Annotated in this window: 59 protein-coding genes (2 of these 59 cut by a window edge); 27 read left to right on the top strand and 32 right to left on the bottom strand. The window is 62.5% G+C overall.

What is annotated here, in order from left to right:
• From otnC to ACJ8HT_RS13130, 4 genes are all read left to right on the top strand, one after another.
• Positions 1 to 152 carry the 3' end of a 3-oxo-tetronate 4-phosphate decarboxylase gene (gene otnC / locus ACJ8HT_RS13145; protein WP_197652151.1) on the top strand. It extends 481 nt beyond the left edge of the window, so 152 of the gene's 633 nt are visible here — the last part of the coding sequence; its start codon lies beyond the left edge, outside the window; its stop codon occupies positions 150 to 152.
• Between the two features lie 3 nt (positions 153 to 155).
• Positions 156 to 932: a 2-oxo-tetronate isomerase gene (otnI, locus tag ACJ8HT_RS13140; RefSeq protein ID WP_194571949.1), complete on the top strand. Its 777-nt coding sequence runs from the start codon at positions 156 to 158 to the stop codon at positions 930 to 932.
• A 106-nt stretch (positions 933 to 1,038) separates the two neighbouring features.
• Entirely contained in the window at positions 1,039 to 2,409 is a 1,371-nt protein-coding gene (locus tag ACJ8HT_RS13135; protein ID WP_194571948.1) for a GntP family transporter, read from the top strand.
• A gap of 63 nt (positions 2,410 to 2,472) precedes the next feature.
• The gene (locus tag ACJ8HT_RS13130; RefSeq protein WP_194571947.1) at positions 2,473 to 3,003 is read left to right on the top strand and encodes a GNAT family N-acetyltransferase; all 531 of its coding nucleotides are present in this window, start codon (positions 2,473 to 2,475) and stop codon (positions 3,001 to 3,003) included.
• Between the two features lie 3 nt (positions 3,004 to 3,006).
• Here the strand turns inward: ACJ8HT_RS13130 and ACJ8HT_RS13125 are convergent, their stop codons facing one another.
• The gene (locus ACJ8HT_RS13125; RefSeq protein ID WP_197652152.1) at positions 3,007 to 3,879 is read right to left on the bottom strand and encodes a LysR family transcriptional regulator; all 873 of its coding nucleotides are present in this window, start codon (positions 3,877 to 3,879) and stop codon (positions 3,007 to 3,009) included.
• A gap of 91 nt (positions 3,880 to 3,970) precedes the next feature.
• Between ACJ8HT_RS13125 and ACJ8HT_RS13120 the strand changes: the two genes are divergently transcribed.
• Positions 3,971 to 4,954, top strand: a complete 984-nt coding sequence (locus ACJ8HT_RS13120) for a nitrilase family protein (RefSeq protein ID WP_197652153.1) — start codon at positions 3,971 to 3,973, stop codon at positions 4,952 to 4,954.
• An 86-nt stretch (positions 4,955 to 5,040) separates the two neighbouring features.
• On the opposite strand, the gene ompX is transcribed toward ACJ8HT_RS13120, so the two are convergent.
• Positions 5,041 to 5,559, bottom strand: a complete 519-nt coding sequence (ompX, locus tag ACJ8HT_RS13115) for an outer membrane protein OmpX (protein ID WP_019454480.1) — start codon at positions 5,557 to 5,559, stop codon at positions 5,041 to 5,043.
• Positions 5,560 to 5,958: 399 nt separating this feature from the next.
• Here ompX and rhtA point away from each other — a divergent pair, with 399 nt between their 5' ends.
• Positions 5,959 to 6,846, top strand: a complete 888-nt coding sequence (gene rhtA / locus ACJ8HT_RS13110; RefSeq protein WP_197652154.1) for a threonine/homoserine exporter RhtA — start codon at positions 5,959 to 5,961, stop codon at positions 6,844 to 6,846.
• Between the two features lie 132 nt (positions 6,847 to 6,978).
• The gene (locus ACJ8HT_RS13105; RefSeq protein ID WP_126180418.1) at positions 6,979 to 7,446 is read left to right on the top strand and encodes a YhcH/YjgK/YiaL family protein; all 468 of its coding nucleotides are present in this window, start codon (positions 6,979 to 6,981) and stop codon (positions 7,444 to 7,446) included.
• On the opposite strand, the gene ACJ8HT_RS13100 is transcribed toward ACJ8HT_RS13105, so the two are convergent.
• A complete protein-coding gene (locus ACJ8HT_RS13100) occupies positions 7,428 to 7,973 on the bottom strand; it encodes an AAA family ATPase (protein WP_197652348.1) in 546 nt (181 codons plus the stop codon). The genes ACJ8HT_RS13105 and ACJ8HT_RS13100 overlap by 19 nt on opposite strands.
• Positions 7,974 to 8,344: 371 nt before the next feature.
• Here ACJ8HT_RS13100 and dps point away from each other — a divergent pair, with 371 nt between their 5' ends.
• The 6 genes from dps (at position 8,345) to ybiO (ending at position 14,199) form a co-directional block, all read left to right on the top strand.
• Positions 8,345 to 8,848: a DNA starvation/stationary phase protection protein Dps gene (dps, locus tag ACJ8HT_RS13095; protein ID WP_004939215.1), complete on the top strand. Its 504-nt coding sequence runs from the start codon at positions 8,345 to 8,347 to the stop codon at positions 8,846 to 8,848.
• Between the two features lie 140 nt (positions 8,849 to 8,988).
• Entirely contained in the window at positions 8,989 to 9,255 is a 267-nt protein-coding gene (locus tag ACJ8HT_RS13090; protein ID WP_038880495.1) for a DksA/TraR family C4-type zinc finger protein, read from the top strand.
• Between the two features lie 338 nt (positions 9,256 to 9,593).
• The gene (gene glnH, locus ACJ8HT_RS13085; RefSeq protein ID WP_038880498.1) at positions 9,594 to 10,337 is read left to right on the top strand and encodes a glutamine ABC transporter substrate-binding protein GlnH; all 744 of its coding nucleotides are present in this window, start codon (positions 9,594 to 9,596) and stop codon (positions 10,335 to 10,337) included.
• A gap of 103 nt (positions 10,338 to 10,440) precedes the next feature.
• Positions 10,441 to 11,100: a glutamine ABC transporter permease GlnP gene (gene glnP / locus ACJ8HT_RS13080; RefSeq protein ID WP_019454487.1), complete on the top strand. Its 660-nt coding sequence runs from the start codon at positions 10,441 to 10,443 to the stop codon at positions 11,098 to 11,100.
• Entirely contained in the window at positions 11,097 to 11,819 is a 723-nt protein-coding gene (gene glnQ / locus ACJ8HT_RS13075) for a glutamine ABC transporter ATP-binding protein GlnQ (protein WP_004939230.1), read from the top strand. The genes glnP and glnQ overlap by 4 nt, the downstream gene beginning before the upstream one ends.
• Positions 11,820 to 11,973: 154 nt before the next feature.
• Positions 11,974 to 14,199, top strand: a complete 2,226-nt coding sequence (gene ybiO, locus ACJ8HT_RS13070; protein WP_197652155.1) for a mechanosensitive channel protein — start codon at positions 11,974 to 11,976, stop codon at positions 14,197 to 14,199.
• Here ybiO and ACJ8HT_RS13065 read toward each other — a convergent pair.
• From ACJ8HT_RS13065 to rlmF, 5 genes are all read right to left on the bottom strand, one after another.
• A complete protein-coding gene (locus ACJ8HT_RS13065; protein WP_197652156.1) occupies positions 14,196 to 15,206 on the bottom strand; it encodes an alpha/beta fold hydrolase in 1,011 nt (336 codons plus the stop codon). The two genes, ybiO and ACJ8HT_RS13065, sit on opposite strands and share 4 nt — an antisense overlap.
• The gene (locus tag ACJ8HT_RS13060; protein WP_194571057.1) at positions 15,194 to 15,832 is read right to left on the bottom strand and encodes a GNAT family N-acetyltransferase; all 639 of its coding nucleotides are present in this window, start codon (positions 15,830 to 15,832) and stop codon (positions 15,194 to 15,196) included. Before ACJ8HT_RS13060 ends, ACJ8HT_RS13065 begins: the two co-directional genes overlap by 13 nt.
• Positions 15,833 to 15,843: 11 nt before the next feature.
• On the bottom strand, positions 15,844 to 16,413 hold the full coding sequence (locus ACJ8HT_RS13055; protein ID WP_049272508.1) for a TetR/AcrR family transcriptional regulator: 570 nt from the start codon (positions 16,411 to 16,413) through the stop codon (positions 15,844 to 15,846).
• 178 nt (positions 16,414 to 16,591) lie between these two features.
• Positions 16,592 to 17,896 carry a methyl-accepting chemotaxis protein gene (locus ACJ8HT_RS13050; protein ID WP_197652157.1) on the bottom strand — a complete coding sequence of 435 codons (1,305 nt, stop codon included), beginning with the start codon at positions 17,894 to 17,896 and terminating at the stop codon, positions 16,592 to 16,594.
• A 295-nt stretch (positions 17,897 to 18,191) separates the two neighbouring features.
• Complete coding sequence (rlmF, locus tag ACJ8HT_RS13045) at positions 18,192 to 19,157, bottom strand: 23S rRNA (adenine(1618)-N(6))-methyltransferase RlmF (RefSeq protein WP_194571527.1); 966 nt, start codon at positions 19,155 to 19,157, stop codon at positions 18,192 to 18,194.
• A 118-nt stretch (positions 19,158 to 19,275) separates the two neighbouring features.
• On the opposite strand from rlmF, the gene ACJ8HT_RS13040 reads away from it, so the two are divergent.
• The 3 genes from ACJ8HT_RS13040 to ACJ8HT_RS13030 all read left to right on the top strand — a co-directional run bounded on the left by ACJ8HT_RS13040 (position 19,276) and on the right by ACJ8HT_RS13030 (position 21,256).
• Positions 19,276 to 19,905: a flavin reductase family protein gene (locus ACJ8HT_RS13040; protein ID WP_049200915.1), complete on the top strand. Its 630-nt coding sequence runs from the start codon at positions 19,276 to 19,278 to the stop codon at positions 19,903 to 19,905.
• A 168-nt stretch (positions 19,906 to 20,073) separates the two neighbouring features.
• Positions 20,074 to 20,334: a multiple stress resistance protein BhsA gene (gene bhsA / locus ACJ8HT_RS13035; RefSeq protein ID WP_015377148.1), complete on the top strand. Its 261-nt coding sequence runs from the start codon at positions 20,074 to 20,076 to the stop codon at positions 20,332 to 20,334.
• Between the two features lie 286 nt (positions 20,335 to 20,620).
• Positions 20,621 to 21,256 (top strand): carbonic anhydrase, encoded by a 636-nt coding sequence (locus ACJ8HT_RS13030; protein ID WP_004939270.1) that lies wholly within the window; start codon positions 20,621 to 20,623, stop codon positions 21,254 to 21,256.
• Positions 21,257 to 21,320: 64 nt separating this feature from the next.
• Here the strand turns inward: ACJ8HT_RS13030 and ACJ8HT_RS13025 are convergent, their stop codons facing one another.
• The 4 genes from ACJ8HT_RS13025 to ACJ8HT_RS13010 are packed head-to-tail and all read right to left on the bottom strand — an operon-like array spanning position 21,321 to position 26,332.
• Positions 21,321 to 23,177: a M3 family metallopeptidase gene (locus ACJ8HT_RS13025; RefSeq protein ID WP_197652158.1), complete on the bottom strand. Its 1,857-nt coding sequence runs from the start codon at positions 23,175 to 23,177 to the stop codon at positions 21,321 to 21,323.
• A gap of 46 nt (positions 23,178 to 23,223) precedes the next feature.
• Entirely contained in the window at positions 23,224 to 24,183 is a 960-nt protein-coding gene (ybiB, locus tag ACJ8HT_RS13020) for a DNA-binding protein YbiB (protein WP_197652159.1), read from the bottom strand.
• A gap of 38 nt (positions 24,184 to 24,221) precedes the next feature.
• Entirely contained in the window at positions 24,222 to 24,851 is a 630-nt protein-coding gene (locus ACJ8HT_RS13015) for an FMN-binding negative transcriptional regulator (RefSeq protein ID WP_197652160.1), read from the bottom strand.
• A gap of 56 nt (positions 24,852 to 24,907) precedes the next feature.
• Positions 24,908 to 26,332, bottom strand: coding sequence for an MFS transporter (locus ACJ8HT_RS13010; RefSeq protein WP_197652161.1), 1,425 nt, complete (start codon positions 26,330 to 26,332; stop codon positions 24,908 to 24,910).
• 99 nt (positions 26,333 to 26,431) lie between these two features.
• On the opposite strand from ACJ8HT_RS13010, the gene ACJ8HT_RS13005 reads away from it, so the two are divergent.
• Positions 26,432 to 27,271, top strand: a complete 840-nt coding sequence (locus tag ACJ8HT_RS13005) for a helix-turn-helix transcriptional regulator (protein ID WP_197652162.1) — start codon at positions 26,432 to 26,434, stop codon at positions 27,269 to 27,271.
• On the opposite strand, the gene ACJ8HT_RS13000 is transcribed toward ACJ8HT_RS13005, so the two are convergent.
• The 4 genes from ACJ8HT_RS13000 to prpB form a co-directional block, all read right to left on the bottom strand.
• On the bottom strand, positions 27,268 to 27,897 hold the full coding sequence (locus ACJ8HT_RS13000) for a LysE family translocator (RefSeq protein ID WP_048321374.1): 630 nt from the start codon (positions 27,895 to 27,897) through the stop codon (positions 27,268 to 27,270). The genes ACJ8HT_RS13005 and ACJ8HT_RS13000 overlap by 4 nt on opposite strands.
• Positions 27,898 to 27,976: 79 nt before the next feature.
• Positions 27,977 to 29,428, bottom strand: a complete 1,452-nt coding sequence (locus tag ACJ8HT_RS12995; RefSeq protein WP_194571311.1) for a bifunctional 2-methylcitrate dehydratase/aconitate hydratase — start codon at positions 29,426 to 29,428, stop codon at positions 27,977 to 27,979.
• A gap of 40 nt (positions 29,429 to 29,468) precedes the next feature.
• Positions 29,469 to 30,671, bottom strand: coding sequence for a 2-methylcitrate synthase (gene prpC, locus ACJ8HT_RS12990; protein WP_197652163.1), 1,203 nt, complete (start codon positions 30,669 to 30,671; stop codon positions 29,469 to 29,471).
• A gap of 33 nt (positions 30,672 to 30,704) precedes the next feature.
• On the bottom strand, positions 30,705 to 31,595 hold the full coding sequence (gene prpB, locus ACJ8HT_RS12985; protein WP_194571305.1) for a methylisocitrate lyase: 891 nt from the start codon (positions 31,593 to 31,595) through the stop codon (positions 30,705 to 30,707).
• Positions 31,596 to 31,840: 245 nt separating this feature from the next.
• On the opposite strand from prpB, the gene prpR reads away from it, so the two are divergent.
• On the top strand, positions 31,841 to 33,430 hold the full coding sequence (gene prpR, locus ACJ8HT_RS12980; protein WP_197652164.1) for a propionate catabolism operon regulatory protein PrpR: 1,590 nt from the start codon (positions 31,841 to 31,843) through the stop codon (positions 33,428 to 33,430).
• Positions 33,431 to 33,433: 3 nt separating this feature from the next.
• On the opposite strand, the gene ACJ8HT_RS12975 is transcribed toward prpR, so the two are convergent.
• On the bottom strand, positions 33,434 to 34,342 hold the full coding sequence (locus ACJ8HT_RS12975; protein ID WP_060421219.1) for a DMT family transporter: 909 nt from the start codon (positions 34,340 to 34,342) through the stop codon (positions 33,434 to 33,436).
• Between the two features lie 136 nt (positions 34,343 to 34,478).
• Between ACJ8HT_RS12975 and ACJ8HT_RS12970 the strand changes: the two genes are divergently transcribed.
• Positions 34,479 to 34,913: an Lrp/AsnC family transcriptional regulator gene (locus tag ACJ8HT_RS12970; RefSeq protein WP_038880548.1), complete on the top strand. Its 435-nt coding sequence runs from the start codon at positions 34,479 to 34,481 to the stop codon at positions 34,911 to 34,913.
• Here the strand turns inward: ACJ8HT_RS12970 and dinG are convergent, their stop codons facing one another.
• The 4 genes from dinG to ACJ8HT_RS12950 all read right to left on the bottom strand — a co-directional run bounded on the left by dinG (position 34,914) and on the right by ACJ8HT_RS12950 (position 38,674).
• On the bottom strand, positions 34,914 to 37,112 hold the full coding sequence (gene dinG / locus ACJ8HT_RS12965) for an ATP-dependent DNA helicase DinG (RefSeq protein ID WP_197652165.1): 2,199 nt from the start codon (positions 37,110 to 37,112) through the stop codon (positions 34,914 to 34,916). It lies immediately after the preceding gene.
• Positions 37,113 to 37,178: 66 nt separating this feature from the next.
• Positions 37,179 to 37,571: a tautomerase family protein gene (locus ACJ8HT_RS12960; protein WP_197652166.1), complete on the bottom strand. Its 393-nt coding sequence runs from the start codon at positions 37,569 to 37,571 to the stop codon at positions 37,179 to 37,181.
• Positions 37,561 to 37,893 carry a carboxymuconolactone decarboxylase family protein gene (locus ACJ8HT_RS12955; protein ID WP_049200944.1) on the bottom strand — a complete coding sequence of 111 codons (333 nt, stop codon included), beginning with the start codon at positions 37,891 to 37,893 and terminating at the stop codon, positions 37,561 to 37,563. Before ACJ8HT_RS12955 ends, ACJ8HT_RS12960 begins: the two co-directional genes overlap by 11 nt.
• A 124-nt stretch (positions 37,894 to 38,017) precedes the next feature.
• Positions 38,018 to 38,674: a glutathione S-transferase family protein gene (locus tag ACJ8HT_RS12950; RefSeq protein WP_038880560.1), complete on the bottom strand. Its 657-nt coding sequence runs from the start codon at positions 38,672 to 38,674 to the stop codon at positions 38,018 to 38,020.
• 241 nt (positions 38,675 to 38,915) lie between these two features.
• Here ACJ8HT_RS12950 and ompC point away from each other — a divergent pair, with 241 nt between their 5' ends.
• The 3 genes from ompC (at position 38,916) to ACJ8HT_RS12935 (ending at position 41,892) form a co-directional block, all read left to right on the top strand.
• Positions 38,916 to 40,013: a porin OmpC gene (gene ompC / locus ACJ8HT_RS12945; protein WP_038880563.1), complete on the top strand. Its 1,098-nt coding sequence runs from the start codon at positions 38,916 to 38,918 to the stop codon at positions 40,011 to 40,013.
• A 179-nt stretch (positions 40,014 to 40,192) separates the two neighbouring features.
• Positions 40,193 to 41,044, top strand: coding sequence for a GNAT family N-acetyltransferase (locus ACJ8HT_RS12940; RefSeq protein WP_197652167.1), 852 nt, complete (start codon positions 40,193 to 40,195; stop codon positions 41,042 to 41,044).
• A 17-nt stretch (positions 41,045 to 41,061) separates the two neighbouring features.
• Positions 41,062 to 41,892, top strand: a complete 831-nt coding sequence (locus ACJ8HT_RS12935; protein ID WP_142109506.1) for a 5'-nucleotidase, lipoprotein e(P4) family — start codon at positions 41,062 to 41,064, stop codon at positions 41,890 to 41,892.
• Positions 41,893 to 41,895: 3 nt separating this feature from the next.
• On the opposite strand, the gene ACJ8HT_RS12930 is transcribed toward ACJ8HT_RS12935, so the two are convergent.
• The 6 genes from ACJ8HT_RS12930 to ACJ8HT_RS12905 form a co-directional block, all read right to left on the bottom strand.
• On the bottom strand, positions 41,896 to 42,414 hold the full coding sequence (locus tag ACJ8HT_RS12930; protein ID WP_049200949.1) for a GNAT family N-acetyltransferase: 519 nt from the start codon (positions 42,412 to 42,414) through the stop codon (positions 41,896 to 41,898).
• A gap of 2 nt (positions 42,415 to 42,416) precedes the next feature.
• Positions 42,417 to 42,986 (bottom strand): helix-turn-helix domain-containing protein, encoded by a 570-nt coding sequence (locus ACJ8HT_RS12925; RefSeq protein ID WP_197652168.1) that lies wholly within the window; start codon positions 42,984 to 42,986, stop codon positions 42,417 to 42,419.
• Positions 42,987 to 43,055: 69 nt separating this feature from the next.
• Positions 43,056 to 43,367, bottom strand: coding sequence for an AzlD domain-containing protein (locus ACJ8HT_RS12920; RefSeq protein ID WP_049200952.1), 312 nt, complete (start codon positions 43,365 to 43,367; stop codon positions 43,056 to 43,058).
• Complete coding sequence (locus tag ACJ8HT_RS12915; protein WP_197652169.1) at positions 43,364 to 44,074, bottom strand: AzlC family ABC transporter permease; 711 nt, start codon at positions 44,072 to 44,074, stop codon at positions 43,364 to 43,366. Before ACJ8HT_RS12915 ends, ACJ8HT_RS12920 begins: the two co-directional genes overlap by 4 nt.
• A 71-nt stretch (positions 44,075 to 44,145) precedes the next feature.
• Entirely contained in the window at positions 44,146 to 44,994 is an 849-nt protein-coding gene (locus ACJ8HT_RS12910) for an AraC family transcriptional regulator (RefSeq protein WP_049200955.1), read from the bottom strand.
• Positions 44,995 to 45,024: 30 nt separating this feature from the next.
• Positions 45,025 to 46,479: an MFS transporter gene (locus ACJ8HT_RS12905; RefSeq protein ID WP_197652170.1), complete on the bottom strand. Its 1,455-nt coding sequence runs from the start codon at positions 46,477 to 46,479 to the stop codon at positions 45,025 to 45,027.
• Between the two features lie 103 nt (positions 46,480 to 46,582).
• Between ACJ8HT_RS12905 and ACJ8HT_RS12900 the strand changes: the two genes are divergently transcribed.
• The 4 genes from ACJ8HT_RS12900 to ACJ8HT_RS12885 all read left to right on the top strand — a co-directional run bounded on the left by ACJ8HT_RS12900 (position 46,583) and on the right by ACJ8HT_RS12885 (position 49,222).
• A complete protein-coding gene (locus tag ACJ8HT_RS12900) occupies positions 46,583 to 47,236 on the top strand; it encodes a helix-turn-helix transcriptional regulator (RefSeq protein WP_060421189.1) in 654 nt (217 codons plus the stop codon).
• A gap of 178 nt (positions 47,237 to 47,414) precedes the next feature.
• Positions 47,415 to 47,909, top strand: coding sequence for a DUF2878 domain-containing protein (locus tag ACJ8HT_RS12895; RefSeq protein WP_049200960.1), 495 nt, complete (start codon positions 47,415 to 47,417; stop codon positions 47,907 to 47,909).
• A gap of 109 nt (positions 47,910 to 48,018) precedes the next feature.
• Positions 48,019 to 48,939 carry a drug/metabolite exporter YedA gene (gene yedA, locus ACJ8HT_RS12890; RefSeq protein ID WP_049200962.1) on the top strand — a complete coding sequence of 307 codons (921 nt, stop codon included), beginning with the start codon at positions 48,019 to 48,021 and terminating at the stop codon, positions 48,937 to 48,939.
• 106 nt (positions 48,940 to 49,045) lie between these two features.
• Positions 49,046 to 49,222 (top strand): hypothetical protein, encoded by a 177-nt coding sequence (locus tag ACJ8HT_RS12885; RefSeq protein WP_016928550.1) that lies wholly within the window; start codon positions 49,046 to 49,048, stop codon positions 49,220 to 49,222.
• On the opposite strand, the gene ACJ8HT_RS12880 is transcribed toward ACJ8HT_RS12885, so the two are convergent.
• Entirely contained in the window at positions 49,210 to 50,121 is a 912-nt protein-coding gene (locus ACJ8HT_RS12880) for a LysR family transcriptional regulator (RefSeq protein WP_197652171.1), read from the bottom strand. The genes ACJ8HT_RS12885 and ACJ8HT_RS12880 overlap by 13 nt on opposite strands.
• 132 nt (positions 50,122 to 50,253) lie before the next feature.
• Between ACJ8HT_RS12880 and ACJ8HT_RS12875 the strand changes: the two genes are divergently transcribed.
• Positions 50,254 to 50,973, top strand: a complete 720-nt coding sequence (locus tag ACJ8HT_RS12875; protein WP_197652172.1) for an SDR family oxidoreductase — start codon at positions 50,254 to 50,256, stop codon at positions 50,971 to 50,973.
• 6 nt (positions 50,974 to 50,979) lie between these two features.
• Here the strand turns inward: ACJ8HT_RS12875 and ACJ8HT_RS12870 are convergent, their stop codons facing one another.
• The 4 genes in view from ACJ8HT_RS12870 to ACJ8HT_RS12855 are tightly spaced (at most 28 nt apart) and all read right to left on the bottom strand, a layout consistent with a single transcriptional unit that may run on beyond the window.
• A complete protein-coding gene (locus tag ACJ8HT_RS12870) occupies positions 50,980 to 51,741 on the bottom strand; it encodes a phosphate/phosphite/phosphonate ABC transporter substrate-binding protein (protein WP_197652349.1) in 762 nt (253 codons plus the stop codon).
• A 28-nt stretch (positions 51,742 to 51,769) separates the two neighbouring features.
• Positions 51,770 to 52,543: an ABC transporter permease gene (locus tag ACJ8HT_RS12865; RefSeq protein ID WP_048233049.1), complete on the bottom strand. Its 774-nt coding sequence runs from the start codon at positions 52,541 to 52,543 to the stop codon at positions 51,770 to 51,772.
• Positions 52,540 to 53,475: an ABC transporter ATP-binding protein gene (locus tag ACJ8HT_RS12860; protein ID WP_195873584.1), complete on the bottom strand. Its 936-nt coding sequence runs from the start codon at positions 53,473 to 53,475 to the stop codon at positions 52,540 to 52,542. The genes ACJ8HT_RS12865 and ACJ8HT_RS12860 overlap by 4 nt, the downstream gene beginning before the upstream one ends.
• Positions 53,472 to 53,691 carry the end of an ABC transporter permease gene (locus tag ACJ8HT_RS12855; protein ID WP_197652173.1) on the bottom strand. It continues 941 nt past the right edge of the window, so 220 of the gene's 1,161 nt are visible here — the last part of the coding sequence; the start codon falls outside the window, past its right edge — the gene reads right to left on this strand; it ends in the stop codon at positions 53,472 to 53,474. The genes ACJ8HT_RS12860 and ACJ8HT_RS12855 overlap by 4 nt, the downstream gene beginning before the upstream one ends.

Here is a 53,691-nt window from a genome sequence, read left to right as displayed (position 1 = left end):
CCAACCACGGGCCGGTGGTGACGGGTAAAGACCTGCGAGCGGCGGCGGACAATACCGAAGAGATGGAAGATGCGGCGCGACTGATCTTCACCCTCGGCGACCGCCCGATCCGCTATTTGACCGATGATGAAATTGCCGAATTACGGAGCTAAACCATGCCTAAATTTGCCGCCAATTTGTCGATGATGTTCACCGAGGTGCCATTCCTCGACCGCTTCGCCGCCGCTGCCGCACAAGGCTTCAGCGCGGTGGAATTCCTCTTCCCTTACGAGCACCCTGCCGAGTTGTTGGCCGAGAAGCTACGCGAGCACGGCTTGCAACAGGTACTGTTCAACACTGCGCCCGGCGATGCCGCCGCCGGCGAGTGGGGGCTGGCGGCGCTACCGGGCCGCGAGCAGGATGCGCGTGCCGATATCGACCGTGCGCTGGCCTACGCCATCGCGCTCTCGTGCCCCTGTGTGCACCTGATGGCCGGCGTGGTGCCTGCGGGCGCGGACCGACAGCGTTATCTCGAGACTTTTATCGCCAATGCGCGCTATGCCGCCGACGCTTTCGCACCACACGGCGTCAAGGTGCTGATCGAAGCGCTCAGCCCGCCGGTCAAGCCCGACTACCTGTTCGCCAGTCAACATCAGGTGGCGGAAGCAGTGGCGGCGATCGAGAGGCCAAACGTGTTCATTCAGTTCGATTTCTTCCACGCGCAGCTAGTGGACGGCAATATCAGCGGGCTGCTGGACACGCTGGCCGGGCGCTACGCGCATATCCAGATAGCCTCGGTACCGGATCGCCATGAGCCGGACGAGGGCGAGCTGAATTACCCGTGGCTGTTCGACAGGCTGGATGCACTCGGCTACCAGGGATGGATCGGCTGCGAGTACCGCCCGCGCGGCGACACCGCCGCCGGGCTCGGTTGGCTGAAGCCTTACCGCTAACGTCGCACGCCGACACCAGGAAACCGACTTTATAACAATGAAACGCACCCGTATCGCCACGCGGCGATCGCGGTGCCCAACGCTTACCCAACGAAAGGCTTTTTTCATGTCTACCTCTCTGCTGTTGCTGATTGCCGTACTCGGCGTAGTGCTGCTGTTATTGATGGTGATTAAGGCGAAGGTACAGCCCTTCGTCGCGCTGTTGGTGGTCAGTCTGCTGGTGGCGCTGGCCAGCGGCATTCCGACCGGCGAAGTGATGAAAGTAATGACCGCCGGAATGGGCGGCGTGCTCGGCTCGGTGACCATCATCATCGGCCTGGGGGCAATGCTCGGGCGCATGATCGAACAGTCGGGCGGCGCCGAGTCGCTGGCACAGCGCTTCAGCCAAGGCCTGGGGCCGAAACACACCGTCGCCGCGCTGACCCTCGCCGCATTTATTCTCGGCGTTCCGGTGTTCTTCGACGTCGGTTTTATCATTCTGGCGCCCATTATCTATGGCTTCGCCAAGGTCGCCAAAGTGTCACCGCTGAAGTTCGGCCTGCCGATGGCCGGCGTGATGTTGACGGTACACGTCGCGCTGCCGCCGCACCCCGGGCCGGTGGCCGCCGCCGGCTTGCTCAACGCCGACATCGGCTGGCTGACCATTATCGGACTCGCAATCTGTATTCCGGTCGGCGTAATCGGCTATTTCGCCGCCAACCACCTCAATCGTAAAACCTATCCGCTATCGATAGAGGTACTGGAACAGCTGCAGCTGGCAGCGCCGGAGCCGCGTCCGGAAGATCAAGCGCCGCTCAGCGATCGTATTAACCCGCCCGGTGCTGGGTTGGTATCGGCGCTGATTGTCATTCCCATCGCCATCATCATGCTCGGCACCGTCTCCGCCACGCTGCTGCCGGCCGGATCGGCGCTGCGCGATACGCTGTCGCTGCTGGGCTCTCCCGCGGTAGCGCTAATGATAGCCCTGCTGCTGGCCTTCTATTTCCTGGCGCTGCGCCGCGGCTGGAGCCTGCAACACGCCAGCGACGTGATGGGTGCCGCGTTGCCGACCGCCGCCGTGGTGATCCTGGTGACCGGCGCAGGCGGCGTATTCGGCAAGGTGCTGGTGGAATCCGGCGTCGGCAAAGCGCTGGCGGAGGTGCTGACGGCCATCGGCCTGCCGCTGGTGCCCGCCGCCTTTATCATTTCGCTGGCGCTACGTGCCTCGCAGGGTTCCGCCACCGTGGCGATCCTGACCACTGGCGGCCTGTTGTCTGAAGCGGTAAGCGGCCTGAATCAGCTGCAGCTGGTGCTGGTGACGCTGGCGACCTGCTTCGGCGGGCTGGGGCTTTCCCACGTCAACGACTCCGGTTTTTGGATAGTCACCCGCTATCTGGGGCTGTCGGTGGCCGATGGCCTGAAGACCTGGACGGTGCTGACCACCCTGCTCGGCCTGAGCGGTTTTCTATTCACCTGGCTGTTGTGGCTGGCGGTGTGATTTCTCTGGCATACTGAACACCGTTGTTTTTCATCGCCTTTCACACTGTGCAGGAGCAGCAACATGACCGTAATCAACACCGCGCCAACGCTTATCACCGAACGCCTGCGGCTGGACGCGCACATGCTGGACGATTTCGACTCGCTGGCCGCATTGTGGGCCGATCCGCAGGTGGTGCGCTATATCGGCGGCACGCCGCGCGACCGGGAGGACTCCTGGGCGCGCCTGATGCGCTACGTCGGCCACTGGGCGTTGTTGGGATACGGGTATTGGGCGGTGCGTGACAAGCAGAGCGGCGAGTATCTCGGCAGCATCGGTTTCTCCAATTTCCTGCGCGACATTACCCCGGCGCTCGATGCGCCGGAGATGGGCTGGACGTTGGTGAGCTCGGCGCACGGCAAAGGCTATGCCACCGAGGCGCTGCGGGCGGCGCTGGCCTGGGGTAAAACGCACCTGCCGGGGAAGAAAACCGTCTGCATCATCTCGCCGGAAAACCAGGCCTCGCTGGCGCTGGCGAAAAAAGTCGGCTTCTGCGAAAGCCACCGCAGCGAGTACCACCAGAGCCCGATCGTCGTGATGCATTGCCCGCTCTAAGGCTTAGCCACGTTGCATCGCCAACGCCGTCTGAACGAAGTTGTCCCGCAGTGCGTCGGCGCGCTGCGGATCCCAGGCGATACCGACCTGCCACTCCGTCTCTTCGCCGCTCAGCGGCAGAATGTCGATACCGGCCGGCGCGATGTGCGTGATGCTGTGCGGCAGCAGCGCGACACCGACGCCGGCGGCGACCAGCGCCAGCAGCGTCTGGATATCGCCGGCCTGCTGCACCACGTTCGGCGTCAACCGGTGAGCGGCGATAAACCGCAGCGACTGATCGCTCAGCCCGCGCCCGCGTTTCGGCGTCAGCTGCAACAGCGGCAGCTGATTGAAACACGCCATCAGGTCGTCGGCCCGCAGTGCCAGCGCGCCCGGCGCGGCCAGCACCAGCCGGTCGCTCAGCAACGCCACGCCGCACAGCGGCGTAGTGACCGGTAAGCGCACGAATCCCGCCTGCAACTCGCCCTGCAGCAACAGCTGATACTGCCGCTCCGACGGTATGTCCTCCAGCCCAATGGCCACCTCGGGAAAACGCTGGCGAAAGGCGGCCACCAGCTGCGGCGCCAGATGAAAACTGGAGAGGCCAAATCCCAGCGCCAGCCGCCCCGCTTCCCCGAGCGCTACCCTCCGGGCGCGCCGCTGAAACTGCTGGTACTGTTCCACCAGCGCCTGCGCCTCCGGGTAAAGCCGCTGCCCGCCAGCGGTGAGCGCAGCTCCCTGCCGGCCACGCTCGAACAGCCGAACGCCGAGCTGGGTTTCCAGCGCTTGAATCTGCTTGCTCAGCGCCGGTTGGCTAATGCACAGCAGGCTCGCCGCCTGCCGATAGTTGCCCTGTTCGGCCAGCGCCACCAGGGCGCGCAGTTGTTTTATATCCATTCCATCCGGTTATCAAATAGGGAATTTAATTGATTATACAGTAATCAATCCACCTGCTGTAATCAACGCAGACCCCAACCGGAGAGACACCATGACCCCTTCACTTCGCGCCGCCACGGTGCAATTCCAGCACCGCGCCAACGATAAGAATTACAACCTGTCGACCATGGAACGCTTTATCACGGAGGCGGCCGAGCAGCAGATACAGCTGCTGGCCTTCCCGGAAATGTGCATCACCGGCTATTGGCACGTGCGCCATCTGTCCGACGCCGAGGTGCGCGCGCTGGCGGAGCCGATCGCGAGCAGCCCTTCTCTGGCGCGCATTCGCCCGCTGGCGGAGCGTTATAACATGGCGATCGGCGTCGGGCTGATCGAACTGGGCGACGACTGCCGTTGCTACAACGCCTATGCCGTTTGTCTGCCGGACGGCGAGCTGCATGTGCACCGTAAACTGCACGCCTTCGAACACCCGGCTATCGCCAGCGGCGACCGCTACACGGTGTTCGATACCCCCTGGGGCGTGCGCGTGGGCGTCTTGATCTGCTGGGACAACAATCTGGTGGAAAATGTGCGCGCCACGGCGCTGCTGGGCGCGGAGGTGTTGATCGCCCCGCACCAGACCGGCGGCACCCATTCGCGCAGCCCGCACGGCATGAAGCCGATCCCGCAGGCGCTGTGGCAACGGCGTGCGGAAGATCCGCAGGCGATAGAAGCCGCCTTTCGCGGCGAACACGGCCGCGGCTGGCTGATGCGCTGGCTGCCGTCGCGCGCTCACGACAACGGGCTGTTCTTACTGTTCAGCAACGGCGTGGGCCGCGATGACGATGAGATACGCACCGGCAACGCGATGATCCTCGATCCTTACGGCCACATCGTGGCGGAGACCTGGGCGGCGGAGGATCGGATGGTCAGCGCCGAACTCGATCTGACGCTGATCCCGCTCAGCACCGGCCGCCGCTGGATTTACGGACGCCGCCCCGAGCTGTATGGGCTACTGACCGAGCCGCAAGGCTATGAGCGCGATGCCCGCAGCGCACGCTTTTCTACGCAGCCGACGGGACACGGCGGCCGATAACAGATAAAAAAAATCCGCCCGAAGGCGGATTTTTTATCGGTGCGGCAAAGCCTGCCGCAGGTTCATGCCCGCAGGCACGAACAGGCTTAGAAGCGGTAGCCTACGCCAACGTTCCAGGTGCCAACGTCAACGCTGCGAATGCGGTTCTGCTCGTAACCAACATCCAGGGCAACGTTCTCGATTGGGTTGAACTGCAGACCGGCACCGTAGGTGAAGCCGTAGTCAGCGGTGTCGTGACGAGAAGTGCCGTTCTGAGCGTTGGTAGTGAATTTACCGTAACCCAGGCCAACCAGACCGTAGATGCTCGCCCAGTCATTGATGCGGTATGCTGGACCGGCAGAGATAGAGTTGTACTGAGCTTTGTTGTAGAAACCGTCCTGAGAACCGTCCTTTTCCAGGTGGGTAAAGGAACCGATTACGCCCAGTGGGTTGTTGTCGAACTCGTAACGGTATTTCAGGTTGAAACCGTCGGCCTTGTTAGCAACGCCTTGGAAATCGCCCTGCGCATAGCCAGCGGATACGGTGCTCTGACCAGCGAATGCGGTACCTGCGCTAACTGCTAATACGCAAGCTGCTACTGCGGAAAGACATGCAATTTTTTTCATAACCACCTCAAACGCGTTTTATTATTAAGTACATCCATTTGTTCATGCTTTGAAAATATAACAAAAATTAGCGTGAAACTCTGCCTTGAAATGAGTGTCTAATGCTTTATATCGTGTAACAGAAGATTTCAAGAACAGTGTATCTTCTTCTTTTCGCTCTATTTTCGGCCGTATTCTACGGCTTTCTGTGACAAAAATCACCTATTTAATATCCAGATAATTCTTAAGAAAAAGCGCACTTTTTGACCAAATCCGCCACATCTCATCCGAGGATCGGCGGATTTCACCGCGATGCGCGCTTTTCTCAGACAGATTTTCGCATTTCATTTACACTGCTCGCATCCCCGTTTCGACCGTTTTCTCAAGGCTGAGGAACGGCGCATAAAAGGCCCGTTAAGGATGTCGTTATCTACTTCCGGCAGAGCGCCCTCCGTGCTGCTGCCCATCTGTCTGTTAATCATCGCCATGGTGTCGATCCAGAGCGGTGCCTCCTTGGCCAAAAGCCTGTTCCCGATCGTGGGCGCGGAAGGCATCACGACGCTGCGTCTTTTCATCGGCACCCTGATTCTGTTCATCATCTTCCGCCCGTGGCGCATGCGCATCGCCGCCGGCAGCCGCTTGCCGCTGCTGATTTACGGCCTGTCGCTCGGCGCGATGAACTACCTGTTCTACCTGTCGCTGCGCACCGTGCCGCTCGGTATCGCCGTGGCGCTCGAGTTTACCGGCCCGCTGGCGGTGGCCATGTTCTCGTCGCGGCGGCCGATCGACTTTCTCTGGGTGGCGTTGGCGATTGCCGGGCTGTGGTTCCTGCTGCCGCTCGGCCACGGCGTGGGCGGAATCGACCCGTTCGGTGCCGCCTGCGCGCTCGGCGCCGGCGCCTGCTGGGCGGTCTATATCATCTTCGGCCAGAAGGCCGGCGGCGATCACGGCCCCGGCACGGTGGCGCTCGGCTCGCTGATCGCCGCGTTGGTTTTCTGCCCGATCGGCGCCTGGCAAACCGGCAGCGTGCTGTTCAACATCGATATTCTGCCGGTAGCGCTGGCCGTGGCAGTCCTCTCCACCGCGCTGCCTTATTCGTTGGAGATCATCGCGCTGCCCAAAATCCCGGCGCGCACCTTCGGTACCTTAATGAGCCTGGAACCGGCGATGGCGGCGCTGTCCGGCATGCTGTTCCTCTGTGAACACCTGAGCGGTGTGCAATGGTTGGCCCTGGCGGCCATCATCGCCGCCTCCATGGGTTCCGCCCTAACCATTCGCCCCAAATCGCGTCTCGAAAGCCTTTCCTGAGCGCCCGACCCGCCTGCCCGCCGCTACGCCGGAATGCAGGCGGGTTAACTGTTTTCCTCGTGACAAGTCGGCATACTTCCCCTTAGCCTGTACCGCAGGCACTTTGGACTTTCGCTCACATGGAGAATAACAGTGATTCACAACAGCCTGTTCAACCCACGCTTCGGCCGCGGACTCGCGCCGGCGCTGGTTTCAACCCTGACAGAGTTGCGCCAATGCGACCTGCCCGAACTGGCGCCGGGGCATCATCCGATCGACGGCGACAACATCTTTATGGACGTAACGACGCTGATCACCACGCCGGCGGCGGAGAAACGCGCCGAAATGCATCAGGAGTACATCACGCTGCATCTGCTGATCAGCGGTGAAGAGCGCATCGAATACGGGCTGGCGGGCGACTGGCATCGCGAGCAACCCCATGCGGGAAATAGCGAGCTTCTGCTGCTGGACATCAAACGCCACCCGCAAACGCTGCACATGACGCACGGCATGTTCGCTATCTTTTTCCAGATGGAACCGCACAAAACCGGCTGTCTATGGCAGCGGCCGCAGCAAGTCAAGAAAGCGGTAGTGAAGATCCATCACCGCCTGCTGCGGTGATCCTGCGGCATCGTCCGTAGAAAATCAGCGGCCTGGCGGGGGGAGCGCAAGCGTATGAAACGGCATTTGGTGCTGGCCATCTCCGCCAGGTATTTTTTCCGGTTCTTGGAGTATGTGCGGATCGTCCAGAGCACGATCGACTCGCGGCTGAAGAAAGAACGGCGAAAGCTTTCCCGATTACCAGTGCCCGGCCACAGCTCACGTTTGCTGGCCGCGCGTCGGCACGCGCGGCGCACGGCTTGCCACAGCGTGCGCCCAAAACCGTAGTCCAGCCACAGGATATAGTCGACCTCGCGCCACTTGATCGGCTGCGTGCGGCTGTAGTTGCCGTCCAGCACCCAGCCTTCGCCCGCTTCGGCCAGCGCCTGCTCAAGCCGTGTTTGGAACTCGTCATCAGGCGTTCCTTGCCACTCGGGCCGCCAATAGAGCCTGTCCATTTCGATATAGGGAACGCCAAACCGTTCCGCCAGTTGACGCGCCAGGGTGCTTTTACCACTGCCGCTGGTGCCGACGACGTTAATTTTCATCACTCGTCAATCCAGTAAAGAACGGGGATAATCTCCCTACTGTAACTGCATCAATTACGGCTATCAATCTGAATAGGCTTAAAATTAACACCGCGATAACAAAGTGGATATTCTTCTGAGGCCGGCATGCTCAATGAAAATAAAATAACAGGGATAAACCGTCACTGCGGTAAATAATAAACCTGCAACAAAAAATAAAAAAACCAATAAAAATCAATTTCATTAATCAAAAACAAAAGCCACATTAAAATATTGCCATTAGGCTAATCCTATTTGTGCAATAGCCATTTTCGTACGGCAAAAATAAATACCCCTGCTATAATTGATCTCGTAACGAAATAGGACAACGACTAATCAAGAGGATATCTGATATGAGTACCGCTAAACTGGTGAAAACGAAATCTTCTGATCTGCTGTATACCCGTAACGATCTGGACGAAAAAGTCAAACTGGCCGCCATCAAGGCGCTTAACCATCAGGTCGTGCAATTTATCGATCTTTCGCTGATCACCAAACAAGCGCACTGGAACATGCGCGGCGCGAACTTCATCGCGGTCCATGAAATGCTGGACGGCTTCCGCACCGCCATCATCGAGCATCAGGACACCTTCGCCGAGCGCGTGGTGCAGTTGGGCGGCGTCGCACTGGGCACCGTACAGGTGGTCAACGATCGCACGCCGCTGAAAAGCTATCCGACCAATATCCACAGCGTGCAGGAGCACCTGAAAGCGCTGGCCGATCGCTACGGCGCGGTAGCGAATGACATCCGCAAGGCGATTACCGAAGTGGAAGACGAAGACACCGCCGACATGTTCACCGCCGCTTCGCGCGATCTGGACAAGTTCCTGTGGTTCATCGAATCCAATATCGAATAACGCGCAAGCGTTGCAAATCGCCCGTCGTTCCGGGCAGAACAGGCTGGGCTTTGCCCGGCCTGTTTTCTTTTGCGCGACCGTTGCATTGTACAAAAAACGGCCCATATTAAACGGTAAGGTTCCCTTGTCAGGAGGTAATGATGGCCAGCGGCTGGGCGGCGGACGGCGCCGTACAAGATCAGATTGATTCCACCGTCGACGATGCGGTGCAGCGCGCGCGTGAAGCGCTCGGGCACGGCGAGAGCGAACGCTATTGCCAGGAATGCGGAGAGGCGATCCCCGAGGCGCGCCGCAAGGCGTTAACGGGCGTGCGTTTTTGTCTCGCCTGCCAGACCGAACAAGACAAAAAACACGCGGCCGCCAGCCTGTACAACCGGCGCGGCAGCAAAGACAGCCAGTTGCGCTAGCATTATCTGCTCCCCCTTTTGCGCCCTCGCGGCCCCGCTTGCACCGTCAGTGCATCATGAAAGTTAGAGTTAGTTATCAATATTGAAGCAAAAACGTTAAAGAACGGTTGTTTCACAGCCAAAATTTGGTTAATGATAGCCCCGTGCACCAAGATAATTCTTACGCACCATTTTGGTGCCTCACCTTGGTGCACAACCATAACAATTCGCCTTTCCGGCACAACATCACGCACTAACTCTTTGTTTTTATAGCAGTTGAAAACATGGCACGATTTTTTCATGGCACCAAATGCAATATAAAAAATGGGTAATCCGCAACCTGTACAGGAATTCCTCTCATGAAGTCGATTTTTAAAGTCTCCCTGGCCGCACTCTCCCTGGCCTTTGCCGTAAGTTCCCACGCAGCAGACAAACTGGTGGTCGCCACCGACACCGCTTTCGTTCCTTTTGAGTTCAAACAAGGCGACAAATACGTCGGCTTCGACATCGACCTGTGGGCCGCCGTCGCCAAAGAGCTGAAGCTGGACTACACCCTGAAACCGATGGACTTCGGCGGCATCATTCCGGCGCTGCAGACCAAAAACGTCGACCTGGCGCTGGCCGGCATCACCATCACCGATGAGCGCAAAAAAGCCATCGACTTCTCCGACGGCTACTACAAGAGCGGCCTGCTGGTGATGGTCAACGCCGACAACAACAGCGTGAAAAGCATCGACGATCTGAACGGCAAAGTGGTGGCGGTGAAGAGCGGCACCGGCTCGGTGGATTACGCCAAGCAGCACATCAAAACCAAGGACCTGCGCCAGTTCCCTAACATCGACAACGCCTACATGGAACTGGGCACCAAGCGCGCCGATGCGGTGCTGCACGACACGCCAAACATCCTATACTTCATTAAGACGGCCGGCGCCGGCAAGTTCAAAACCGTAGGCGATTCGCTGGAAGCACAGCAGTATGGCATCGCCTTCCCTAAAGGCAGCGACGAGCTGCGCGAGAAGGTGAACGGCGCGCTGAAAACCCTGCGCGCGAACGGCACCTATAACGAGATCTACAAGAAGTGGTTCGGCACCGAACCTAAGTAAGCTGTGAATTTGGCAAGCTATTAACTTAAGCACAGGGGGTCGCTTAACCCCCTGCGCTTCGTTGTATCTGATACCCACGTTTGGGATCACCGGGAGAAATATCATGCAGTTCGACTGGAGCGCCATCTGGCCCGCCATTCCTATCTTGTTAGAGGGCGCCAAAATGACCCTGTGGATTTCGGTCCTCGGTCTGATTGGCGGCCTGATCATCGGCCTCGTCGCCGGCTTTGCCCGCACCTACGGCGGTTGGATCGCCAACCACATCGCGTTGGTGTTTATCGAAGTAATTCGCGGCACGCCGATCGTGGTACAGGTGATGTTCATCTACTTCGCCCTGCCGATGGCATTTAGCGACTTGCGCATCGATCCGTTCACCGCGGCGGTGGTGACCATCATGATCAACTCCGGCGCCTACATCGCGGAAATCACCCGCGGCGCGGTGCTGTCGATTCATAACGGTTTCCGCGAGGCCGGCCTGGCGCTCGGCCTGTCGCGCCGCGAAACCATCCGCTACGTCATTATGCCGCTGGCGCTGCGCCGCATGCTGCCGCCGCTGGGCAACCAGTGGATCATCAGCATCAAAGACACCTCGCTGTTCATCGTGATCGGCGTGGCGGAGCTGACCCGTCAGGGTCAGGAAATTATTGCCGGTAACTTCCGCGCGCTGGAAATCTGGAGCGCCGTGGCGGTTATCTATCTGATTATTACCCTGGTGCTGAGCTTCGTGCTGCGTCGTCTGGAAAGAAGGATGAAAATCCTGTGATTGAATTTAAAAACGTCTCCAAGCATTTTGGCCAAACCCAGGTGCTGCACAACATCGATTTGAAGATCGACAAAGGCGAAGTGGTGGTGATCATCGGGCCGTCGGGCTCCGGTAAATCTACCCTGCTACGCTGCATCAACAAGCTGGAGGAAGTCACCAGCGGCGATCTGATCGTCGACGGCCTGAAAGCCAACGATCCGAAAGTGGACGATCGGTTGATCCGCCAGGAAGCCGGCATGGTGTTCCAGCAGTTCTACCTGTTCCCGCACCTGACGGCGCTGGAAAACGTCGCCTTTGGCCCGATCCGCGTGCGCGGCGCGAAGAAGTCCGATGCGGAAAAACTGGCGCGCGAGCTGCTGGCCAAGGTCGGTCTGGCGGAGCGTGCCCACCACTATCCGTCCGAGCTGTCGGGCGGCCAGCAACAGCGCGTGGCGATTGCGCGCGCGCTGGCGGTGAAGCCGAAAATGATGCTGTTCGACGAACCGACCTCTGCGCTCGATCCGGAGCTGCGCCATGAAGTGCTGAAGGTAATGCAGGATCTGGCCGAGGAAGGCATGACGATGGTCATCGTCACCCACGAAGTCGGCTTTGCCGAAAAAGTGGCGTCGCGCCTGATCTTTATCGATAAGGGCCGGATTGCCGAAGACGGCAACCCGCACGATCTGATCAACCATCCGCCAAGCCCGCGTCTGCAGGAGTTCCTGCAGCACGTGTCCTGATCCCGGCGGTTTAACGGCGGGCGCGCCACGCGCCCGCCGCTTTCATTCCGCACGCTCTCCCACGCCCCAACGCGCCATCTTTCCTACTATATTGATTGTTTTTCATCGTATTGCTTTTACATCCGCCGATCACAGAACGCCAAAGAGAGGAACAATGCCGCCAAACGCAGACTCCCGACGAGGTTCTCATCTGCGAGAACACCTGCTTTTCCTGCTGCTGTTGCTGACCCTGAACGTCTTCGCACCACCGGCCCTGGCGCAAAACGCGCCGCCCGCGCCCGCCGACAAAAGCGAGCAGCAGAAAGCCGCCTACGCCGCGCTGGCCGATCTGCTGCAGGACGACAAAGCGCGCGCGGAACTCATCAACCACCTAAAACAGGCCGCCGGCGACGCCCCCGCCACCGCCCCGGCAACGCCGGTGGAATCAACGCCGGCGACGTTGAGCGACAGCCTGAACTCGCTGGCACAGGAAGGCATCAGCACCTTTAACCAGAAGCTCGGCGCGCTGCAAAAGCTGATCGATTCCGGCCCGAAGCGCGTTTTCAATCCCGCCGGCTTTTTCCGCGCGCTGGGCTATTTTTTGCTGACGGTGGCGGTCACCTTTGCGCTGTTCCACCTGATCCGGCGGCTGATCGCGCCGCTGTACAAGCGCATGGGCAGTTGGGGGCACAACGCGCGGCTGCAGCGCGGCCCGTGGTATAAGCGCCCCGCCGCCATTCTCGGCGCTTTCGCCGTCGATCTGCTGGTGTTGCTGCTGGCGCTGGCGGCGGGCAACCTGTTCGCCCGCCACGTCCACGCCGACAGCGCCACCATTCTGCGGCTGCAGACCCTGTTTCTCAGCGCCTTTGCGGTGATTGAATTCTTCAAAGCGGTGCTACGGCTGATTTTCGCCCCCAACTTCGACTATCTGCGCCCCTTCCCCTTCAGCGACCCGAGCGCGCGCTACTGGAACACGCGCCTCGCCTGGCTCAGCGGGCTGATCGGCTACGGCCTGATGGTGGTGGTGCCGGTGGTGGCGGTGCAGATCAGCTACCCGGCCGCCGCCGCCGTCAACCTGGTGGTGATGCTGGCGCTGACGCTGTATGCCATCTGGCTGATCCTGCACAACCGCAAGCCGATACAGCAACAGATCAACCTGCTGGCCGAACGGTCGATGGCGTTTTTCAGCGTGATCCTGCGCGGCCTGGGGCATATCTGGCACCTGCTGGCGATCGCCTATTTTCTGGTGTTGTTCGTGCTGTCCCAGTTCGACATCGGCAACAGCCTGCGCTTTATGATGAGCGCCACGGTGAAAAGCCTGCTGGTGGTCGGCGTCGGCGCTCTGCTGTCCGGCATGCTGACCCGCTGGATTTTCCGCCGCATTTCGCTGCCGACCGACGTCAATCTGCGCTATCCGATGCTTGAGCGGCGCATCAACTCCTATATTCCCAACGGGTTGAAGATACTGCGGGTGATGGTGGTGCTGGCGGTGACGCTGTTCCTGCTTGACGCCTGGCACCTGATTAATCTGTACCAGTGGGCAGGCAGCGAAAATGGCCAGCGGACGCTCGGCGGGCTGGTGCATATCCTGCTGATCCTGCTGATCGCCGTCTTCAGTTGGACGCTGATGGCCAGCATCATCGAGCACCGCCTGGCGTTGGAACTCAGTAACGGCGTGCGGCCGAGCGCGCGCGAACGCACGCTGCTGACGCTGTTTCGCAACGTGCTGGCTATCGTGATCAGCACCATTACCGTGATGATCGTGCTGTCGCAGGTGGGGCTGAACATCGCGCCGCTGCTGGCGGGTGCCGGCGCGCTGGGGCTGGCTATCAGCTTCGGCGCCCAGACGCTGGTGAAAGACGTGATCACCGGCGTGTTCATCCAGTTCGAAAACGGCATGAACACCGGCGAATACGTCACCGTCAGCGGCATCACCGGCACCGTGGAGCGCATGACCATCCGCTCGATCGGCCTGCGCGATGACTACGGCGTCTACCACATCGTGCCGTACTCCTCGATCACTACGCTGGCCAACTATGCGCGCGAATTCGGGGTGTATCGCGCCAACTACACCGTCAGCCGCGACGAGGATATCGATCGGGTCAATGAGGTACTGCATCAGGCCGTCGCGGCGCTGAAGCAAGATGAGCAGGTGAAGCATTTCCTGATTGGCGAGCCGGTCTTCAACGGCGTGGTGGCGCTGGGCGACCGCTCGTTCACCACCCGCGTGACGGTACGCACGCAGGCGCTGAAACAGTGGGTGGTGCAATACGCCCTCGATCGGCTGGTGAAAATCCATTTCGATCGGGCCGGCATCGGCATGCCGCAGCAGGCGATGCAGATCTCCCGCGCGCCGCAGCCGCACGAAGAACAGGCACCGCCCGCGGCTCCCGGCGGTTAGCGCTCGCGCCCGCAGGGCTGGGTGGCCAGGAAGGCCGACACGTCCTGTCGGTAGGCGTCGTATTGCACCGAGCGCGGGGCAAACAGCCCCACCACGTTGATCAGCCACGGATGGCGGGCGAACAGCGGTTTAATCATCACGTGGTCGGCCTCGTCGATGCGCGTTACCGTCAGCAGCGAGGCCGGGATCGTTTGCCGATACACGCGCTCGGTTTCGTCCGCGTCGACGTTGACGTCGCGCCCGCCCAGGATCAGGTGCACCGGCGTGGCGAAATGCCGCAATCCCGCCGTCGCGTCGCTGGCCATGTTGGCGCGAATAAAGCGCCAGCGGTCGGCGCTCAATGCGGCGGCGGCGCCATACTCGCGGCGGTACTGGGCGTAGCCGTCCGGTTGCTCGAGCAGCGTCTGGATATGGCGCCAGTGCGCTTCGCGCGCCTGGATTTTCGCTTCATCTTCCCCCGCCGTCGCCATCGCCGCGCGGGTGTTGTAACGCCCCTGCCGCAGCCAGTTGATCGCCGGCGCCAGCGCCAGCGTGAAGGCGATGTCGGGGCGCAAACGCGCCACCTCCGGCATCACCCACCCCGCCTGGCTGGTGCCCCATAACCCCACGCAGCGCGCATCGAAGCGCCCGTCCCGCCGGGCCCAGTCGATGATATCGGCGGTTTCCCGCGCGCGATCCGCCATGGTCTGGTGCAGCCAGTTGCCGCTGGAGCCGCCAACGCCCGGCTTATCGAAAGATAAAACCGCGTAGCCCTGCTGCGCCATCGCCTCCCAAATGCCGTAATAGCCTTCATCGCGGCTGGCGTTGGCCGGCCCATCGCCGTGCACGAACACCACGACGCCGGGCTTGACCGGCGCATGCTGCGGCAGCACCAGCGTGCCGGTCAGCCGGTTGCCGCCGGCCGTCACCACGACGGGTTCGGTGATAAAGTGGAAATCGTTGACGTAAACGATCCAACCGAATGCCGACAAGAGCAGCACCACGCTGTATAGCCCTATTCTGCGCACGTCGCCTCCCCGCAGAGTCTCTCCATCAATAGCCAGTCGGCCTGGCCGAACAGTAACCCCAGCAAGGCATAATGTTCTTCGCGTCGCACCTGAAAACCGCAACGCCGATACAGGCGCAGCGCATCCACGTTGCGCCGGCTGACGTGCAGGCTCAGGCGCCGGCCCGCGCCTTGCCCGGCAGCGTAGTCGTTCATCCACTGCAGCAGCCGCTTGCCTACCCCTTTGCCGCGCTGATTCTCGGCCACTGCCAGGTAAGAGAGATACAGTTCATCGGCCGCCGGGGTGTGCCGCAACACCGCCATTTGCAGATACATGCGCCAAACGTTCAGCCAACCATAGCGGCGGCACAGCCGCCAAATCGGCAAGGCATGCGGACGCCGCCCGGCGTTGTTCTCGCCAGCGGCCGCATTGAGGGCAAAGGCCGCCACCACCTGTTCATCCTGCTTCACCACGAAGCTGCGCTCCCGGCTGCCGCTTTGCTTCCAACGCCACAGCCGATAGAACAAACGCCATTGAAGGCGGGGGCTCAGACGGCGCGCGCGCTGGAACTTGTCGCAGAACGCGGCGTAGATCAGCGCCGCTGTTTGCAGGCGGTCAGCATCGCGATACGGCTCAATGTGCAGCATATCCACCTCGACTAGGGATGCCGGTAGAGCAGCTGTTCCAACAGCCGCACCGGCGTAGTCTCCTCCGGCGCGGACGACGCAAAGATCGCCTGCCGCCAGGCCTGACTTTCGATCACGTCCAGCACCAGCTGCGCGAGCGGCAACGGCGCTATCGCCGGTGCAATCTCACCGGTTTGCTGAGCCTCGGCGATAACCGTCGCCAGCGCCTCAATCAGCTGCCGCTGGTTAGCGCCGAACGGCTCGGCCAACGCCGGGGTGCGTGCCACCTCCGCCACGATCTCCGCCGACAGCTGCACATTGGCTGGCTCGGCGACAAAAGCGTGATAGGCGGTAAAAAAGGCCGACAGCGCCTGCTTCGGCCGCTTTCTGTCGGCCCGCAATCCGGCGGCAAACTCGGCGAATACGCCGTTTTCCAGCAGCGCAATCTCGCCGATCAACGCCTCCTTGCCGGTAAAGTGGTTATAGAGGTTGCCGACGCTGACGCCCGCCGCCTGCGCGATATCCCGCATGCTGGTCTGGTGAAATCCCTTATGGGTAAAGCTGTGCAGCGCGGCCTCGACAATCTTTTCTCGGTTTCCCATCGACAACTCCCGAAACGGTGAGGGGGGCGCCTGGCGCCATCGAATGAATGCGAACGAACGTTCGTTCACATTTAAGGATAGCATAGGCTGGTAAAATTGAACCGCGGCTCAACGGCGTGTGAATCAGCGGGAAGATAAAAACGCCGCCCTCGTTTCCGGCGGGCGGCGTGATGAAAACTCAGTGCAGCGCGTCGCCCTGCTTCACCGACGTAAACGCCTGCATCAGTTTCACGACGTCGTGCATGCCGATGTTGACCTGGTTGATCACTTCCCCGGCATCGTGGGTCAGCGCCACGCCGCCGCCAGCCTGCTCTACGCAGGTTGCCATGCCGGCAATCGCCGCCGCCACGCCTTGCTGAATGGACTTGGTCATGCGTTCGATCTCGGTCGCCGCCTTGCGCGACTGTTCCGCCAGCGTGCGCACTTCGTTGGCGACCACCGCAAAACCGCGCCCGTGTTCACCGGCGTGGGCGGCTTCGATGGAGGCGTTAATCGCCAGCAGGTTGGTTTGGGAGGCAATTTTACGAATGGCCTCGACAATGGTGCCGATCTGCTGAGAACACTTGCCGAGCTCGGTGACCACGTCCGAGGTTTCGCGCGCCGCCGCTTCGACCTGCTGCATGCCTTTCACCGCCTGTTGCACGATGATCGCGCCCTGCGCCGCCTGCCGATCGGTATCGAGCGACAGATGATGCGCGTTGCGCACCATCTCTTCTTCATGCTGCTGCTGTTGCATCAGCCGGGTGATGTCCTGGGCAATCTTCACCACTTTCACCACCTGGCCTTCGTTGTCGAGGATCGGGTTATAGCTGGCCTCCAGCCATACCCGTTCGCCTCGCCGGTTGAGGCGCTCAAAACGCCCGGTGATGAACTCGCCGCGCGCCAGGCGCTGCCAATGCCGCCGATAATCGTCGGAAGCGGCGAACTCCGGCGGGCACAGCACCGCATGCGACTGCCCGCACGCCTCTTCCAGCCGATAGCCCATCAGCGCCAGCATATTGTCGTTGGCGCTGACAATGGTGCCCTGCGGCGTGAAAGCGATCATCGCCATCGATCGATTCAGCGCCGCCAGCAGGCTGCGGTGTTCCTGCGCCTGGGTCACTCGCTCGGTCACCTCGCTGGCGATCTTGACGATTTCCACCACCTTACCCTGTTTATTCAGCACCGGCGCATAGGTGCCCTGCAGCCACACCGCCTCGCCGTTCTTCGCGATGCGCTTTATGGTATCCGTAATGGGTTGCCCCTTATTCAGCGTATCCCAATGCTTGCGATATAACGGGCTGGCGACATAGTTCGGATCGCAGAAAATACGGTGATGCCGGCCAATCACGTCATCGCGTTGAAATCCCAGCGTGCTGAGGAAAAGATCGTTGGCACGCAAGACCGTGCCGTCGGGCGAGAAGACGATCATCGGAACGGCGTGTTCTATCGCGCTCAGCTCGGCGCCTTTGTGGGTAGTTAACTGACTGAATCGTAACAGCATAAGGTGTAGTCCTTGTGGCAGATGATGGCGCTTTTCTTATTTTTGCCTGGCCACATGCCGCGCCCACACGCAGACGTGCCATCGCGGAAGGAACGGGCAGCGCCGTTCCTTCTGGTTATTGCTATTAACCGGATTAAATTTATTTATTCAGTAAAGTAATTATTAGAATTTAAATAAACTAACAGCCTAAGATTTTTATTACTAAACCCGTATTGAGAATAACGTAAGTGATGAAAATTGAAAGGTAAAATGCGGATTTTTGTCGGCGCCGGCAGGATAACCGGCGCCGGAAGGGTTAGCGCCAGCGTTCGGCTGCCCAGGCGGCCTGTTGCTCGGCGTCGTGGAAGGTCCAGGCGACGAAGCGGCTGATCTTCTGCCCTTGCGCCATCTCGATGGTGCGTACCTCGGCCGCGCCCGCCACGTTCAGCGCATGGTAAATGGCCGGCAGCGTGGTGTTTTTCGAGATGAGTGAGGTAAACCACAGGCAGTGGTTGGCCTTGCCGACGCTCTCTTCCACCATCTTGCGCACGAAGGCCTCTTCGCCGCCTTCGCACCACAGCTCGTTGTTCTTGCCGCCAAAGTTTTGCACCGGCTTGTCGGCCACTTCCCCTTTGCCCAGTTTATGCAGCTTGCGGCGGGTGCTGGCGCGCGCTTCCTGCTCGGACGCATGGAACGGCGGGTTGCACAGGGTGGCGTCGAATTTCTCGGCCGCGCCGATGATGCCGCTAAAAATCAGCTCAGGCTGTTTTTGCAGCCGCAGACGCACGCTGTTGCGCAGCGTCGGGTTCATCTCGACGATCATCTTGGCCGAGTTGAGCGACACCGGATCGATTTCAGACCCGGTGAAACGCCAGCCGTATTCGCGCAGGCCGACGATCGGGTAGATGCAGTTGGCGCCGACGCCGACGTCGAGGATCGCCACGCCCTTGCCGCGCGGGATCTCGCCGCCGTTGCTGGTCGCCAGCAGATCCGCCAGGTGGTGCAGATAATCGGCGCGGCCGGGGATCGGCGGGCACAGGTAGTCCGCCGGAATATCCCAGTGCTCGATGCCGTAAAAGTGTTGCAGCAACGCACGGTTGAGCATTTTCACCGCCGCCGGATCGGCGAAGTCCACCGAGACATCGCCCCAGGCGTTCGGTTTCACGAACGGCGCCAGCGCCGGGCAGCTGACTATCAGCGCCGGGAAGTCGTAGCGCGAACGATGACGGTTGCGCGGATGCAGGCCGCTTTTCTGCTGCGGGAAGGTTTTCTTTTTTTCCACCGTGACGGGCTCTCTTGAAGGTATTTCCGACGCGTAAGATAACACATCCGGCCCGCAATGGCGCAGCGGCGGGAAACCCGGCACAATGAAAGCTTCATCGATTGCCACAGGGTCCCCCATGAGCCGTGAATCTCGTTATTATTATGAACCTGCCGCCGGCCACGGCCTGCCGCACGATCCGCTGAACGCCATCGTCGGCCCGCGCCCCATCGGCTGGATCTCTTCCCGCAGCGCCGCCGGCTTGCGCAATCTGGCGCCCTACAGCTTTTTCAACTGCTTCAACTATCGCCCGCCCATCATCGGTTTCGCCAGCACCGGCTGGAAAGACAGCGTGGCGAATATCGTGGAAACCGGCGAGTTCGTTTGGAATCTGGCGACGCGCCCGCTGGCGGAAGCGATGAACAACAGCGCCATCAACCTGCCGCGCGGCGAGGATGAATTCGCCTTCGCCGGCGTCACGCCGCTGCCTGGGCGCCGGGTCAAAGCCGAGCGCGTGGCCGAAAGCCCGGTGAACTTCGAATGCCGCCTGACCCAGTGCATTCAGCTGCAAACCGCCGCCGGTGAACAGGTGGAAACCTGGCTGGTATTGGGCGAGGTGGTGGCGGTGCACCTCGATCCGGCGCTGCTGGACGAACACGGCGTCTACCAGACCGCCGCCGCCGAACCGATCCTGCGCGCCGGCGGCCCGACCGCCTACTATGGCATTTCCGAACAGCACCGTTTCGATCTGGCGCGCCCGACGCGTTGATCGTCTCCCCCCGTTTAGACAGAAGATGAACGGGGGAATAAATAATCAAAAAATCTGAACAAAACCATCAACACTCTCCGATTTCATCCCGCCTGTCACTGCGCAATAATCTTCCCATCGAAAGGCAACTCCCTTTCTCCCTAATTCACTTTGACAGGAATGACGAACATGAAAACCATCAAAACTTTTGCTGCTGCTATCGCCCTGGCCACCGTTTCTTTCACCACTTTCGCCGCTGAGCACGTCAGCGCCCAGGATGCCGCCCAATTCGAAAAAGCCGGCGTGATCGTCGCCAGCGGCGCAACCGACCTGAGCAGCCTGAAGTCGCAGCTGGCCGCCAAAGCCGATGCGGCAGGCGCCAAGGCCTTCACCATCACCTCCACCAGCGGTAACAACCTGATGCACGCCACCGCGGTTATCTACAAATAATCACCGCCCCAGACGTCAAAAAGCCCGCCGGCTATCACCCCGGCGGGCTTTTTTTATGTTCAAGTGCATTAGCGCTGAATGGGTACGACAGCGAGTTTCTTGCCGTCCGCTTCGTCAGCCCCCCTGCGTAAACGAACCGGACAATGCTGCCGAAAATGGGTAGAAACCCCGTATTTAATGGGGTTTGCAGGGGGTATGAGCACACATTTTTTTACCACCCCATTGCTGGACTAACGGGAGAGGATGATTATCATGTTACGCAGACTACAGATGCAGAGAGCGTTGTATGCAACATATTATTGAAGGTTTCCTCAGTTTCCAGAAAGAGATTTTCCCGCAGCGTAAGGAACTCTTTCGCAGCCTGGCCTCCAGCCAAAATCCTAAAGCGCTGTTTATCTCCTGTTCTGACAGCCGCCTGGTGCCCGAGCTGGTGACGCAGCAAGAGCCTGGGCAACTGTTCGTTATCCGCAACGCCGGTAACATCGTCCCTTCCTTTGGCCCGGAGCCGGGTGGGGTTTCTGCGACTATCGAATACGCGGTGGTGGCGCTGGGCGTGACAGATATCGTGATTTGTGGCCACTCGAACTGTGGCGCCATGAAGGCTATCGCGTCCTGCCAATGCCTCGACCCTATGCCTGCCGTTGCCCACTGGCTGCACTACGCGGATGCGGCCAAAGCGGTGGTCGAGAAGAAAACCTGGAATAGCGAAACAGACAAAGTTAACGCTATGGTGGAAGAGAACGTTATCGCCCAGCTAAATAATATCAAAACCCACCCTTCTGTGGCGGTGGGTCTGCGCAACAGCGGGCTGCGCCTGCACGGCTGGGTGTACGACATCGAAAGCGGCGAAATTCGTACGCTGGATAGAAACACCAAGAGCTTCGTGTCCCTGGCCGATAATCCCGACGTCTATTTTGAATAAAATAACGCCCGGTTTTAACCATTAAATAAAATCCACGCTGCCGCGTGGATTTTTATTGTCAGCCTTAAACCAAACGCGCCTCTATCGCCGCAGCGAAGTCGCGGCACATCCGTTCGTCACCGTCGGCGTTATCCGCCAATACCGTCTCGCCGTCCACCACCCGAATGTGCGCCTCCAAATCGAAATCCGCCGGCGGCTGCGGGCGCGCAGCGGCGGCGGCCATCGTCTGCTGCGCCTCGCGCCACGCCTGCGCCACCGTCTGGTTACAGGCCTGCGCCAGAGAGTCCGGGTTGAACCCTTCGCCGGTCAGGCTGCGCAGCGTGTCGTCATGGCTGACGCTGTTGCCCGGCAGCCAATAGTGTTGCGCCAGATCCGGGCCGATGGCCGGGTTGTCCGTCAGGTAACCGTCGCGCTGCAGGAAGAACTGGCGGGTTTGTTCCACCGCCATCATCGCCAGCAGATAGCCCTGGTAAGAGCAGGCGGACTCCAGCGACAGCAGATGCGGGATCGCCAGCGTCGGGCGCGGGCTGCCGCTGATACCGAGGATCTTTTGCTCGACCTCGCGCGCCAGCGCGGTGATGGCTTCCGGCGTGCGCTGCTCGTCATCCCACTGATACAGCGCCCACTCGAAGTACGGCACCAGCAGAATATGGCGTTCGTTGAACGCGCGCATCGGCTGGCGCGCCGCGATGCCGGCTTCGATCAGCGCGTCGGGCACCTCTTCGCCGGCGGCGTTTTTCGCATAGCGTTTCAACCAGTCGGCGTCGTCCAGCAGGCTGTCGCAGAACATCGACTGGGTTTCGGCATAGGCCATCGAGGTCGGCGGGAACTCCTGCGAGAAGCACGGCGCATTCTGGCGAATGTTGGCGAAATGCGCCGCGTGGCCGCCTTCGTGGAACAGGGTGTTGAGCCCGTAAGCGCCGCTGCCTACCTGCCCCGGCTGCGCCAGGCTGGTGAAGTTGATGCGCGCCGGCACCCATTCCCCCTGGCGCACAAACGGCGGCACCGGGCCGTGCATAAAGCCATTCTCATACTTGCCTTTGCGCACCAGCAGATCGAGGTTCATCTCGGCGCCGCCAAAGCCGATGTGCAGGCGTTTGAAGCTGTCGACCCAGCGTTCCAGCGAACGCGAAAACGGGAAGTAAGGATCCAGTTGGCGGGTGACGTCGCCGGCGCTGGCGAAGCGCACGTTCCACGGCTCCAGCGCCTGGCTGCCCTTGTCGGCCGCCAGCTGTTGCAGGCTGCGCGCGTTGGCCTCGCGGGTTTCCCGCTCGAAGCGATCCAGAATGGCGAACAGCTGCTCCGGCGTCATGCGCTCGGTTTTGTTCACCTTGTAGTCGAAATAGTTGCGATAGCCCATCTGGCGCGCAAAGCGGTTGCGCAGGCCAATCAGCTCCGGCAGGCCGTTATGCAGCAGCCATTGCTCCAGGTCGCGCAGCGCCTGCTGCGAGCTGCGGCGGTAGTCTTCGTTCGGGTTGGTCGCCTGGTTGGTCAACAGCTCGCCGAGCGAGGCCGCCACCCGCTGGCCGTCGGCGTTCAGGTGCGTGACCTGATAGCCCTTGCGGCGCGAGTAGAGATCGGATTCGGCATGGATGATCTGATCCAACAACGCCTGCGCCTGCGGATCTTCAATGGCGTTACAGTCGAAGAAACGCAGCCAGCCTTGCAGGCCGTGGATCAGCGCATCGCGCTGCGCCTCCTGCGGCAGCGTTTCCAATCCGGCCAGCAGAGTGCGGATCTCCGCCAACCGGCGCGGTTCGGCGATAAAGCGCTTATAGGCGCTTTCCGCGGCGGAAAAGCGCGCCGACACGTCTTCACCGCCGGTGCCCATGTAGTTTTGCCAGAACAGCTCTTCTTTGGCGCGGTGTACGTCGAGGTAATCCTGGTTCAATTGATTGAAGTAATCGAGAGCCTGTTGCATAACCGTCCTTCTCAGCCGATGAGGAAATATCCCAGTATAGTCGCGCTCAGGCCTGATGCAGGCGCTGCAGCCCCTGTTCCAGCGTCTCGCTCTCGCCGGCGGCCACCAGGCAACAGGCGATCTGCCGCTGGATGGCCTGCGGGATCGCCACCTCGCCCGCCAGGCAGCGCTCGGTCCAGCGCGCGGTGGTTTCCGCGTCTTTCGCCGCCGGCAACGTCGGCGTTTCATCCTGCAAGGTGCGCTCCAGCAACACGCGCTGTTCGCCGCCGGCAATATAATGAATCTGCGGGCAGCGCAACGGGTTGGCGTAGGCTTCGCCTTCGGTGCCGTGCATCAACAGCCCGCGGGCGCCGATCTGGCGGAAAAACGACGCCACCCGGCCGACATACTCCGGGTGTGAGACGCTGGCGAGGCGCAGCGCATCCTGTTCGCCGAACGGCGTCGCCAGCTTGGCCAGCGTATGGGCGCTGTTGCGCACCCCCATGCGCCAACGCAACCCGAGCTGCCGCGCCAGCGGCGCCGACAGCGTGGAAACCGGCATGAATACCGCCTCGCCGTTATCGAGACGCTGCTGGGCGTGAACGGCCTGTTCCGACCACGGTAGCCCCAGGGCGCGGAAAATCTCGGCGCTGGTCACGCGGGTACTGTCGTCCAGCACGCCGTGCACCACCACCGGCAGGCCCACTTTCGCGAGCAGCAGCGCCAGCAGCGGCGTCAGGTTGGCCAGCTTGCGCGCGCCGTTGTAGCTCGGCAGCACCACCGGCAGCGGCCGCCCCTGCGGCGCCTGCAGCGGCAACACCTGCTGCTGCATCGCCTGGTAGAAGCCCAGCATCTCCTCTTCGGCCTCACCCTTAATGCGCAGCGCGATCAGAATGCCGCCCAGCTCCAACTCGGGGACCGCCCCGGCCAGCATCGCCTGATACAGCTCAAAAGCGGTCTGCCGGTCCAGGTCGCGCGCATGATTTTTGCCGCGGCCTATTTCTTTGATAGTTTTGGTGTAATCCATCCGAAGGTTCCCCTTGCTCACTCTTCGGTTAGCATACCCTATCCGCGCCGCCGCTCAACCTCTGCCGCCAGCCGCCGCTGCGTTTCATCGCCATCGCGCAGCCCGGCGATCACCCCGTCGGCATCGTCGGCGCTGCGGTTTTGGCTCATCTTCCATTTGCCTTCGCGCCGGGTGACGGCGATCTCGATACCGACAATGCCTTTTAGCTGCGCGGCGATGTAATTGGCCGGCGCGTCGTCGAGCTGCCAGGGTGCCGGGCGGCGCCCTTCCTGTTGCGCCGTCAGGTCGATCAGCTGGCGGCGCAGCCAGGCCGGGTCGTCCATCACCGTCGGCACGCCATACAGCTGCACCATGCTGTAATTCCAGGTCGGCACCACTTTGCCGGTCTGGCGCTTGCTTGGATACCAGCCGGGCGACACATAACCTTCCAAACCCTGAAAAATCACCAGGCATTCCGCCGCGTTCTGCAGCCTGCGCCAGTGCTCGTTGGCGCGCGACAGGTGCGCCCGCAGCCGGATCTGCCCCTGTTCGACATCGGCCAGAAACGGCAGCGGATCGGCCGTCAATCCCTGCTCGCCGTGGCTGACCAATAGCCCCAACGGATGGGCGCGCACCAGCGCCAGTTGGGCATCCAGATCGTCTTCGCGAAATGCGGCGGGTTGAAACATCAGTGTGGCTCCTTACGCTCTCTCATGATGACGACAGTAAAGCACCCGCTGGCGGCCTACTTAAGATCCGCTTTCTGACTATTTCGAGTGATCCGGTTTAACAAGATCAGGGCAATGCCCATCGCCAACAGATTAAATACCATGGCGCCGGCAAAGGCCTGCGCATAGCGTTCCGCCGCGCCGCCGCTCGCCAACAGTGGCACGAAGCCGACGCCGCTGACCACGATGCCCAGCGCACCTCCCACCTGCTGCACGGTTGCAACCAGGCCCGCCGCCATGCCCGCCTGCCGCTCCTGCGCCAAACCGAGCACCAGATTCAGCAGCGGCGTCATGCTCAGCGCCTGGCCGAATCCCAGCACCACCAACCCCGGCAGCAACCGCAGCGGATGCGCCAGTGCCGCGCCCCACAGCGCCTGAGCCATCAACAGCGCCAACCCGGCGGCGTAAATCGCCACGCCCACGCTCAGTACGCCGTTGCCCCAACGCAGCGCCAGCCGGGGCGCGAGCATCGACGCCAGCATAAAGGCCGCGCTGGCCGGGGCGAACAGGCTGCCCGCCTGAAAAGGCGTAAGCCCCGCCCCCGCCTGCAGCAGCAGCGCGAAGCACAAGAAAAACGAGGAGGCGGTGGCATAAATCGCCAACACCACCGCCATGCCCGGCGCGAAGCCTGCCTGGCGTAACAGCGCCGGATCGAGCACTGCATCGCCGCCGCGCCGCGCCAGACGGCGCTCCCAACGCAGGAAGCTCCACAGCGTCACCATCGCCAACGCCAGCATCGGCGCTATCCACCACGGCCAGCCGCGCGCCGGCCCTTCCAGCAGCGGCAGCAGCAACAGCGACAGGCCGATCGCCGCCAGCCACAGACCAACGCCGTCCAACCGCTGCGCCTGCGCCACCCGCGATTCGGGAATACGCCGCGCCGCCCACAGCGCTAGCGCGCCGATCGGCAAATTGATCAAAAAGATCATGCGCCAGCCGCTGCCGAACAGGTTGGCCTCGATGATAAATCCGCCGAGGATCTGGCCAAAGATCGCCGCCAGCCCCAGCGTCATGCCCAGCCAGGCGAAGGCGCGCCGCCGCTGTTGCGGCGCGTACAGCACCCGCATTAAGGCATAGATTTGCGGGAACAGCAGCGCCGCCGCCGCCCCCTGCAGGATACGCGCCGCGATCAGCAGGTTGAGCGATCCCGCCAGCCCGCACAGCAGAGAGCTCAGCGTAAATCCCAACATGCCGAGGCTGAACAGACGCCGGCGCCCGAAGCGATCCCCCAGGCGCCCACCGGCGATCAGCAGCACCCCGAACGCCAGCTCATAGCCGGCGACGATCAAACCGACACCGGCGAAATCGGCGGCGAACTGCCGCTGGATCACCGGCGCCGCCACATTGACCACAAACAGATCGAACACCGTGACGAAGCCGCCCAACAGCAGTACCGGCAGGCCGGGCAATGCCCGCCGTTCACGAGATAATGAATGTTCCATTCCACCTCCAGCGATTATGATGGCCGCAGTATGGAACAGGGTTTAAACTGTTACTATATAGCCAGTTATACTATTACTAACAGCAACAGGACGGCCGCTATGCCCCCACGCACCCTCGAGCGCACCCGCCACGAACTGGCGGATTTTCTACGTCAAAAGCGAGAACAGCTGTCGCCGGAGGCGGTCGGTTTGCCGAGCGGCAGCCGCCGCCGCACGCCGGGATTGCGGCGCGAGGAGGTCGCGGCGCTGGCCGGCGTCGGCCTCACCTGGTACACCTGGCTGGAACAAGGCAGGGAAATCAATGCGTCAGTGGCATTTTTGGAAAACCTGGCGCGGGTGCTGCAGCTCGACGCCGCCGGCCGCTACCACCTGTTTTTATTGGCGCATCAGCGGCCGCCGGTGCCGGTCGGCCATCAGTGGTGCCAGGTCTCGCCGCTGGTACGGCGGCTGCTGGACGACCTGCCGCTGCGGCCGGCCTACGTCATGAACCTGAGTTGGGATATCATCGCCTGGAACCCGGCGGCACAGCGGCTGTTCGCCATCGGCGAACGCCCGGCGGAAGAGCGCAACATGTTGTGGATGCTGTTTGCCGATCCGCAGCTCAATGAACGCCTGTTGGAGTGGGAGGCGCAGGCACCGCAAATCCTGGCCAGCTTCCGCCGCGACTATGCCCGCGCGCCGGAGGATGAGGTAATGCGCCAACGGGTACAGGCGCTGGAGCGGGTATCGCCGCCGTTCCGCCGGCTCTGGCGGCAGCACGATATCCACGGGCGCTGCCAGGGGCGGCGCAGCTTCACCCTCCCGGAAATCGGTCCGGTCACCTTTGACCACGCGTCTTTCATCGTCGACGAAGAGAATCACCTGCGGCTGGTGATGTACAGCGCGCTGCCGGACGAACCGGCCAGCGCGGCGTTTGAAGCGCTGCTGCGCGAGGGTTAGCGGCGGCTGTCGAAAATGAGTTTGCAGGCCAGCCCGGCGAACACCCCGCTCAGCAGGTAGTTCGGCCAGCGGGCGCTGAAACGGCGGCCGGCGAAGCGGCTTTTCATGCCGCTGACCGCCAGGATCACCCCACCGTTAATCAGCAACCCCACCAGATTCAGCACCGTCGCCAGCGCCAGCATCTGCACCACCACCGAGCCTGAACGCGGATCGATAAACTGCGGGAACAGCGCCAGTACGAACAGCGCCATTTTCGGGTTGAGGATGTTGGTGAACAGCCCCTGGCGGAAGATGCGCGCCGTCGGCACCGCCTGCAACCCGGCGGAAGCCTGCAAACTGCTGCCTGATCGCAGCGTTTTCCACGCCAGGTAGAGAAGATAGGCGGCGCCCAGCATTCTTACCGCGTCGTAAGCCAGCGGCACGGCGACGAACAGTTGCGACAACCCCAGCGCCGCCGCTAACGCGTGGCAGTAAGTGCCGAGCTGAATGCCCGCCAGCGAAGCGAAACCGGCGCGCCGCCCCTGGCTGACGCTGCGCGAAGCGATCAACAGCATATCCGGGCCGGGGGTCAGCGCCAGCGCCACGCAGGCACCGGAAAACAACAACAGCGTTGCGGCATCAATCATGAATCACCTGATAAGAAGATGGACGGGAATGGAGCGTCCATCATAGCGACGCCGACGTGGCTTGTCAGCGTCACTCGCGTCAGATCACCCACAGATCGAGATACTCGTTGACCGGCATCTGCGCCAGCCGCTGCCGGTCCAGCGACACCTCGAGAATGCGCTGCTGCTGCAGCGCCGGGAACTGGCGCGCCAGGTTGGTTTTGAACTTCTCGATCAGCAGTGGGATGCCCTCTTCGCGCCGCCGTGCATGTCCGATAGGATACTCCACCGCCACCTCATCCAGGCGGCTGCCATCGGCGAACTCCACCGTCAGCGCATTGGCGATCGAGCGTTTTTCCGGATCGTGATAATCGCGGGTGAAGGCGGGATCTTCATGGCAGCGAATCTTGCCACGCAACGCGTCGATGCGCGGATCCTCGGCCACCCGATCCTCATAATCCGCCGCCGTCAGCCGGCCGAACAGCAGCGGGATCGCCACCATATACTGAATGCAGTGATCGCGATCCGCCGGGTTATCCAGCGGCCCCTGTTTGTCGATAATGCGCAGGCAGGCCTCGTGGGTGCGGATGCTCACCCTGGCGATGTCGGCGGCGGTTTTACCGGCGGCCTGCATCTGGCGGTGCAGCGTCATGGCCGCCTCCACGGCGGTCTGAGCATGAAACTCCGCCGGGAACGAAATTTTAAACAGCACGTTCTCCATCACGTACGCGCCGTACGGCCGCTGGAAGCGGAAAGGCTTGCCGTTGAAAGAGACCTCGTAGAACCCCCAGGTCGGCGCCGTCAGCGCCGAGGGGTAGCCCATCTCGCCGGTGGCGGCCATCAGCGCCAGCCGCACCGCGCGGGCGGTCGCATCCCCCGCCGCCCAGGATTTGCGGGTGCCGGCGTTCGGCGCGTGGCGATAGGTACGCAGCGACTGCCCGTCCACCCACGCCAGCGACACCGCGTTCAGGATCTCCGTCCGGCTCAGGCCAAGCAGCTGCGCCACCACCGCGGTGGACGCCACCTTCACCAGCAGCACGTGATCCAACCCCACCCGGTTGAAGGCGTTTTCCAGCGCCAGACACCCCTGGATCTCATGCGCCTTGATCATGGCGATCAACACCTGCCGCATGGTCAGCGGCGCCTTGCCCGCCGCCACCGCCTGGCGCGAGAGCCAGTCGGCCACCGCCAGGATCCCGCCCAGGTTGTCCGACGGATGCCCCCACTCCGCCGCCAGCCAGGTGTCGTTGAAGTCGAGCCAGCGGATCATGGCGCCAATATTGAACGCCGCCTGCACCGGATCCAGCTGGAAGCGGGTGCCCGGCACCCGGCTGCCGTTCAGCACCTCGGCGCCCGGCACCACCGGCCCCATCAGTTTCTTGCAGGCCGGATAGCTCAGCGCCTCCAGCCCGCAGCCGAGGGTATCGAGCAGGCAATAATGGGCGGTGCGGTACGCCGCCGGGGTATCGACGGCCTCTTTCATCACATAATCGACGATATCGACCATTTCGCGATCGAACGGCGGACGGCGGGTATTGGCAGACTCAAGCATCATGATTCCCAAAGGCTCCATAGTGAATAACGATCGGCGCTCAGCGCTGATCCAGCGGTACGAACGCCCGCGCTTCCGGCCCGGTATAGTTGGCGGACGGGCGAATGATTTTGTTGTCCTGCCGTTGCTCGATGATGTGCGCCGACCAACCGCTCACCCGCGCCATGACAAACAGCGGCGTGAACATTTCGGTGGGCACCCCCAGCTGGTGATAAGACACCGCCGAGAACCAGTCGAGGTTGGGGAACATCTTTTTGGTGTCGCGCATCACGCTTTCCAGCCGATCGGCGATGTCATACAGCTTCATCGCCCCCGCTTCCTGCGACAGGCGCAGCGCGATCTCTTTGATCACCTGATGGCGCGGATCGGAGACGGTGTACACCGGGTGCCCGAAGCCGATCACCACCTCTTTGTTGTCGATGCGGCGGCGAATGTCGGCTTCCGCTTCGTCCGGTGTTTCATAGCGTTGCTGGATCTCCAGCGACACCTCGTTGGCGCCGCCGTGTTTCGGCCCGCGCAGCGCGCCAATGGCGCCGACGATCGCCGAATAGACGTCGGATCCGGTGCCGGCGATCACCCGGCCGGCGAAGGTCGAGGCGTTGAACTCATGCTCGGCGTACAGGATCAAGGAAGCGTGCATCGCCTGTTCCCAGCTGGCGGAAGGCGCTTCGCCGTGCAGCAGGTGCAGGAAGTGGCCGCCGATGGAATCGTCGTCGGTCTCCGGCTGAATGCGCTCGCCGATGGAATCGTCGTCGGTCTCCGGCTGAATGCGCTCGCCGTTGTGGCTGTAGTGATACCAATACAGCAGCATCGATCCCAGCGAGGCCAGCAGCCGGTCGGCGATGTCGCGCGCGCCGGCCGCGCCGTGCTGCTCTTTTTCCGGCAGCGTGCAGCCTAGGGCCGAGACGCCGGTGCGCATCACGTCCATCGGGTGAGACGCCGCAGGCAATGCCTCAAGCACCGTTCGCACGCTGGCGGGCAGGCCGCGCAGCGCTTTGAGACGGTGTTTGTAGGCCTGCAGCTCATCGCGGTTGGGCAATTTGCCGTGGATCAGCAGGTGGGCAACCTCTTCAAACTCGCAGTGGCGCGCGAGATCGAGAATGTCGTAACCACGGTAGTGCAGATCGTTGCCGCTGCGCCCTACGGAGCACAGCGCGGTATTCCCGGCGGGCACGCCGGATAACGCCACGGATTTTTTCGGCTTATCGCCAGTCGGGCTTTGCGGGGGGATCGCTTGGCTCATACTGTCCTCGTTTGGCTTCTGCGTGAATGGCGCTTATTCGTCGCGCTGGCGAGCGAACAGGGCGTCGAGTTTCTCTTCGAACAAATAGTAGTTGATGCTTTCGTACAGCTCGTTGCGGGTCTGCATGCTGTCGATGACGCTTTTCTGCGTGCCCTCTTCGCGCAGGGCACGGTATACCCGCTCCGCCGCGCGGTTCATCGCCCGGAAGGCCGACAGCGGATACAGCGCCATATCCACCTGGGCGCTGCGCAACTCGTCGGTGGTAAACAGCGGCGTCGCGCCGAACTCGGTGATATTGGCCAGGATCGGCACCTGCGTCGCTTCGGCGAAGCGGCGGTACATGCCCAGTTCGGTGATCGCTTCCGGGAACAGCATGTCGGCCCCGGCCGCCACGTAAGCCTGAGCGCGCTCGATGGCCGCCTCCAGCCCCTCCACCGCCAGCGCGTCGGTGCGCGCCATGATCACGAAGTCCGGATCGCTGCGCGCATCCACCGCCGCCTTGATGCGATCCACCATCTCTTCGGTGGAGACGATGGCCTTATTGGGGCGATGGCCGCAGCGCTTGGCGCCGACCTGATCTTCGATATGCAGCGCCGCCGCCCCGGCCTTGCTCACCGAGCGCACCGTGCGGGCGACGTTGAACGCCGAAGCGCCGAAACCGCTGTCCACATCCACCAGCAGCGGCAGCGGGCAAACGTCGGTGATGCGGCGAATGTCGGTCAGCACATCGTCCAGGGTCGAAATGCCCAGATCTGGCAGCCCCAACGAACCGGCCGCCACGCCGCCGCCGGAAAGGTAGATGGCCTGGAATCCGGCCCGATGGGCCAGTAGCGCATGGTTGGCGTTGATCGCGCCGGCGATTTGCAGGGGTTTTTCTTTACTCAGGGCCTGACGAAAGGCGAGCCCGGGTGAGCGCAGCGTCATGACGTTTTCTCCGATTAGCCAGATGAAACAGACAGAGCAAGGGGCGGGCCAGGTTGTACTTCGGTGAGGGGAAAAATTAAACGCGATAAAAATAAGTGAGTTACAACACCTTCAGCGCCATTAGCCTGGCAAAGGGGTAAAAAACGTTTCAGTTAACGTTTCAATAGTTGTTTCACGCAGTAAATTTGAAACATCACTGAAACCGGGCTACACCTAATGCAGCCACTTCCATTCGGTAACCCACCATGAGCGATCACGTCACGCCGGACAAACCGGTGATCTGGACCGTCTCCATCACCCGCCTGTTCGATCTGTTCCGGGACATCAGCCTAGAGTTCGACCATCTGGCAACCATCATCCCGATCCGCCTCGGCTTTGAGGAGGCGGTGCAGCACATCCGCGCCCGCCTGGCGACCGAGCCTTGCGACGCCATCATCGCCGCCGGCTCCAACGGCGCCTACCTGAAAAGCCGCCTGTCGGTGCCGGTCATTTTGGTCAAGCCCGGCGGTTTCGATCTGCTGCAGGCGCTGAGCAAGGCGCGCAGAACCGCCGATCGGATCGGCGTCATCACCTATAAGACCCCTCTGCCCGCGCTAATGGAGTTCCAGCAAACCTTCGATCTGCCGCTGGAGCAGCGCAGCTACGTCACCGAAGAGGATGCGCGCGGCCAGATCGCCGAGCTGAAAGCCGCCGGCATTCAGGCCGTGGTCGGCGCCGGCCTCATCAGCGATCTGGCGGAAGAGGCCGGGCTCACCGCCATTTTTCTCTATTCCGCCGCCACCCTGCGCGCCGCCTTCAGCGATGCGCTGGACGTGACGCGCCTGATGCGGGGCGGCGGCAAACGCGGCGGCGATTACGCCGCGCGCAATACCCTGCAGCCGCGCTACGGGCTGGGCGATTTGCAGGGCAAGTCCCCGCAGATGGAGCAAACGCGGCGCACCATCATGCTGTACGCCCGCTCGCCGGCGGCGGTATTAATTGAAGGAGAAACCGGCACCGGCAAGGAGCTGGCGGCGCAGGCGATCCACCGGGAATACTTTTCCCGGCGCGGCGCACCGGCCAGGGGCGCGACGCCGCCGTTCGTCGCCATTAACTGCGGCGCCATCGCCGAATCGCTGCTGGAGGCGGAGCTGTTCGGCTATGAGGAAGGCGCCTTTACCGGCTCACGGCGCGGCGGCCGACGGGGGCTGCTGGAAACCGCCAACGGCGGCACCCTGTTTCTGGATGAGATCGGCGAAATGCCGCTGCACCTGCAAACCCGGCTGCTGCGCGCGCTGGAAGAGAAGGCCGTCACCCGGGTCGGCGGGCAGCAGCCAGTGGCGGTCGACTTTCGCGTCATCAGCGCCACCCACAACCACCTGGAGCAGGCGATTCAACGGGGCGACTTTCGCGCCGATCTGTTCTACCGCCTGAGCGCCCTGCGGCTGCAGCTGCCGCCGCTGCGGGCGCGCGGCGACGATATCGCGATGCTGGCGGAACACTTTCTGAAACGGTCACTGGCGGCGCTCGACGTACCGCTGACGGAGCCGCTGCGCGCCGCCATGGCCGGCTGTTACGCCGCGCTGAGTCATTACGCCTGGCCCGGCAACCTGCGCGAACTGCGCAACATGATGGAGCGGGTGGCGCTGATGCTGAGCACCGGCGCCGCGCCGAGCGGCGAGACGCTGCGCTGGCTGCTGCCGGAGCTGGCGGCGGCCACGCCGCCCGAGACGCCGCCAGCGCCCGTCTCCGCCCACGAAGCGCTGGCGCGATGTGGGGGCGACCACGCCGCCGCCGCCCGGTTGCTCGGGATCAGCCGCACCACCTTATGGCGCCGGCTGAAAAAAACGAACTGAGCATCAGCCGGCGCGCCGGCCGTCCGAGGCCGGCAGCAGCCGCGCTCGCCGCTCGCCCAGCAGGTTCATGCCCGCCGCCGCCAGCAGAATGATCGCCGCGCCCAGCAGCTGCCACGCCGACAGGCGGTGGCCAAACGCCAGGCGATCCACCAGCATGGCGGCGACCGGGTAGATGAACGACAGTGAGCCGATCAGGTTGGTCGGCAGCTTCTGCAGGGCGCCGTACATCAACACATACATCAGGCCGGTGTGCAGCACGCCGAGCGTCGCCAGCATTCCCCACTGCCCAACGCTGGCCGAAACGTGGAAATCCACCAGCGGCAACAGCATCACCGCCCCCACCGCCACCTGGATCAGCGCAATAAGATGCGGCGGCGTGCCCTTCAGCCGCTTGGCCGCCAGCGCCATCAGGGCGTAGAAAAACGCCGCCCCGAGCGCCAGCGCGATGCCCGCCAAATAATGACTCTGTTCCCCCGCCTGCCGCGGCTGCGCCAGCACCACCAGCATCATGCCGCCGAACGCCAGCCCCAGCCACAGCAGCTTGCGGGCGGTCAGCCGTTCCCCCAGAAACAGGGCCCCCAGCCCCACCAGTATAAACGGCTGGGTGTTGTACACCGCCGTGGCGATGGAGATAGAGGCATAGGAATAGGCGGCAAACAGCAGCAGCCAGTTGATCACCAGCGCGACGCCGCCGGCGATCGCCAGCAGCAGCGTGGCGCGCGTCAGCGCATCGCGCCGCAGCTGCCCCAGCGCGCCGCACACCGCCAGCAGCACCAGCGCCCCCACCGCGCAGCGCCAAAACACCACGTTGACCACCGGCTGGCCGGACATCAGCACAAACCAGCCGATGGAGCCGGAAATCAGCATCGCCGCCGTCATCTCCAGCGAGCCGCGTTTTATCTCTGCATTCATTCTGCGTTCCTCCAAACTTGCTCAGAGGTATAGCTTGCGGCTTCACGGGGCGGCTTTCCATGGCATAAAAAAGGCAGATATGCTTAACTGCCTTTTTCTCGTAGCTATAATAAAGAAAATACCTAACGGAGGCGTTATGGATGATATCGATCGCCAGATCCTGACTCTTTTGGCGCAGGACGCACGCGCGTCGTTGAAGACGCTGAGCGCGCAGGTGGGGCTGTCATCGCCGAGCACGTCGGAAAGGCTGCGGCGGCTGGAGGAAAGCGGCGTGATCCAGGGCTATACCCTGAACGTCAATCTGCAGGCGGTGGGCTACGCCTTCGAGTCACTGGTGCGTATCAAGCCGCTGCCGGGCATGCTGAAGAAGGTTGAACAGCTGATTCAGGCGATCCCGGAAGTGGTCGAGTGCGATAAGGTGACCGGCGAAGACTGCTTTATCGTGCGGCTGGTGGCGCACTCGATGGAACAGCTCGACCACACCCTCGATCGGCTGGCCGAGCATGCGCAGAGCAACACCTCGATCGTGAAAACCACGCCGGTCAAACGCCGCCTGCCGCCGCTGCTCTGATTAACGCCGCCGCTTGCGGGCAAACGGGTTGCCGCGCTTCTTCTCTTTTTTGGCCGCGTCGGCGGCGGATTTCAGCGCCGCCAGATGTGCCTTGTCGGCCTCCGGCACCGCGCGCTGTTCGATCGGGAACACTGGCAGCGACGCCAACAGCCGCGAACCGTAGTTTTTGGTCAACAGCCGGCGATCGTAGATCACGATCTCGCCGTAGCATTGGTTGCTGCGGATCAGGCGGCCGACCTGCTGGATCAGGTTGAACGAGGCGCTCGGCAGGCTCTGCACTTCGAACGGATAGCGCTTCAGCGATTTCAGCCACTCGCCTTCGGTAATGATCACCGGGCTGTCGATCGGCGGGAACGCAATTTTGTGAATGTGTACCTGGGTCAGCAGCTCGCCTTTCAGATCCAACCCTTCGGCGAACGATTGCAGCCCCACCAGCACGCTGGCGACGCCCTTCTCCACCCGCTTGCGGTGCTCTTCCACCAGCCGGTAGCGCGGCTGGTCGCCCTGCACCAGCAGCATCAGCCGCAGATCGGTCACGTAGCTGAGGAAAGTCTGCATCGCCCGGTGGCTGCTGAACAGGATCAGCATGCCTTTGTGTTTGCCACTCGCCTGCTCGGCGCGGAAACATCGCGCCATCTCCTCAAGGTGCTCCGCCTCATTGGCGAGCGCCGGTTCATAGCGCATCTGCGGAATGACAATCTTGCCCTGTTCGACATGATTGAACGGCGAAGAGAGCGTTTCGAAACGATCGCCGGCCTTCTCGCTCAACCCGCTCATCTCCTGCAAACGCGCGAAGCTGTTCAGCGAACGCAGCGTGGCCGAGGTGACCACCGCGTGCGGCACCTTGCGCCACAGCAGCTTCTCCAGCTGGTCGCTGACGCGGATGCCGACGCAGTGCAGGTAAAGATGAGTGACATTATCGCGCAGCTCGCGCGTGACCCATTTGGAGATCGGCGCGTTGGACGATTTGTCGAGCGCCGCCAGCCGCCACAGCTTGCTCATCGCCTCCAGATAACCCAGCGTGCGGCTCATCTGAATGATCGACCGGTGCAGGCGCACGATGTCGTGCTTGCCGGTCTGCTCGGTGAGATCGTTAAGCACGAACTCCGCCAGCCCGCGCAGTGCATCGGTCAGTTTGAACAGCCGCGCGCAGCTCTCCACCATCTCCGCCGGCAACTCACCCATCTCGAAACGGTGCTCGGCCGCCACGCTGTCGCCGGGCAGATAGGCGCTGACCTGATGCTCGAAGATCTGCACCAGCTCGCGCAGCTCCTCGCAATGGTTCTTCAGCCGCTCGCTGTTGGCCAGCCCCGGCGGATTCTTCGGCCGGTACTGCGTCATGCACTGCTCAACCTGGCGCACGATCATGTCCAGCTGCAGGTTGGTCGACAGCGCGGTGATTTCCCCGTCGATTTCCAGTGCATCGCGCGCCACCTCCGGCAAATGGTGGCCTTCGTCCAGCACCAGCAGCAACTCTTTCGGGTTCGGCAGCACCGATTCCGTCTCCAGCGCTGCCATCACCAGGGCGTGGTTGGCTACCACCACGTCGGCGCTCTCGATCTCTTTGCGGGCGATATAGAACGGACATTCGCGAATATAGTGGCAGTTGCGACCCAGGCAGTTGGCCTTGTCGGTGCTCAGCTTGGCCCACAGCGGATCGTCGATGCTCTGTTGATAGTGATCGCGCAGCCCGTCCCACTCGAAGCGGGCCAGTGCCTTGGTCAGCTTCTGGCACAGCGCCTGCTCTTCGCCGCTGGACGGCGCCAGCTCGTCGTCGAGGAACAGCGTCAGATCGCCCTGTTGGCTGACGTCGGTGCTCATCGCCGCCAGGTTGCGCGGGCACACGTAGCGCCCACGGCCAAAGGCGCCGGTAAATTTCAGATCGGGGATAATCTTCTTCAGCAGCGGCAAATCCTTGCTGTAGATCTGATCCTGCAGCGCCACGTTGGCGGTGCTGACCACCAGCGGTTTGCTCTCCGCCCGCCCGACGGCGATGCCCGGGATCAGGTAAGACAGCGTTTTACCGACGCCGGTCGGCGCCTCGATCGCCAGATGGCGCGGGTAGTCACCGGCCAGCGTCTTCGCCACCTCGGCGATCATCTGGCGCTGGGGCGCGCGGGAAATAAAATCCGGTATTTGCTGCTGCAGGGCTTTGTACCACTGGCCAATCTGATCTTTAACTGCGGAGGAGAGCGCCATTCAACTCTTATCTAAACGAAATGATGGCGCTATTGTCCCACAGACCGCCCGCGGCGTCAGCCCGAGTTACGTCTGCGGATCGATCATCGAGGCACGCCCGGCGCTGAACGACCACTCGTCCAACTGGGTAGTGGTGATCACCACCATCACATCCTCGGGGCGCAGCCGCAGGTTTTCCGCCAGCAGCGCCGCCAGCCGCTCGTAGAAGCGCCGCTTGGTGTCGGTGTCGCGCGGCCGCCCGGCGGTGATGTAAAACAGCACGAAATCCGCGCTGCGCGGCCCGCCGAGATAGTCGCGATCGTAGATAAGCTCACCGGGGCGGTATTGATCGATCACCTGAAATTTATCCGTCGGCGGCACCTCAAAGGCCTCCACCAGCGCCTGATGCAGGCTGTCGGACAGGGTTTGCAGATAGTCGGCGGACTTACCCTGATGCAGGGCGATACGGCTAAACGGCATGATTGGCCTCCTGTTCCAGCTCGCGCAGGCGCGCCACGGCCGACGCCGCCGCGGGCCAGCCGGCGTAGAACGCCAGATGGGTGATGAGCTCGGCCAGCTGCTGACGCGTCACGCCGTTGCGCTGCGCCAGCTGCAGGTGAAACGGCAGCTGTTCCACGCGGTTGAGCGCCACCAGCGCGGCGACGGTAATCAGGCTGCGCTCACGCGGGCTCAGCGCCGGCCGCTGCCAAATATCGTCAAACAACACTCGGTCGCTGAGCTGCGCCAGCTTAGGGGCAATATCGCCGAACGCCTGTTGCCCGGCCTGGGATTCTGATGGCATCACACTCTCCTGTCAGTTGCGGATAGCCTTACGCTACCCGCCGCCGCAGCGAGTGAAAATCGGGATTTTCGGCAGTCTCGGTTCAGAAAAACGGGAGGGTTCCCCGCCGGGCGGCGGGGAGGATTCACGATTCCAGCGGGGCAACGCCGTCGAACTGCGCGCTCAGCAGCGCATTCAGCTCCGGCCGCTGTTCCACCCGTTCAGCGATGGCGTACAGCCGCGGACAGTGTTGCCGGAACCACGCGCGACCCGGCCGCCAGTGGCACATCACCGCCACGTACAGATCCAACGCGCTGAAGCTCTTGCCGAGAAACCACGGGCCCGCTGCGCCGGCGGCGGCGTTCAGCTGCTGCAATAAACGCTCGCGATAAGCCATTACCGCGTTTTTCAGCTGTTCCGCCCCCGCCGCCTGCGGCTGCCAGCGCTGCGGATGGTCGGCATAGGTGAAGGTGGGGTAAATCTCCGCGTTGATGAACAGCAGCCAGCGCAGAAAACGCGGCAACAGCGGCGAACCGCCGGGCGGCGCCAGCTCGGCATGCGGTGCGCGATCGTGCAGCAGCAGAATAATCGCCGCACTCTCCGTCATCACTTCGTCATTGGGCAACACCAAGGTGGGCACCTGACCCAGCGGGTTCAGCGCCAGCAGGCGATCGCGCTCCGGGCCGTCCTGCGTGTAGTCCACTTCCTCATAGCCCCAGGGGAAAGCGGTCAACGCCAACGCGGCGGCCACGATCGTCGAGCCGCAGCCCTGCGTACCGAACAAAGTATAAGTATCGTGCATGATTCCTCCCGCAGCGGAACAAAGTATCGGTAACTGTAGACCAGCCGCCGACCATCGGCTGAAGAAAAAATTCATCCTTTGCGCGACTTTTTTAATCGTTCGACATGAAAATGAATTTTTTGTCATAAATAGATCACATTACTACGGTAAAAATTCTCCGCCGCAAACAATCAGGCGGCACAGTAAAACAGCAATGCAACTGATGATAAGCGTCTTTCAATCGAATAAAGCAGGGTAACTCATGAAACGTAATCTTCTGGCCGTTATTATTCCGGCACTTTTACTTGCGCAAGCGGCACAGGCAGCAGAAATCTACAATAAAGACGGCAACAAACTCGATTTTTACGGTCGTGTGAAAGCCCTGCATTATTTCTCCGATGATGCCGGCAACGACGGTGATAAAACCTACGTCCGTATCGGCTTTAAAGGCGCGACTCAGATTAATGACATGCTGACCGGTTACGGCCAGTGGGAATATCAGATCGCCGCCAACCATTCTGAATCCGACGGCACTAAAGACACTAAAACGCGTCTGGGCTTCGCCGGTCTGAAATATAAAGACTTCGGCTCTTTCGATTACGGTCGCAACTACGGCATTATTTACGACGTCGGCGCCTGGACGGATATGCTGCCTGAATTCGGCGACGATGCTTACGTCAAGACCGACAACTTCATGAACGGCCGCACCAACGGCGTTGCCACCTACCGTAATAACAACTTCTTCGGTCTGGTTGACGGCCTGAAATTCGCCGTGCAGTACCAGGGCAAGAACGAAAACGACGGCCGCTCCGCCAGCAAGGCGAACGGCGACGGTTGGGGCCTTTCCTCCAGCTATGAAATTATCGACGGCCTGAGCGTGGGCGCCGCCTATGCCTCTTCCAACCGTACCGCCAGCCAGAAAGCGGGCACCTTCGGCAAAGGCGACAAGGCCGATATCTGGGCCGCCGGTATGAAATACGACAACAACGATGTCTACCTGGCTGCCACCTACTCGGAAAGCCGCAACATCGCGCCTATTTCCGGCACCGCCACCATCAATAACCGCTCCACCTCCGTCAGCGGCTTCGCCAATAAAGCAGAAGGCCTGGAACTGGTTGCGCAATATCAGTTCGATTTCGGTCTGCGCCCATCGCTGGGCTATGTTCAGCAGAAAGGCAAAGATATTGAAGGCATCGGCGATGCCGACCTGGTGAAATATATCGATGTCGGCGCGTACTACTATTTCAACAAGAACATGTCGACCTATGTCGATTATAAAATCAACCAGCTCGACAGCAATAACAAGCTGGGTCTGAAAGACGACAACGTGATTGCCGTCGCCCTGACCTACCAGTTCTGATGTGATGAATGAATAACCACCACTGCAAACTTTAGCGTCACTTGATACCCAGAGTTTTATTTCGCCGGGCGGCTGCGTCCGGCTTTTTTGTTTTTATTTTCCCGCCAACGAATGCCCCCGCTTGCCTTGCAAAACAAACGGGTCTACATGTATAGCTTTCCCCCCGAGCGGAATCAGCCATGCATAACGACGGACGCTTCGACTACCACAACGCCCTGCGCTACAGCAGCGACGAGCTGGCAAACATCCTCAACCACTGTTTTGAAAACTACATCGTGCGCTTCGTGCTCGACGGGCCGACCTTCGCCGCCCGCTTCGGCGCTGAGGATCTCAGCCTGAACGACAGCCTGATCGTCACCCACCGCCATGAACCGGTGGCGGTGGCGCTGATCGCCCGCCGCGGCCGGCACAGCCGGATTGCAGCCTTTTCCGTGCGCCCGGAGATGCGCGGCCAGGGGCTGGGCAAGGCGCTGATGCAGCGGCTGGTGGCGGATGCCCGCCAGCGCGGCGACCGACGGCTGTCGCTGGAAGTGATCGAAGGCAACGAAGCCGCGCTGGCGCTGTATCATCGCGCCGGGCTGCGCATCGTGCGCACCCTGACCGGCCATCAGGCGCCGGCGGAAGCGCCGCCAGGCACGGCGGCGCTGCAGGCGGTCGATCCGCTGACCGTCAGCCATCGCCTGACGGCGGAAGGCGCCACCGACCTGCCCTGGCTGATCGCCCCCGAATCGCTGTTCAAGCTGCCGGGCAAACCGCAGGCCTATACGCTCAATCGTCAAGCCTACGCCGTGGTGATGCCCGGCGCCGAGCACTGCTGGCTGCGCCTGATCTACGTGCCGCCGCAGCACCGCGGCCAGGGGCATGCGCGCGCCTTGCTGGCCGCCCTGCAAACGCGGTTCGCCCCTTTGCCGCTGACCGCTAACGTCTTTGTGCCCGAGGTGGCGGCCCCCTTCTTTACGTATCTTGGCTGGCGACAGGATCCCCTGCGCCAGTTCGAGATGGATATGCTGCTGGACAGCCCACAAGAATAAAACCGAGAGAGATAACAATGGCAGGAAAACAGGCAAGGAAACTCACCCTCGGCGCGGCGGTCGGCGTCGCGCTGCTGACGTTGGCCGGTTGCGCGCAGCCGCCGCACACCGACGCCCAGGCCCAGCAACGGCTGGCGGATCAGTCGGTGCTGGCGGTGAACTGGTTCCAACAGTCCGGCGAATACCAGGCGCTGGCGCATCAGGCGTTCAACAGCGCGCAGCGCGCCTTCGATCAGGCCAAGGCCGCGCCGGGCCGTAAAAAGGCGGTGGTGGTCGATCTGGATGAAACCATGCTGGACAACAGCGCCTACTCCGGCTGGCAGGCGCAGCAGGGCCAGCCGTACGACGGCGCCACCTGGGCCCAATGGACGCAGGCCGAACAGGCCGGCGCGGTGCCGGGCGCGGTGTCGTTTGCCCGTTACGTTAACACCCATCAGGGGACGATGTTCTACGTATCGAACCGCAAGCAGAGCGAGTACGCCGCCACGGTGGCCAACATGCAGAAGCTCGGTTTCACCGGCATGTCGGAAAAGACCGTGCTGCTCAGCACCGACACCTCCAATAAGCAGGCGCGCTTCGACGCCATCAAACAAGCCGGCTATGACATCGTGGTGTACGCGGGCGATAACCTGAACGACTTCGGCGCCGCGACTTACCACCAGGACAATGCGCAGCGCCGGGCATTCGTCAGCGAGAACCAGGGCAAGTTCGGCACCGAATACATCGTGCTGCCCAACCCGATGTACGGCGATTGGGAAAGCGGGCTGGCCCGCGATTACAACAAGCTGACGCCGCAGCAGAAGCTGCAGGTGCGCCAGCAGGCGATCAAAGCCTGGCGCGGGCGCTAAGCCTCACAGCAGTTTGTACATATAGCAGGTGGCTTCCAACGCCCCGCCGTCGCTGGCGCGGGCGTATTGTGGGATGTCACCTGCCGCTTCGAACCCCAATTGGCAGTACAACCCCTGCGCCGCGCTGCCGCTCAGGGTATCCAGCACCAACAGGCTGCGGCGATGACGCGCCGCCAGCGCCTGCACTTCCTGCATCAACAGCCGCGCGACGCCCTGTCGCCGCGCCTGCGGGTGCACCATCAGCTTGACCACTTCCGCCCGGTGGCGGCCATTGTCCGGCATCGCCAACAGCAGCTGCACGGTGCCGACCGGCCGCCCGTTCGCGAGCGCCACCAGCATCGCGCGCTCGCCCCGCGCCAGGGCCGGCAGCAGCCCCTGCCAAAACGCCCGCGCCTGTTCCAGCGTAAAAGGCATGACAAAACCGATGCTGGCGCCGTGCGCCACGCTGGCGTGCAGCATTTCGGCCAGGTCGGCCATGGCGTTGTGCGCCGCGTCGGCGTCCCACTGTTGTAATTCAATCATGGCTATGGCCTGCAGATAACGAGCGTGTAATGGGCCGGCTCATCGCCGGGGACATGGAAACGGGAAGCGCCGAACAGGCGGTAGCGCAGACAATCGCCGGGCGACAGCCGGAAAACGCGCCCTTCCAGCGTCAGCTCCAGCTGCCCGGACAGCAGCCAGAGGTGATGCTCCAGCGCCGGAATCGACGGCAGGTCGTAATCGATCTGCGCGCCGGCATCGAGCCGGGCTTCGATAAATTCGGCCTTATACAGCGCGGCAGGCGGGGAAACGGAGCGACGGTGAAAACCGCTGGCGCGATCGATCCATACCGGCTGTTGCGGCGGTCGCAGCAGCTCCGGCGGTTCGTCTTCGATTTCGCTCAGCAGGCGCGACATGGTCAACCCGTAGGCGGCGCACAGCCGGTTCAGCAGCGACGCCGTCGGGCTGGTTTCGGCGCGCTCCACCCGCGAGAGCGTCGCCCGGCTAAGGCCGGTGCGTTGCGCCAGCTCCTCCAGCGACCACCCCTGCTGCTGGCGCAAATCCGCCAACCGCTGCGCCAACCTCTGGTCGGCCGTCTCCAAACCGTTATCCATCGTTCACACTCCGCCGCAAAATCCCATATAAGAGAAATAATCTCAAATTAGAGATATGGCAAGCGAATTTTAAAAAATGCCGCGCAGCGCGATAAATATCAGCAGGCTCAGCAACACCACCGCCAGCATGTTGCGCAGAAAGAACGCCAATATCACCGCAAACACCGCCCCCCACAGGTAAGGGTTATCCGGCGCGGCGCGCAGCTGGTCGCCGCTGAAGGCGATAATCGGCCCGCAAATTGCCGTCAGCACCGCCGGCACGGAAAAGCTCAGCAGGGTTTTGACGCGCGGCGATAACCGCAGCGGCAATCCCGGCGCCAAAAAGCAGTAGCGGTTGAAGAACACCACCAGCCCCATCAAGACTATCGTCAGCCAGATCATCGGCGCCCCCCGCTGCACAGCAGCCCGACCAGCATCGCCGCCACGGTGGCGATCACCAGTGCGCCCGGCGTCTGGAAATGGTGCAACACGATGGAAAGCAGCAGCGCGGTCAGCACGCAGGCCAACACCGGCAGGCTGCGCACCAGCGGCACCACGATGGCGATAAAGGTGGCGGCGATGGAAAAATCCAGCCCATAACCGTCCAGATCCCCGGCGCTGCCGGCGGCTACGATGCCGAGCAGCGTGGAGAGAAACCAGCACAGGTAAAAGGTCAGCCCGGCGCCCAGCGCATACCAGCGGTCGAAGCGCGCCGGCGCCTGTTCGCCGGTCAGCGCAAACAGTTCATCGGTGAGCAAGAATCCCAGGGCCAGCCGCCAGCGTAACGGCAGCGGCGCAATGCGCTCCCTCAGCCGCAGCGCATAGAGAAAATGCTGGGCGGTGACGAAAAAGGTCGACAGCAGGATCGCCAGCAGCCCGGCGCCGCCCTTGATCATGCCCATCGCCACCAGCTGCGCCGCCCCGGCGAACACGATGGCCGACATGCCCAGCCCCTGCGCCGGCGTCAGGCCGCTTTGCAGGGCAATCGAGCCCGCCAGTATGCCCCACGGCACCACCGCCAGGCACAGCGGCAAGATCGCCACTCCCCCCTGCAGCGCGGGGCGCAGGCGGGCAGACGGCGGCGTGATGAGGGGGATTGAATCAGTCATGGGCTTCTCCTTCGGTTGAAGAAGCCAGCTTACGGCGCAGGCGCACACGGGTATTGCACCCGATTGCCCGGTTATTTCAGCGATTTGACATAGTCGCCCGGCGTAATGCCCATCGACTTGCGAAAATGGCGATGGAAATGGCTTTGATCGTGAAAACCGCAGCTCAGCGCGCTGTCCAGCACGCTGCTACCGGCCTTCAGCATGCCGCGCGCTTTACGCAGCCGCGCCTGAATTTGATAGGCGTGCGGCGGCAGACCGGTGGCCTGCTGAAACTGCCGCAGCAGGTAATAAGGGCTGAGCGCCACTCGCTCCGCCAGCTCCAGCAGCGAAATGTCCGCCTCGGGGAAATCGTCGAGAAAGGCTTTCACCCGCGCCACCTGGCTTTGCGCCCGGCTCTGCGGCGTGGGATCGATGCGGCTTTTACCGTGCCGCAGCATCAGCCAGGTCAGCGCCGAGAACACCATGGTCTCTTTCATCAGCCGGTTCTCATCGCTGCGCAGCAGGCTGAACGCCATCCGCAGCTGGCCGGCCAGGCCGACGTCATGCACCACCGGGTTGGGGAAATAAGGCGTCGCGCCGGCGCCGGTTTTCAGATCGCGCGACAAAAACGCCAGCAGCTCCGGCGTCGGGTACATCGCCTGATACGACCATCCCTCTTCGGTGGCGGAACTGCCGGTGTGGATGTCGTCGGCGTTGACCAGAATGATGCTGCCCAGCGGCGCCACGTGTTCGCCACCGGTGCGGTAGAAACGCTGGGCGCCGTCGTCGATGACGCCCACGCAGAAGCCTTCATGGCTGTGGCGCGAGAAGGTTTGGCGGCGGTAGGTGGCCTGCAGCACTTCCAGCCCGCCGAGATCGTCGACGTGCATGAAATGGGCCTGTTCCCGGGATGCTTTGCGCGCTGCGCCTTCCACCTTCATCTTGCCTACCTCCGCTGAATGAGCGCCATTCTAGCACTCACGCGAGGGCGGGGTTTGTACAAAATTGCCCGTATCGGCGCCCGGCGGCGCGATCGCCGCGCAGCGCCAGGCGCTGAACACCGCCAGCAGCGGCGCCAGCGCGAACGCCAGGAACAGCCAACGCGCCGCCGACGCCGCGCCCACCGCCCCGCCCGGATCGTTCAGCCCCGCCAGATTGGCCGTCATCCCGGCCAGCGCCGCCCCGAACGCGGTGGCGAACAGCTGCACCGTGGTAATGGAAGCGCCGGCGATGTCTTTATCCGCCTCAGGCGCCACCTGCAAAATGCGCGTCAGCAGGTGCGGCCAGCCGAAGCCGATGCCGAACCCCACCAGCAACAGCGCAATGACGATCGGCGCCAGCGCCTGCCAGTGGCCACCGGACGGCACCGGCATCAGGATCGCCAGCGCCAGCAGCCCCACCAGCACAAACAGCGGCCCGCTGACAATCGCCCGGCGAATGCCCGCCCCGCGCCAGCCGGAGCTGAGGATCTCGGACAGCGTCCAGCCGGCGGCCATGGCGGCGGCGATATAGCCGGAGATCAGCGGCGACTGGCCGTGCAGCAGCTGCAGGAAATAAGGCACGAAGATCTCGCTGGTCATGCCGATCACCAGCAACGCGGTCGTGATGTAGAGCGCCGCCAACGATGAACCGCGCCGCAGTGCGCCATGCGGTAACAGACGGGCTCTCGAGTGCGCTTCACGCTTCAGCAGCCAGGCCATCAGCAGCAGCGAGAGCGCGATGCCCGCCAGGTTGATCCAGGCGCTGTGCGCCAGGCTGCCGGCGGACACCACCAGCACCGCCACGGTCAACAGCAGCAGCTGGGCGGCCGGCAACGGCGCGGCCGCCTGCTGCGCTTTGCCCTTGGGCAGGATCAGGAAGGTAAACGCGGCGTACAGCGCCATGATCGGCAGCAGAATGCCGAAGGCCCAACGCCAGGCGTGCAGCTCGGCGAAAATGCCGCCCACCGCCGGCCCCACCAGGGTGGCGATGCCCCACATCGCCGAGATGAGCGCCATGGCGCGTGGCCATAATCGCTGCTCGAACACTAGGTTGATCATCGCGTAGGAGAGCGCAAAGATCAGCCCGCCGCCGAAGCCCTGCACCGTGCGGCCGATCAGCATCACCGGCATGCTCGGCGCCAGCGCGCACAGCGCCGCCCCGGCAATGAAGAACAGCGAAGCCACCAGATAGGCGCTGCGCGCGCCGTAGCCGCTGAGCAAGCGGGCCGACAGCGCGGAACCGAGGATCGACGCCACCACGAACAGCGTGGTGTTCCAGGCGTAGAGATCCAGCCCGCCGATATCCTGCACCACCGAGGGCAGAATGGTGGTGGCGACCAAAATATTGATGGCATGCAGCGCTACGCCGAGCGAAAGCGCGATCGCACTGGCCGCATTTTTGCCGGAGAAAAGGTCGCTCCAGCGGCTATCGTCATGGGTTATCACGGTTGTCGTCCTGTTTTCAGAGGAATGGCATTGAGTTGGTCATGAGATTGCGTTAAATTTAACAAGAGTTATCTTGGAATAAGTTAGGGCGAGGCGGAGAAATATGTCAAGAATAAACTTGGAAAATAGCGGCAGCACCGCACAATCGGTCAGTGACCGCTTGCTGACGCTATTGAAAACCCGCGGCCCGCAGCAAGCTTCTGACGCAGGAAAGGTGCTCGGCACCACCGGTGAGGCGGCCCGCCAGCAGTTCGTCAAGCTGGCGAAAGAGGGGCTGGTCGAAGCGGTGGCGGAAACGCGCGGCGTGGGCCGCCCGGTGCAGCTGTGGCATTTGACCTCCGCCGGCAACGCACGCTTTCCCGACACCCATGCGGATCTGACGGTGCAGCTGCTGCGCACCGTGCGCGACAAGCTGGGCGAACAGGCGCTCGACGTGCTGATCGAGACCCGCGAGCAGGAAAACCGCATCAACTACAAGCAGGCGATGATCGGCGCCGCCGATCTGCAGGAGCGCGTGGCGCGCCTGACCGAGATCCGCTGCCGCGAAGGCTATATGGCCGAATGGCGCCAGGAAGAGGACGGTACCTATCTGCTGGTGGAAAATCACTGCCCGATCTGCGCCGCCGCTACCGTCTGCCAGGGCTTCTGCCGGGCGGAGTTGAGTATCTTCACCGAAGTGCTGCAGGCGCAGGTAGAGCGCGCCGAACACATTCTGGCCGGCTCGCGGCGCTGCGCCTACCGCATTTCGCTCCTGTAACACCGGTTTTTGCCCACGTTTTCAACCGGTACAGATTATTCTGCTTGTGTACCCCGCACCTTCCCTTCTAAGGTTGAATTAACGAACATTCAGGCAAACAGCGGGCCTCGCGCCCGCCCTGAGAAATCCGCCGGCGCCTGGCGCGCTAGCGGCAGAGTAACCCCACGGGAGTTGAACGATGAAGAAGCCGCATGCCGGATTCTGGCTGGCGACGCTGGGACTGGGCGTCTGCTGGCTGCTGGCGCTGCTGACTCGCGATCGGCTCAACGGCATACTGCTGGCCGGCGCGGCGCTGGCGCTGATTTTTACCCCCGCCGCCCGCCGTAAAGGCGCGGCCCTGGCCGCCTTGGGCGGCATCGGCATGGATGGGCTTTGGAGCTACAGCGGCGTGCTGCACTACAGCGGGCAACACGGCCTGCCGCTCTGGGCCATCGCGCTTTGGATCGGTTTCGGCTGCTGGTGGTATTGGTTGCTGGACGTGGTCAGAGCGGCCCCCTGGCCGCTGGCGGTGCTGGGCGCCGCCGTCGGCCCCTTCGCCTACGCCGTATCCTGGAAGCTGGACGCCTTGCTGCCCGGCGTGCCGCCGGAGTTCATGCTGCTGCTGCTGGCCGTCGGCTGGTCGATTTATCTGCCGGCCGTCAGCTGGCTGCAGTGGAAACGACGGGACAGCTGAACGGCGGGCAGCGGCCGGGAAAAATAATGCCGAAGGCCATTGCTTATCGGTTGCCCGATCGGGTTTACTGAGCGTTCTAATAATAATCATCCCTGCAAAATACAATCCTATGCTTAGCCAACCAAGCCGTCGCGTCCTGCCGTTGATCGGGGCGTTGTTCACGTTATATATCGTTTGGGGTTCCACCTATTTCGTCATTCGCCTCGGCGTCGCGCAGTGGCCGCCGCTGATGATGGCCGGCATTCGCTTTCTGACCGCCGGCATCGTGCTGTTCAGCTTCCTGGCCTGGCGCGGCCACGCGCTGCCGACGCCGAAGCAGTGGCTGGCCGCCGGCGTCATCGGCATTCTGCTGCTGGCGGTGGGCAACGGCCTGGTGACAGTAGCGGAGCACCAACACGTACCGTCCGGCATCGCCGCGGTGATGGTGGCGACGGTGCCGCTGTTCACCCTCTGCTTCAGCCTGCTGTGGGGCATGCGCAACACCAAACTGGAATGGGCCGGCATCGCGCTCGGGCTGGTGGGCATCGTGCTGCTCAACACCGGCAACAACCTGGTGGGCAACCCGACCGGTGCGCTGCTCATTTTGCTGGCGTCGGCCAGCTGGGCCTTCGGCTCGGTATTGGGATCGCGCATCTCGCTGCCGGCCGGGCCGATGGCCGGCGCGGCGGAGATGCTGGTCGCCGGCGTGGTGTTATTGGTCGCCAGCCGGCTGAGCGGCGAACACCTGACTCAGATGCCGAGCACCAGCGGCTTTCTGGCGCTGGGGTACCTGATCGTCTTCGGTTCGATGCTGGCGATCAGCGCCTATATGTTTTTGTTGAAGAACGTGCGCCCGGCGGTCGCCACCAGCTACGCCTACGTCAACCCGGTGGTGGCGGTGCTGCTCGGCATCGGCTTTGCCGGCGAATCGCTGGCGCCGCGCGAGTGGCTGGCGCTGGCGATCATCGTGGCGGCGGTGGTGCTGGTGACGCTGGGGAAATACCTGTTCGCCCGCCCGGCCCGCGTGCAGGCCATCGACAGCGAACGGTAGCGATCGCAAAAGGCGGTCTGTGGGCCGCCGTTAAAAACGATTCTTGTTTCACCCGGTGAAGGGGCTATAATTCCCGCTGTTCCAAGCAACCTGCGAAATTATTCCTATGCTGAAAAAAGCGTTCGTCATCGTCATCGCCCTGTGCGCCTTCGGTTCTTTGGGCGGCGTATTTCTCGCCGGGCTGAACATCTACACCCGTTCTACTACTCCGCACGAAGAAAGCGCGCCTGCCGGGGATGCCGCCGCCACGCCGGCGCAAACCGAAACCCTTCAGGCCAAGTGATCGTCCATCCAACGCTGGCAGCGCTGCTGTAAAAAGCGCTGCAGCTGCCTGACGCGTTCCGACACCTGCGAGCGATGCGGGCAGACCAGATTGATCGGCACCGCGTCGCTGCGCCATTCCGGCAGCAGTTGCACCAGCCGCCCGGCGCGAATATCCGCCGCCACGTCGATCGCCGACTTGCGCACCACCCCGTGGCCGGCCAGCGCCCAGCGTCGCGCGATCTCGCCGTCATCGGTAAAATAGCTGCCGTTCAGCGGCACTTCGACCAGCTCCTCACCGCGCCATAGCCGCCATTCCACCTGCCGTTTGCCGCTGGGCTGATACACCAGAATGCTGTGCCGGGCCAGATCGGCCGGCGTTTGCGGCACGCCATGCCGCCGCAGATAATCCGGGCTGGCGCAGATCAACCGCCGGTGCTGCGGCAAAATAGGCAGCGCCACCAGCGAAGAGTCGGCCAGCGCCCCGAAACGCAACGCCACGTCCACCGGTTCGCGGAACAGATCGGCCTGCCGATCGTTGATCAGGAGCTGCAGCTGAATATGCGGATGCTGTTGCCGGAACTCGTCCAGCCAGCCTAACAGCAGATTACGGCCGAAATCCGACGGCGCGGAAATCTGCAGCACCCCGGATAGCCCCTGGTGCTTTTCGCGGATCGCCTGCTCCCCTTCAGCCAACGCGCCCAGCGCCAGGCGCGCGCTGTCGAGATAGCGGGCGCCCTCCTCCGTCAACCGCAGGCTGCGGGTGGAACGTACCAGCAGCCGCGCGCCCAGCTGCTGCTCCAGCCTTTTCACCGCGATGCTGGCCGCCGCCGGCGTTATATCCAGCGCGCGCGCCGCGGCGGAAAAACTGCCGCCGTCCACCGTGCGGACAAACACCTCGAGATCGACAAATGAGGTCATCAGCTCCCCTCCTTTAGTGTCATCGATTATTAATATTAATTTACAAGTGTTTGCTATTAGGCGGGGTTTTGTCCTCATTTTCAATCAGGAAAGATAGATCCCGTTGAAACTTACCCTAAAAGAGGCCTTAACATGACGATTCCCGATTCCCCTCTGAAACGACAAAAACTGGTGATCCTCGGCGGTACCAGCGGCATTGGCGCCGCGGTGGCCTACGCGGCGGCGGCGCGCGGCGCTGAAGTGGTGCTGGCTTCACGCCGCCTGCCCCACGCCAGGGAGAAGAACGACGCGCTGCGCCTGATGCAGGCCGACCTGACCGATGAAGCGTCGCTGCATGCGCTGTTTGCCGCCGTCGGCGCCTTCGACCATCTGGTGATCACCGCCGGGCCGCTGGTGGAGGCCAAGCCGCTGGCTGAAACGGCCATCCAACAGGCGCAGGCCGACTTCAACGTCAAATTTTGGGGAAGTTTGCGCGCGGTGCAGGCGGCGCTGCCGACGCTAGCGCCGCAGGGCTCCATCACCCTGACTTCCGGCCAGCTGTCGCGTAAATATCTCGGCGGTCAGTTGGTCAAAACCGCCATCAACGCCGCGCTGGAAGCGACCGGCAAGCAGCTGGCGAAGGAGCTGGCACCGCGGCGGGTGAACGTGGTCAGCCCCGGCATCACCGCCACCGAAGCCTACGACGGCATGAGCGCCGCGCAGCGTCAGGCGCTGTTCGAACGGGTTGGCGGCAGCCTGCCGGTCGGCAGGGTCGGCCAGGCGGCCGACGTCGCGGCGGGTTACCTGCTGGCGATGGAGAACGGCTTCGTGACCGGCAGCGTGATCGACATCGACGGCGGCGGCCTGTTGTAACGGCGGCTAGAGCGCCGTTACACCCTGCGCGGCGGCCTGCTGTTCCAGCACGGTGATAATCTGGTAGGCCGAACGCGGCACCAGGCTGAAATCGCCGATCAGCAGGCGGTCGCTGACCGCCTCATCCAGCATCGCACGGGCGCCGGCACGCAGGATTTCCACCTGTTCCGGCGGCGTACCCGCCGCGGTGATCAGCGGCAGGCCGGGCACCGCCGCCGTGCGGCCGATGATTTTCAGCCCCTCCAGCGCCTGCGGCTGCGCACGGCGCAGCAGTTCCATGCTGATCGAATCGATGGCGGCGATATCCGCCTGCCCGCTGCGGATCAGCTTCAGCGACTGATAATGCGCGCCGGAGGCCATCGCCGCACCAAAGAATTTCCCGTCCTGCGCCAGCGGTGCGATCAGCGCGCGCAGGCCGTTGTAGCCGGACTGGGAATCGGTGCTGTTATAAACCACCGTCCGGCCGCGAAAATCCGCCAGCCGTTCGCCGGGGTCGCCCGCGCGCACCACCAGCCAGCTGCGGTAATTCGGCCCGTCGCACCCTTCAACCCGGTAATGGTAGGTGCCAATCAGCTGCACCTGCGGCAGGGTGCTGACCAACGGATAACCGCAGGTTTGGCTGAGCAGCAGATCGTCGCGCCGCCAGTGCTGTGCCAAATCGTCCGGCCAGCTGAGCCGCTCCGGCGCCGCCGGCAGCCCCAGCCGCAGCAGCTTGTCGCGCAATACCTGCCAGAAGGATTCGGCCTGCTCCCGGCCAACGCCGTACATCGGTAGAGACACCTGCATCATTTCCCCCTTACCCCGCCGGAGTGGTCGCCAGCGTCTGCTGACGCCAGGCGGTGAGATAACGCACCCAACGTTCGAACAGCATATCGGTGATAATAGCCAACAAGGCCACCACCGCCGCGCCCTGGATCACATAGGCGGTGTTAAACCCGCTCAGACCGATGATGATCGGCGAGCCGAGGGTCTTGGTACCGACGGTGGAAGCGATGGCCGCCGTGCCGATGTTAATGATCACCGACGTGCGGATCCCGGCGACGATCACCGGCGCCGCCAGCGGCAATTCGACCCGCCACAGAATTTGCCAGGCGCTCATCCCCACGCCGCGGGCAATCTCACGCGTGGCGGGCGGCACCGATTCGATGCCCGCCAGCGTGCCCTGCAGGATCGGCAGCAGGCCGTACAATACCAGCGCAATGATCGCCGGCTGTTCGCTGAAGCCCATCACCGGCACCGCCACCGCCAGCACCGCCACCGGCGGGAAGGTCTGCCCCACCGCCACCACCGTTTCCACCAGCGAACGAAACTCCCGGCCGCTGCGCCGGGTGACGGCCACGCCGGCCGCCACGCCGAGAGCCACCGCGATCAGGCTGGAGATCGCCACCAGCGACAGGTGCGCCCCCACCAGCGCGATAAAGCTGTCCTGCTGATAAATGGGCCGCTCCAGATCGGGGAACCAGGCGGCGAACAGGCCGCGCAGATGATCCATGCCGAACACCAGCGCCAACAGCAGCGCCAGCGTCCAGGGCAGCGGATCGCGCAACAGGCGCCAGACGCGCCCGCTCATGACAGCGCCTGCCCGGCGATCAGATCGTTGAAGTGCAACACCCCCAACGCTTCGCCCCGTTCATCCACCACCGGCAGGCAGTCGCTGCCGCGCGCCACAAACACTGACAACGCCTCGCGCAGGCTCATGGCGGCAGCGATCGGTTCGCCCTCGGCGGCGCCGGGCCGCACCCGCTCCGCCACCGTTCCCAGCGACAGCAGCTTGATGCCGCGATCGCTGCGCCCGAAGAAATCCCGCACGAAGTCGTTGGCCGGCGCGGTCAGCAGCGCCAGCGGCGTGCCCTGTTGCACCACCCGCCCCTGATCGAGCAGCACCAGGCGATCCGCCAAGCCCAGCGCTTCATCGATGTCGTGCGTCACCAGCACGATGGTGCGGCCGGAGAGCTGATGGATGCGCGCGATCTCCGCCTGCAGCGCCGCACGGGTGACCGGATCCAGCGCGCCGAACGGTTCGTCCATCAGCAACACCTCGGGATCGGCGGCCAGCGCGCGCGCCACCCCCACCCGCTGCTGCTGCCCGCCGGACAGCTGATGCGGGTAGCGGCGGCGAAACAGATCCGGCTCCAAATGCAACAGCTCCAGCAGTTCGGTCACCCGATCGCGAATGCGCGCGCGCGGCCATTTCAGCAGCTGCGGCACGGTGGCGATGTTCTCCTCCACCGTCCAGTGCGGGAACAGGCCGATCGACTGGATCGCATAGCCCATGCGCCGCCGCAGATCCTGCGGTTTGAACGACTGGATCTCTTCGCCGGCAAAGAGAATCTTGCCCCGATCGTGTTCGATCAGGCGATTGACCATTTTTAACGTCGTGGACTTGCCGGAACCCGAGGTGCCGATCAACACGGTGAATTCGCCCTCGGCGATGTGCAGCGTGAGATCGTCGACCGCCGGCTTGCCCTGAAAAATTTTGCTGACTTGCTCAAAGTGAATCATCGGCGCGATACGTCCAGGATTGAAACCCAAAATTTAAACAGCGAATCGACGATGACCGCCATCATGACTACCGGGATCACCCCCAGCAAAACCAGATCCAGCGCGCTGCTGAGCAGCCCCTGGAACACGATGGCGCCAAAGCCGCCAGCGCCGATCAGCGCCGCCACCACCGCCATACCGACGGTTTGCACCGCCAGGATGCGCACGCCGGTCAGG

The sequence above is a fragment of the Serratia sp. CY44782 genome, assembly GCF_052168715.1.
Taxonomy (GTDB): domain Bacteria; phylum Pseudomonadota; class Gammaproteobacteria; order Enterobacterales; family Enterobacteriaceae; genus Serratia; species Serratia nevei.
Note: the sequence above shows the minus strand (reverse complement) of the source record. Positions and strands in the feature narration are given on the sequence as shown.

What these genes read in the sequence shown, in the direction of transcription:
- otnI (WP_194571949.1), top strand. Translation starts at nt 156, where the DNA reads ATGCCTAAATTTGCCGCCAATTTGTCGATGATGTTCACCGAGGTGCCA.
- ACJ8HT_RS13135 (WP_194571948.1), top strand. Translation starts at nt 1,039, where the DNA reads ATGTCTACCTCTCTGCTGTTGCTGATTGCCGTACTCGGCGTAGTGCTG.
- ACJ8HT_RS13130 (WP_194571947.1), top strand. Translation starts at nt 2,473, where the DNA reads ATGACCGTAATCAACACCGCGCCAACGCTTATCACCGAACGCCTGCGG.
- ACJ8HT_RS13125 (WP_197652152.1), bottom strand. Translation starts at nt 3,879, where the DNA reads ATGGATATAAAACAACTGCGCGCCCTGGTGGCGCTGGCCGAACAGGGC.
- ACJ8HT_RS13120 (WP_197652153.1), top strand. Translation starts at nt 3,971, where the DNA reads ATGACCCCTTCACTTCGCGCCGCCACGGTGCAATTCCAGCACCGCGCC.
- ompX (WP_019454480.1), bottom strand. Translation starts at nt 5,559, where the DNA reads ATGAAAAAAATTGCATGTCTTTCCGCAGTAGCAGCTTGCGTATTAGCA.
- rhtA (WP_197652154.1), top strand. Translation starts at nt 5,959, where the DNA reads ATGTCGTTATCTACTTCCGGCAGAGCGCCCTCCGTGCTGCTGCCCATC.
- ACJ8HT_RS13100 (WP_197652348.1), bottom strand. Translation starts at nt 7,973, where the DNA reads ATGAAAATTAACGTCGTCGGCACCAGCGGCAGTGGTAAAAGCACCCTG.
- dps (WP_004939215.1), top strand. Translation starts at nt 8,345, where the DNA reads ATGAGTACCGCTAAACTGGTGAAAACGAAATCTTCTGATCTGCTGTAT.
- ACJ8HT_RS13090 (WP_038880495.1), top strand. Translation starts at nt 8,989, where the DNA reads ATGGCCAGCGGCTGGGCGGCGGACGGCGCCGTACAAGATCAGATTGAT.
- glnH (WP_038880498.1), top strand. Translation starts at nt 9,594, where the DNA reads ATGAAGTCGATTTTTAAAGTCTCCCTGGCCGCACTCTCCCTGGCCTTT.
- glnP (WP_019454487.1), top strand. Translation starts at nt 10,441, where the DNA reads ATGCAGTTCGACTGGAGCGCCATCTGGCCCGCCATTCCTATCTTGTTA.
- ybiO (WP_197652155.1), top strand. Translation starts at nt 11,974, where the DNA reads ATGCCGCCAAACGCAGACTCCCGACGAGGTTCTCATCTGCGAGAACAC.
- ACJ8HT_RS13060 (WP_194571057.1), bottom strand. Translation starts at nt 15,832, where the DNA reads ATGCTGCACATTGAGCCGTATCGCGATGCTGACCGCCTGCAAACAGCG.
- ACJ8HT_RS13055 (WP_049272508.1), bottom strand. Translation starts at nt 16,413, where the DNA reads ATGGGAAACCGAGAAAAGATTGTCGAGGCCGCGCTGCACAGCTTTACC.
- ACJ8HT_RS13050 (WP_197652157.1), bottom strand. Translation starts at nt 17,896, where the DNA reads ATGCTGTTACGATTCAGTCAGTTAACTACCCACAAAGGCGCCGAGCTG.
- ACJ8HT_RS13040 (WP_049200915.1), top strand. Translation starts at nt 19,276, where the DNA reads ATGAGCCGTGAATCTCGTTATTATTATGAACCTGCCGCCGGCCACGGC.
- bhsA (WP_015377148.1), top strand. Translation starts at nt 20,074, where the DNA reads ATGAAAACCATCAAAACTTTTGCTGCTGCTATCGCCCTGGCCACCGTT.
- ACJ8HT_RS13030 (WP_004939270.1), top strand. Translation starts at nt 20,621, where the DNA reads ATGCAACATATTATTGAAGGTTTCCTCAGTTTCCAGAAAGAGATTTTC.
- ACJ8HT_RS13025 (WP_197652158.1), bottom strand. Translation starts at nt 23,177, where the DNA reads ATGCAACAGGCTCTCGATTACTTCAATCAATTGAACCAGGATTACCTC.
- ybiB (WP_197652159.1), bottom strand. Translation starts at nt 24,183, where the DNA reads ATGGATTACACCAAAACTATCAAAGAAATAGGCCGCGGCAAAAATCAT.
- ACJ8HT_RS13015 (WP_197652160.1), bottom strand. Translation starts at nt 24,851, where the DNA reads ATGTTTCAACCCGCCGCATTTCGCGAAGACGATCTGGATGCCCAACTG.
- ACJ8HT_RS13010 (WP_197652161.1), bottom strand. Translation starts at nt 26,332, where the DNA reads ATGGAACATTCATTATCTCGTGAACGGCGGGCATTGCCCGGCCTGCCG.
- ACJ8HT_RS13005 (WP_197652162.1), top strand. Translation starts at nt 26,432, where the DNA reads ATGCCCCCACGCACCCTCGAGCGCACCCGCCACGAACTGGCGGATTTT.
- ACJ8HT_RS13000 (WP_048321374.1), bottom strand. Translation starts at nt 27,897, where the DNA reads ATGATTGATGCCGCAACGCTGTTGTTGTTTTCCGGTGCCTGCGTGGCG.
- ACJ8HT_RS12995 (WP_194571311.1), bottom strand. Translation starts at nt 29,428, where the DNA reads ATGCTTGAGTCTGCCAATACCCGCCGTCCGCCGTTCGATCGCGAAATG.
- prpC (WP_197652163.1), bottom strand. Translation starts at nt 30,671, where the DNA reads ATGAGCCAAGCGATCCCCCCGCAAAGCCCGACTGGCGATAAGCCGAAA.
- prpB (WP_194571305.1), bottom strand. Translation starts at nt 31,595, where the DNA reads ATGACGCTGCGCTCACCCGGGCTCGCCTTTCGTCAGGCCCTGAGTAAA.
- prpR (WP_197652164.1), top strand. Translation starts at nt 31,841, where the DNA reads ATGAGCGATCACGTCACGCCGGACAAACCGGTGATCTGGACCGTCTCC.
- ACJ8HT_RS12975 (WP_060421219.1), bottom strand. Translation starts at nt 34,342, where the DNA reads ATGAATGCAGAGATAAAACGCGGCTCGCTGGAGATGACGGCGGCGATG.
- ACJ8HT_RS12970 (WP_038880548.1), top strand. Translation starts at nt 34,479, where the DNA reads ATGGATGATATCGATCGCCAGATCCTGACTCTTTTGGCGCAGGACGCA.
- dinG (WP_197652165.1), bottom strand. Translation starts at nt 37,112, where the DNA reads ATGGCGCTCTCCTCCGCAGTTAAAGATCAGATTGGCCAGTGGTACAAA.
- ACJ8HT_RS12960 (WP_197652166.1), bottom strand. Translation starts at nt 37,571, where the DNA reads ATGCCGTTTAGCCGTATCGCCCTGCATCAGGGTAAGTCCGCCGACTAT.
- ACJ8HT_RS12955 (WP_049200944.1), bottom strand. Translation starts at nt 37,893, where the DNA reads ATGCCATCAGAATCCCAGGCCGGGCAACAGGCGTTCGGCGATATTGCC.
- ACJ8HT_RS12950 (WP_038880560.1), bottom strand. Translation starts at nt 38,674, where the DNA reads ATGCACGATACTTATACTTTGTTCGGTACGCAGGGCTGCGGCTCGACG.
- ompC (WP_038880563.1), top strand. Translation starts at nt 38,916, where the DNA reads ATGAAACGTAATCTTCTGGCCGTTATTATTCCGGCACTTTTACTTGCG.
- ACJ8HT_RS12940 (WP_197652167.1), top strand. Translation starts at nt 40,193, where the DNA reads ATGCATAACGACGGACGCTTCGACTACCACAACGCCCTGCGCTACAGC.
- ACJ8HT_RS12935 (WP_142109506.1), top strand. Translation starts at nt 41,062, where the DNA reads ATGGCAGGAAAACAGGCAAGGAAACTCACCCTCGGCGCGGCGGTCGGC.
- ACJ8HT_RS12930 (WP_049200949.1), bottom strand. Translation starts at nt 42,414, where the DNA reads ATGATTGAATTACAACAGTGGGACGCCGACGCGGCGCACAACGCCATG.
- ACJ8HT_RS12925 (WP_197652168.1), bottom strand. Translation starts at nt 42,986, where the DNA reads ATGGATAACGGTTTGGAGACGGCCGACCAGAGGTTGGCGCAGCGGTTG.
- ACJ8HT_RS12920 (WP_049200952.1), bottom strand. Translation starts at nt 43,367, where the DNA reads ATGATCTGGCTGACGATAGTCTTGATGGGGCTGGTGGTGTTCTTCAAC.
- ACJ8HT_RS12915 (WP_197652169.1), bottom strand. Translation starts at nt 44,074, where the DNA reads ATGACTGATTCAATCCCCCTCATCACGCCGCCGTCTGCCCGCCTGCGC.
- ACJ8HT_RS12910 (WP_049200955.1), bottom strand. Translation starts at nt 44,994, where the DNA reads ATGAAGGTGGAAGGCGCAGCGCGCAAAGCATCCCGGGAACAGGCCCAT.
- ACJ8HT_RS12900 (WP_060421189.1), top strand. Translation starts at nt 46,583, where the DNA reads ATGTCAAGAATAAACTTGGAAAATAGCGGCAGCACCGCACAATCGGTC.
- ACJ8HT_RS12895 (WP_049200960.1), top strand. Translation starts at nt 47,415, where the DNA reads ATGAAGAAGCCGCATGCCGGATTCTGGCTGGCGACGCTGGGACTGGGC.
- yedA (WP_049200962.1), top strand. Translation starts at nt 48,019, where the DNA reads ATGCTTAGCCAACCAAGCCGTCGCGTCCTGCCGTTGATCGGGGCGTTG.
- ACJ8HT_RS12885 (WP_016928550.1), top strand. Translation starts at nt 49,046, where the DNA reads ATGCTGAAAAAAGCGTTCGTCATCGTCATCGCCCTGTGCGCCTTCGGT.
- ACJ8HT_RS12880 (WP_197652171.1), bottom strand. Translation starts at nt 50,121, where the DNA reads ATGACCTCATTTGTCGATCTCGAGGTGTTTGTCCGCACGGTGGACGGC.
- ACJ8HT_RS12875 (WP_197652172.1), top strand. Translation starts at nt 50,254, where the DNA reads ATGACGATTCCCGATTCCCCTCTGAAACGACAAAAACTGGTGATCCTC.
- ACJ8HT_RS12870 (WP_197652349.1), bottom strand. Translation starts at nt 51,741, where the DNA reads ATGTACGGCGTTGGCCGGGAGCAGGCCGAATCCTTCTGGCAGGTATTG.
- ACJ8HT_RS12865 (WP_048233049.1), bottom strand. Translation starts at nt 52,543, where the DNA reads ATGAGCGGGCGCGTCTGGCGCCTGTTGCGCGATCCGCTGCCCTGGACG.
- ACJ8HT_RS12860 (WP_195873584.1), bottom strand. Translation starts at nt 53,475, where the DNA reads ATGATTCACTTTGAGCAAGTCAGCAAAATTTTTCAGGGCAAGCCGGCG.